General features: G+C 61.1%; 53 protein-coding genes, 2 tRNA genes and 2 pseudogenes (1 of these 57 cut by a window edge). 19 read left to right on the top strand and 38 right to left on the bottom strand.

Annotated elements, in window-relative coordinates:
* Both Q8R81_RS04445 and Q8R81_RS04440 read left to right on the top strand, forming a co-directional pair.
* A protein-coding gene (locus Q8R81_RS04445; protein ID WP_305616242.1) for an NAD(P)/FAD-dependent oxidoreductase crosses the window boundary here: on the top strand, nt 1–319 show its 3' portion. The gene continues 1001 nt to the left of window position 1, outside the view; only the last 319 of its 1320 coding nucleotides appear in the window; its start codon lies beyond the left edge, outside the window; the stop codon is at nt 317–319.
* Nucleotides 319–1077, top strand: a complete 759-nt coding sequence (locus Q8R81_RS04440; protein WP_305616241.1) for a DUF1365 domain-containing protein — start codon at nt 319–321, stop codon at nt 1075–1077. The genes Q8R81_RS04445 and Q8R81_RS04440 overlap by 1 nt, the downstream gene beginning before the upstream one ends.
* A 1-nt stretch (nt 1078) precedes the next feature.
* Here the strand turns inward: Q8R81_RS04440 and Q8R81_RS04435 are convergent, their stop codons facing one another.
* The 3 genes from Q8R81_RS04435 to Q8R81_RS04425 form a co-directional block, all read right to left on the bottom strand.
* Nucleotides 1079–2077: an inorganic phosphate transporter gene (locus Q8R81_RS04435; RefSeq protein ID WP_305616240.1), complete on the bottom strand. Its 999-nt coding sequence runs from the start codon at nt 2075–2077 to the stop codon at nt 1079–1081.
* A gap of 24 nt (nt 2078–2101) precedes the next feature.
* Nucleotides 2102–2749, bottom strand: coding sequence for a DUF47 domain-containing protein (locus Q8R81_RS04430; protein ID WP_305616239.1), 648 nt, complete (start codon nt 2747–2749; stop codon nt 2102–2104).
* A 141-nt stretch (nt 2750–2890) separates the two neighbouring features.
* The gene (locus Q8R81_RS04425; RefSeq protein ID WP_305616238.1) at nt 2891–3865 is read right to left on the bottom strand and encodes a magnesium and cobalt transport protein CorA; all 975 of its coding nucleotides are present in this window, start codon (nt 3863–3865) and stop codon (nt 2891–2893) included.
* An 87-nt stretch (nt 3866–3952) separates the two neighbouring features.
* On the opposite strand from Q8R81_RS04425, the gene Q8R81_RS04420 reads away from it, so the two are divergent.
* From Q8R81_RS04420 to Q8R81_RS04405, 4 genes are read left to right on the top strand one after another with little or no spacing between them, the layout of a single operon-like run.
* Nucleotides 3953–5476: an NAD(P)/FAD-dependent oxidoreductase gene (locus Q8R81_RS04420; RefSeq protein WP_305616237.1), complete on the top strand. Its 1524-nt coding sequence runs from the start codon at nt 3953–3955 to the stop codon at nt 5474–5476.
* A 40-nt stretch (nt 5477–5516) separates the two neighbouring features.
* Nucleotides 5517–6278, top strand: coding sequence for a molybdopterin-binding protein (locus tag Q8R81_RS04415; protein WP_305616236.1), 762 nt, complete (start codon nt 5517–5519; stop codon nt 6276–6278).
* 4 nt (nt 6279–6282) lie between these two features.
* Nucleotides 6283–7002: a peptidylprolyl isomerase gene (locus Q8R81_RS04410; protein ID WP_305616235.1), complete on the top strand. Its 720-nt coding sequence runs from the start codon at nt 6283–6285 to the stop codon at nt 7000–7002.
* A 1-nt stretch (nt 7003) separates the two neighbouring features.
* Nucleotides 7004–7540 carry a hypothetical protein gene (locus Q8R81_RS04405; RefSeq protein WP_305616234.1) on the top strand — a complete coding sequence of 179 codons (537 nt, stop codon included), beginning with the start codon at nt 7004–7006 and terminating at the stop codon, nt 7538–7540.
* On the opposite strand, the gene Q8R81_RS04400 is transcribed toward Q8R81_RS04405, so the two are convergent.
* The 5 genes from Q8R81_RS04400 to secE form a co-directional block, all read right to left on the bottom strand.
* Nucleotides 7521–7703 carry a hypothetical protein gene (locus tag Q8R81_RS04400; protein WP_305616233.1) on the bottom strand — a complete coding sequence of 61 codons (183 nt, stop codon included), beginning with the start codon at nt 7701–7703 and terminating at the stop codon, nt 7521–7523. The two genes, Q8R81_RS04405 and Q8R81_RS04400, sit on opposite strands and share 20 nt — an antisense overlap.
* A gap of 87 nt (nt 7704–7790) precedes the next feature.
* Entirely contained in the window at nt 7791–8492 is a 702-nt protein-coding gene (rplA, locus tag Q8R81_RS04395) for a 50S ribosomal protein L1 (protein WP_305616232.1), read from the bottom strand.
* A 4-nt stretch (nt 8493–8496) separates the two neighbouring features.
* Complete coding sequence (gene rplK / locus Q8R81_RS04390; RefSeq protein WP_305616231.1) at nt 8497–8928, bottom strand: 50S ribosomal protein L11; 432 nt, start codon at nt 8926–8928, stop codon at nt 8497–8499.
* A gap of 166 nt (nt 8929–9094) precedes the next feature.
* Complete coding sequence (gene nusG, locus Q8R81_RS04385; protein ID WP_305616230.1) at nt 9095–9631, bottom strand: transcription termination/antitermination protein NusG; 537 nt, start codon at nt 9629–9631, stop codon at nt 9095–9097.
* Between the two features lie 43 nt (nt 9632–9674).
* Entirely contained in the window at nt 9675–9869 is a 195-nt protein-coding gene (gene secE, locus Q8R81_RS04380) for a preprotein translocase subunit SecE (protein WP_292620602.1), read from the bottom strand.
* 287 nt (nt 9870–10156) lie between these two features.
* Here secE and Q8R81_RS04375 point away from each other — a divergent pair, with 287 nt between their 5' ends.
* On the top strand, nt 10157–10741 hold the full coding sequence (locus Q8R81_RS04375) for a hypothetical protein (protein ID WP_305616229.1): 585 nt from the start codon (nt 10157–10159) through the stop codon (nt 10739–10741).
* A 187-nt stretch (nt 10742–10928) separates the two neighbouring features.
* Here the strand turns inward: Q8R81_RS04375 and Q8R81_RS04370 are convergent.
* Nucleotides 10929–11004, bottom strand: a tRNA-Trp gene (locus Q8R81_RS04370).
* 66 nt (nt 11005–11070) lie between these two features.
* Between Q8R81_RS04370 and aat the strand changes: the two genes are divergently transcribed.
* Entirely contained in the window at nt 11071–11847 is a 777-nt protein-coding gene (gene aat, locus Q8R81_RS04365) for a leucyl/phenylalanyl-tRNA--protein transferase (protein WP_305616228.1), read from the top strand.
* A gap of 35 nt (nt 11848–11882) precedes the next feature.
* Here aat and Q8R81_RS04360 read toward each other — a convergent pair.
* From Q8R81_RS04360 to Q8R81_RS04345, 4 genes and pseudogenes are all read right to left on the bottom strand, one after another.
* Nucleotides 11883–12179 (bottom strand): annotated as a pseudogene (locus Q8R81_RS04360) (DUF2155 domain-containing protein); the annotation flags it as partial.
* A gap of 119 nt (nt 12180–12298) precedes the next feature.
* Entirely contained in the window at nt 12299–12712 is a 414-nt protein-coding gene (locus Q8R81_RS04355; RefSeq protein ID WP_305616227.1) for an NADH:ubiquinone oxidoreductase subunit NDUFA12, read from the bottom strand.
* A 73-nt stretch (nt 12713–12785) separates the two neighbouring features.
* Complete coding sequence (locus Q8R81_RS04350) at nt 12786–13283, bottom strand: DUF192 domain-containing protein (RefSeq protein ID WP_305616226.1); 498 nt, start codon at nt 13281–13283, stop codon at nt 12786–12788.
* On the bottom strand, nt 13267–13872 hold the full coding sequence (locus Q8R81_RS04345; RefSeq protein ID WP_305616225.1) for a regulatory protein RecX: 606 nt from the start codon (nt 13870–13872) through the stop codon (nt 13267–13269). The genes Q8R81_RS04350 and Q8R81_RS04345 overlap by 17 nt, the downstream gene beginning before the upstream one ends.
* Nucleotides 13873–14018: 146 nt before the next feature.
* On the opposite strand from Q8R81_RS04345, the gene Q8R81_RS04340 reads away from it, so the two are divergent.
* The 3 genes from Q8R81_RS04340 (at nt 14019) to Q8R81_RS04330 (ending at nt 18158) form a co-directional block, all read left to right on the top strand.
* The gene (locus Q8R81_RS04340; protein ID WP_305616224.1) at nt 14019–15776 is read left to right on the top strand and encodes a fatty acyl-AMP ligase; all 1758 of its coding nucleotides are present in this window, start codon (nt 14019–14021) and stop codon (nt 15774–15776) included.
* A gap of 90 nt (nt 15777–15866) precedes the next feature.
* Nucleotides 15867–16136, top strand: a complete 270-nt coding sequence (locus tag Q8R81_RS04335) for a hypothetical protein (RefSeq protein WP_305616223.1) — start codon at nt 15867–15869, stop codon at nt 16134–16136.
* An 84-nt stretch (nt 16137–16220) separates the two neighbouring features.
* Nucleotides 16221–18158: an alkyl/aryl-sulfatase gene (locus Q8R81_RS04330; protein ID WP_305616222.1), complete on the top strand. Its 1938-nt coding sequence runs from the start codon at nt 16221–16223 to the stop codon at nt 18156–18158.
* Here Q8R81_RS04330 and Q8R81_RS04325 read toward each other — a convergent pair.
* Nucleotides 18155–18547: a cytochrome c family protein gene (locus tag Q8R81_RS04325; RefSeq protein ID WP_305616221.1), complete on the bottom strand. Its 393-nt coding sequence runs from the start codon at nt 18545–18547 to the stop codon at nt 18155–18157. The two genes, Q8R81_RS04330 and Q8R81_RS04325, sit on opposite strands and share 4 nt — an antisense overlap.
* A 156-nt stretch (nt 18548–18703) precedes the next feature.
* Here Q8R81_RS04325 and Q8R81_RS04320 point away from each other — a divergent pair, with 156 nt between their 5' ends.
* Nucleotides 18704–20107, top strand: coding sequence for an FAD-binding oxidoreductase (locus Q8R81_RS04320; protein ID WP_305616220.1), 1404 nt, complete (start codon nt 18704–18706; stop codon nt 20105–20107).
* Between the two features lie 136 nt (nt 20108–20243).
* On the opposite strand, the gene Q8R81_RS04315 is transcribed toward Q8R81_RS04320, so the two are convergent.
* The 5 genes from Q8R81_RS04315 to Q8R81_RS04295 all read right to left on the bottom strand — a co-directional run bounded on the left by Q8R81_RS04315 (nt 20244) and on the right by Q8R81_RS04295 (nt 27759).
* Nucleotides 20244–22265, bottom strand: a complete 2022-nt coding sequence (locus Q8R81_RS04315; RefSeq protein WP_305616219.1) for an acetyl/propionyl/methylcrotonyl-CoA carboxylase subunit alpha — start codon at nt 22263–22265, stop codon at nt 20244–20246.
* A 20-nt stretch (nt 22266–22285) separates the two neighbouring features.
* Complete coding sequence (scpA, locus tag Q8R81_RS04310; RefSeq protein ID WP_305616218.1) at nt 22286–24412, bottom strand: methylmalonyl-CoA mutase; 2127 nt, start codon at nt 24410–24412, stop codon at nt 22286–22288.
* 175 nt (nt 24413–24587) lie between these two features.
* Entirely contained in the window at nt 24588–25025 is a 438-nt protein-coding gene (gene mce / locus Q8R81_RS04305) for a methylmalonyl-CoA epimerase (protein WP_305616217.1), read from the bottom strand.
* Nucleotide 25026: 1 nt separating this feature from the next.
* Nucleotides 25027–26205: an acetyl-CoA C-acyltransferase family protein gene (locus Q8R81_RS04300; RefSeq protein ID WP_305616216.1), complete on the bottom strand. Its 1179-nt coding sequence runs from the start codon at nt 26203–26205 to the stop codon at nt 25027–25029.
* A 27-nt stretch (nt 26206–26232) separates the two neighbouring features.
* Nucleotides 26233–27759, bottom strand: coding sequence for an acyl-CoA carboxylase subunit beta (locus tag Q8R81_RS04295; protein WP_305616215.1), 1527 nt, complete (start codon nt 27757–27759; stop codon nt 26233–26235).
* A gap of 205 nt (nt 27760–27964) precedes the next feature.
* On the opposite strand from Q8R81_RS04295, the gene Q8R81_RS04290 reads away from it, so the two are divergent.
* Nucleotides 27965–29374: a short-chain fatty acyl-CoA regulator family protein gene (locus tag Q8R81_RS04290; RefSeq protein ID WP_305616214.1), complete on the top strand. Its 1410-nt coding sequence runs from the start codon at nt 27965–27967 to the stop codon at nt 29372–29374.
* Nucleotides 29375–29384: 10 nt separating this feature from the next.
* On the opposite strand, the gene Q8R81_RS04285 is transcribed toward Q8R81_RS04290, so the two are convergent.
* From Q8R81_RS04285 to Q8R81_RS04265, 5 genes are all read right to left on the bottom strand, one after another.
* Nucleotides 29385–30851, bottom strand: a complete 1467-nt coding sequence (locus Q8R81_RS04285) for a DUF4403 family protein (protein ID WP_305616213.1) — start codon at nt 30849–30851, stop codon at nt 29385–29387.
* A 124-nt stretch (nt 30852–30975) separates the two neighbouring features.
* Entirely contained in the window at nt 30976–31356 is a 381-nt protein-coding gene (locus Q8R81_RS04280; protein ID WP_305616212.1) for a VOC family protein, read from the bottom strand.
* A gap of 78 nt (nt 31357–31434) precedes the next feature.
* A complete protein-coding gene (locus Q8R81_RS04275; RefSeq protein ID WP_305616211.1) occupies nt 31435–32694 on the bottom strand; it encodes a dipeptidase in 1260 nt (419 codons plus the stop codon).
* A 62-nt stretch (nt 32695–32756) separates the two neighbouring features.
* Nucleotides 32757–34055 carry an MFS transporter gene (locus Q8R81_RS04270; protein ID WP_305616210.1) on the bottom strand — a complete coding sequence of 433 codons (1299 nt, stop codon included), beginning with the start codon at nt 34053–34055 and terminating at the stop codon, nt 32757–32759.
* Between the two features lie 47 nt (nt 34056–34102).
* Nucleotides 34103–34576 (bottom strand): MarR family winged helix-turn-helix transcriptional regulator, encoded by a 474-nt coding sequence (locus tag Q8R81_RS04265; RefSeq protein ID WP_305616209.1) that lies wholly within the window; start codon nt 34574–34576, stop codon nt 34103–34105.
* A 68-nt stretch (nt 34577–34644) separates the two neighbouring features.
* On the opposite strand from Q8R81_RS04265, the gene Q8R81_RS04260 reads away from it, so the two are divergent.
* Together Q8R81_RS04260 and Q8R81_RS04255 are read left to right on the top strand one after the other, a co-directional pair.
* Nucleotides 34645–36129, top strand: coding sequence for a carotenoid oxygenase family protein (locus Q8R81_RS04260; protein ID WP_305616208.1), 1485 nt, complete (start codon nt 34645–34647; stop codon nt 36127–36129).
* Complete coding sequence (locus tag Q8R81_RS04255) at nt 36126–37241, top strand: NAD(P)-dependent alcohol dehydrogenase (protein WP_305616207.1); 1116 nt, start codon at nt 36126–36128, stop codon at nt 37239–37241. The genes Q8R81_RS04260 and Q8R81_RS04255 overlap by 4 nt, the downstream gene beginning before the upstream one ends.
* A 21-nt stretch (nt 37242–37262) precedes the next feature.
* Here Q8R81_RS04255 and Q8R81_RS04250 read toward each other — a convergent pair whose 3' ends face one another.
* The 6 genes from Q8R81_RS04250 to Q8R81_RS04225 all read right to left on the bottom strand — a co-directional run bounded on the left by Q8R81_RS04250 (nt 37263) and on the right by Q8R81_RS04225 (nt 44591).
* Nucleotides 37263–38858: an MFS transporter gene (locus Q8R81_RS04250; protein WP_305616206.1), complete on the bottom strand. Its 1596-nt coding sequence runs from the start codon at nt 38856–38858 to the stop codon at nt 37263–37265.
* A gap of 168 nt (nt 38859–39026) precedes the next feature.
* Entirely contained in the window at nt 39027–40082 is a 1056-nt protein-coding gene (locus Q8R81_RS04245; RefSeq protein WP_305616205.1) for an amidohydrolase family protein, read from the bottom strand.
* Nucleotides 40083–40119: 37 nt separating this feature from the next.
* Nucleotides 40120–40794 carry a DUF2490 domain-containing protein gene (locus Q8R81_RS04240; RefSeq protein ID WP_305616204.1) on the bottom strand — a complete coding sequence of 225 codons (675 nt, stop codon included), beginning with the start codon at nt 40792–40794 and terminating at the stop codon, nt 40120–40122.
* Nucleotides 40795–40882: 88 nt separating this feature from the next.
* Complete coding sequence (locus tag Q8R81_RS04235) at nt 40883–42313, bottom strand: NAD-dependent succinate-semialdehyde dehydrogenase (RefSeq protein WP_305616203.1); 1431 nt, start codon at nt 42311–42313, stop codon at nt 40883–40885.
* Between the two features lie 58 nt (nt 42314–42371).
* The gene (locus tag Q8R81_RS04230) at nt 42372–43112 is read right to left on the bottom strand and encodes a nuclear transport factor 2 family protein (protein ID WP_305616202.1); all 741 of its coding nucleotides are present in this window, start codon (nt 43110–43112) and stop codon (nt 42372–42374) included.
* A 75-nt stretch (nt 43113–43187) separates the two neighbouring features.
* Nucleotides 43188–44591 (bottom strand): MFS transporter, encoded by a 1404-nt coding sequence (locus Q8R81_RS04225; protein WP_305616201.1) that lies wholly within the window; start codon nt 44589–44591, stop codon nt 43188–43190.
* 163 nt (nt 44592–44754) lie between these two features.
* Here Q8R81_RS04225 and Q8R81_RS04220 point away from each other — a divergent pair, with 163 nt between their 5' ends.
* Both Q8R81_RS04220 and Q8R81_RS04215 read left to right on the top strand, forming a co-directional pair.
* On the top strand, nt 44755–45675 hold the full coding sequence (locus Q8R81_RS04220) for an SDR family NAD(P)-dependent oxidoreductase (RefSeq protein WP_305616200.1): 921 nt from the start codon (nt 44755–44757) through the stop codon (nt 45673–45675).
* Nucleotides 45672–46592 carry an SDR family NAD(P)-dependent oxidoreductase gene (locus Q8R81_RS04215; protein WP_305616199.1) on the top strand — a complete coding sequence of 307 codons (921 nt, stop codon included), beginning with the start codon at nt 45672–45674 and terminating at the stop codon, nt 46590–46592. The genes Q8R81_RS04220 and Q8R81_RS04215 overlap by 4 nt, the downstream gene beginning before the upstream one ends.
* 127 nt (nt 46593–46719) lie before the next feature.
* On the opposite strand, the gene Q8R81_RS04210 is transcribed toward Q8R81_RS04215, so the two are convergent.
* The gene (locus Q8R81_RS04210; protein WP_305616198.1) at nt 46720–47889 is read right to left on the bottom strand and encodes an amino acid aminotransferase; all 1170 of its coding nucleotides are present in this window, start codon (nt 47887–47889) and stop codon (nt 46720–46722) included.
* A gap of 129 nt (nt 47890–48018) precedes the next feature.
* Nucleotides 48019–48807 (bottom strand): DUF1134 domain-containing protein, encoded by a 789-nt coding sequence (locus tag Q8R81_RS04205; RefSeq protein WP_305616197.1) that lies wholly within the window; start codon nt 48805–48807, stop codon nt 48019–48021.
* A 248-nt stretch (nt 48808–49055) separates the two neighbouring features.
* On the opposite strand from Q8R81_RS04205, the gene Q8R81_RS04200 reads away from it, so the two are divergent.
* Nucleotides 49056–49148: transfer RNA gene (locus Q8R81_RS04200), tRNA-Ser, on the top strand.
* A gap of 490 nt (nt 49149–49638) precedes the next feature.
* Here the strand turns inward: Q8R81_RS04200 and Q8R81_RS18355 are convergent.
* The 5 genes and pseudogenes from Q8R81_RS18355 to Q8R81_RS04175 all read right to left on the bottom strand — a co-directional run.
* Nucleotides 49639–50661, bottom strand: a pseudogene (locus tag Q8R81_RS18355) (recombinase family protein); the annotation flags it as partial.
* Nucleotides 50662–51221: 560 nt separating this feature from the next.
* Nucleotides 51222–51614 carry a hypothetical protein gene (locus Q8R81_RS04190; RefSeq protein ID WP_305616195.1) on the bottom strand — a complete coding sequence of 131 codons (393 nt, stop codon included), beginning with the start codon at nt 51612–51614 and terminating at the stop codon, nt 51222–51224.
* A complete protein-coding gene (locus tag Q8R81_RS04185; protein WP_305616194.1) occupies nt 51611–53101 on the bottom strand; it encodes a type IV secretory system conjugative DNA transfer family protein in 1491 nt (496 codons plus the stop codon). The genes Q8R81_RS04190 and Q8R81_RS04185 overlap by 4 nt, the downstream gene beginning before the upstream one ends.
* A 38-nt stretch (nt 53102–53139) precedes the next feature.
* Nucleotides 53140–53907, bottom strand: a complete 768-nt coding sequence (locus Q8R81_RS04180; protein WP_305616193.1) for a hypothetical protein — start codon at nt 53905–53907, stop codon at nt 53140–53142.
* 84 nt (nt 53908–53991) lie between these two features.
* A complete protein-coding gene (locus Q8R81_RS04175; RefSeq protein WP_305616192.1) occupies nt 53992–54342 on the bottom strand; it encodes a hypothetical protein in 351 nt (116 codons plus the stop codon).
* Nucleotides 54343–54571: 229 nt separating this feature from the next.
* Here Q8R81_RS04175 and Q8R81_RS04170 point away from each other — a divergent pair, with 229 nt between their 5' ends.
* Complete coding sequence (locus Q8R81_RS04170) at nt 54572–55588, top strand: hypothetical protein (protein ID WP_305616191.1); 1017 nt, start codon at nt 54572–54574, stop codon at nt 55586–55588.
* Between the two features lie 405 nt (nt 55589–55993).
* Here the strand turns inward: Q8R81_RS04170 and Q8R81_RS04165 are convergent, their stop codons facing one another.
* The gene (locus Q8R81_RS04165) at nt 55994–56719 is read right to left on the bottom strand and encodes a DUF3883 domain-containing protein (protein ID WP_305616190.1); all 726 of its coding nucleotides are present in this window, start codon (nt 56717–56719) and stop codon (nt 55994–55996) included.
* Nucleotides 56720–56887 lie beyond the last annotated feature (168 nt).

The following is a 56887-nucleotide window of genomic DNA, read 5'->3' as shown; positions in this document are numbered from 1 at the left end:
CCCAACGCGCGATCTGTTCGTGACGCTGAACCCACTGGTCGAACCTGATCCCGCGCGCATTTACAGGCGCGAAACATATCATCATCCGGTGTTCGATGCGCATGCAGGTGCAGCTCAGGGCCGGTTGTGGGCACTTCAGGGACGGCGTAATACATGGTTCTGCGGTGCGTGGTTTGGCGCAGGATTTCATGAAGATGGCCTTCAATCCGGCCTTGCCGTGGCCGAGCAACTGGGTGGTGTCCGCAGACCTTGGGAGGTCGAGAACGAGTCCAGCCGCATCCATGTGACGCATCAAGCGCAGGTGCTGGAACCCGCGTGATGGAGCCGCAAGCGCTCTATCACGGCCACGTTCTCCACCGCCGACTGCGACCGCGCAAGCATGTGCTTCGCTACCGGGTGTTCCATCTGCTGATCGACATTGACCGCATTGATGAACTGACCTCCCGGCTCCGCCTATTCTCACGTAACCGCTTCAATCTTTTCGCTTTTCACGATGCCGACTACGGCGATGGCAAGAACTTGCGCGCTCACGCCGAAAGCCTGCTGCGCTCTGCAGGGATTGAACCAGATGGCGGGCCAATCCGTCTGCTGACGATGCCGCGCCTGCTGGGCTATGCCTTCAACCCGCTCAGCACATGGTTCTGTCACGGCGCGAACGGGGCCTTGCGCGCGGTGATCTATGAAGTGTCGAACACTTTTGGCGAACGGCACAGTTATGTGATCGAAGCTAAGCCAAGCGCCCGGACGCTGCACCAGTTCGCGCCCAAACGCTTCCACGTTTCCCCGTTCCTGCCGATGGCGATGGATTACGCCTTCCGCGTGCTGCCTCCGCGGGAGAAGCTGGCCATCGGCATTACCGTTTCTGACAGCGATGGACCGATCCTTGCCGCGATCCACACCGCGCGGCGGGACGATCTAACGGACCGCAACCTGCTGCGCGCCGCATTCGCCTATCCGCTGGCGACGCTCAAAGTGACGGCAGGCATCCATTGGGAAGCGCTGAAGCTGTGGATCAAGCGCGTGCCGCTGTTCCGCAAGCCTTCACCGCCGGAAAGCATTCTGACGGTCGGCAAGTAACTTAGAACAGGCGGGTCAGCAGGTAGAACAGCGCGCCGACGCCTGCGCTGGCAGGGATGGTAATGAACCACGCCATGACCACACGCTGCGCCACGCCCCAGCGCACCGCGCTCGCCTTGCGCGCGGCGCCGGTGCCGATCACGCTGCCGGTGATGGCGTGGGTGGTCGATACCGGAATGCCCATCGCACTGGCCCCGAACACCACAATGGAACCTGCGGACGAAGCGCAGAAGCCGGTGTGGTGGTTGAGCGGGGTGATCTTGGTGCCCATCGTCTTGATGATCTTCCACCCGCCCGACATGGTGCCCAGCGAGATGGCGAGATAGCACGACAGCACAACCCATTGGGGAATGTGGAATTCACCCTTCAGGTAGCCGGTGGAATAGAGCAGAACAGTGATGATGCCCATTGTCTTTTGCGCATCGTTGCCGCCGTGACTGATCGAATAGGCAGCGGACGAAAGCAGGTGCATGCCCTTGAACACGCCTTCGGCCTTGCGCGGCATGAAGCCCCGGAAAATCCAACTGGTCAGCAGCACGAACAGCATGGCCAGCGCAAAGCCGATCATCGGCGACATGAAGATCGCGACGAAGGTTTCGATGGTCTTCTTGGATTCGATCACGCCGAACCCGCCGTGCATGACGCCCGCGCCCAGCAACCCACCGATCAGCGCATGGCTGGACGATGAAGGAATGCCTTTGAGCCACGTGACAATGTTCCAGAACATCGCCCCGATCAGCGCGCCGAACACCACCGCCGGGGTCACCATGTCCTTGTCGATGATGCCTTTGCCGATGGTATTGGCCACGTGCAGCCCGACCAGCCAGTAGGCTGCGAAATTGCCCGCAGCGGCGAACAGCACTGCAGCCATCGGTGAAAGCAGGCGCGTGGAAACCACTGTTGCGATGGAATTGGCAGCATCGTGCAACCCGTTGAGGAAGTCGAACGCCAGCGCCAGCGCGATCAGGCCGACCAGCAGCGGAAAAGCAAGCTCGTGCATCGGATCAGCTCCTGTGCGGGCCTGTCAGCCGTGGTCGATGACCAGCGCGTCGATCTCGTTCGCCACGTCCTCGAAGGCGTCGGCGATCTTTTCGAGGTGCTTGAAAATCTCGCGCGAGACGATGAAGGCGATGTGATCGCCGTCGGTGCGGTGGCGCAGGAAATTGGCCTTGAGGCCCGCCTGATGGATCAGGTCGACCTCGCCTTCAAGCCGCACGATCCGTTCGGTCAGCGTGTGCAGCTTCGATCCGTTGCGTTCAATGTCCCGCAACAGCGGCAAGGCTTGCGCAATAAGTCCCACGGCCTCGACGATCTTGTCTGCCATCGCCTGCATTTCAGGCTCGAACCCCACGACCTCGTAAAGCTCGATGGCCGAGGCGGCGGCCTGCATCTCGTCAATCGTATCGTCCATCGCACCAATCAGCGCAGTGATCGACCCGCGATCAAACGGCGTCAGGAACGTCCGGCGCACGGTGTAGAGCACTTCGCGGATGATCTCATCAGCGTCATGTTCACGGTCACGGATCTTGCCGATCCATTCCGCAGAATCGCCCTGTGCGCGGGTTAACTTGGCCAAAGCATCGGCAGCATCGACGCAAGCCGCAGCGTGCCGTTCAAACATGCCGAAGAAATCGCCCGACTTGGGCAGGAGACGCTGGAACCAGCCGAACATCGCGATACTTCCCGAATTGCCGTAGCGCGAGGGACAAGCGACTCGCCCTCGCAGACTTCGCGCCCTAGGCCAGCAAAGGCACTGTCACAATCGCAAAGCCGCAGATTTCCACACGCGGCGCGCAGTCTTCACGCACAGGCCCTACAGCCACCCAATACTCCTGAAGCGCAGCCACAAGCCGCCACAGATCGATACGATCACGCCCCAGACCGCGAAGTAGCCGTAATGCCACGTGAGTTCAGGCAGGTATTCAAAGTTCATGCCGTAGATTCCGGCAATTGCGGTCGGCACGGCAAGGATCGCTGCCCACGCAGCCAGAGAGCGGGTCATTTCGCCCTGCCGGTGCTGCTCCAGCAGGCTGGCCGTCTCGACGATGGCGGCCAGCGTTTCCTTCAAGCTGCGCATCCGGGCCATCGCGCGGCGCACATGATCGAGGACATCGCGAAACCAGATACGCGCTTCGGGATCAATGCAGGGCAGGTCGGCCACAACCAGCCGTTCGCACATCTCTTCCATTGGCCCGACCACACGCTCGAACTTGCGGAGTTGGCGGCGCAAGCGGAAGATGCGGCGGATCACTGCCTGTTCGGGAAACACGTCAATAGCGGATTCCTCCATCTGCTGGGCGACTTCGTCCAGCTGGTCGAGCAATGGCAGGTAGCCATCGACGATGAAATCGAGGACCGCATGGAGAATGTAGTCCTGCCCTTCGGCCAGACGGTCCTTCTGCGCCTCTATCTGGGCGCGCAGATTGGTGTGAGCGCGCGTGCTGCCGAACCGGACGCTAACGATGTAGCCGGGACCGACGAAAAGCGCGGTCTGGCCATAGGCAATCTCTTCCTCGCCCAGCAGTTCCGCCGTGCGGGCGACGATAAACAGCGTCTGCCCATAGACTTCTACCTTGGGCAACTGGCGCGGATTGAGGGCATCCTCCACCGCTAGCGGATGCAACGCATATTGCCGCTGCACCAGAACCATTTCTGCCGCATCGGGTTCGCACAGGCCGATCCAGTCGAACGAACCACGGGGCAAGGCGGACGGCGGCAACCCGTTCAGCACAAGGCTCTGTTCGGCAATGGTGCCATTGCAATAGCGACGGGCAGAAATCACAGTCATGCACGCAGGAGTGGCAAAAGCGAGAGAGGCTGGCAATCGCCGATGAACGTGCTAACATTTCTGTAAATAGATAACGGGAGAGAGACCGTGGGTTCCCAGCAGTCCACCATCAAGGCGGCAAATCCGGACGTGGACGTCCTGATCGTTGGCGCAGGTATTTCCGGCATTGGCATGGCAGCGCACATGCAGATGCTTTGCCCCGATCGCAGTTATGCCATTGTGGAACGCCGTGGACAGATTGGCGGGACTTGGGACTTGTTCCGTTATCCGGGGGTTCGGTCGGATTCAGACATGCACACGCTGGGCTTCGTTTTCGAACCTTGGACGCACGAAAAATCCATCGCTGACGGACCCGCAATCCTCGATTACCTGAATCGCATTGCCGACGAGCGCAACATCCGTCGCAACATCCGCTTCGACAACAAGGTGGTAAGCGCGGATTTTGATAGCGAAGCGGCGCAATGGGTGGTGACGTTGGAAGGCGAAGATGGCCAACGCAGCCGCATGACCGCACGGTGGCTATACCTCGGATCGGGCTATTACGATTACGACAAGCCCCACGAAGCCGCGTTCACCGGGCGTGAGGATTTTGCCGGAGACATCATCCACCCGCAGTTCTGGCCCGAAAACTTCGACTATAGCGGCAAGCGCGTGGTGGTGATCGGATCAGGTGCTACGGCTGTGACAATCGTGCCTTCGATGGCCAGCAAGGCCGCGCACGTGACGATGCTGCAACGCACGCCCACGTGGTATGGCATCCGCCCCGCGCGCGATGGCATTGCCAATTTCCTGCGCAAGTTGCTGCCGGAGAAGCTGGCCTACCGGATCACCCGCTTCAAGAACGTTCGCCTGCAGAATCTGGTGTTCAAACGCGCGCGGACGCGGCCAGAGCAGGTAAAGGAATTCCTGACCAAGCGGATCAAGGCCGCGCTGGGCGACAAGTACGACGCCAAGGCCTTTACCCCGCCGTACAATCCGTGGGACCAGCGGCTGTGCCTGGTCCCCGATGCCGACTTGTTCGAAGCGATCAAGGCAGGCAAGGCCAGCGTGGTGACCGACCATATCGAGCGCTTCGACGCGACCGGTATCAAGCTGAAATCGGGCAAGCATCTGGATGCCGATGTGATCATCACGGCGACAGGCCTCAAGATGGTCATGGCGGGCAAGATCGCGCTGAGCGTGGATGGCGTCCCGGTCGATTTCGCCGACCGATATTACTACAAGGGCGCGATGTTCTCGAACGTGCCGAACCTTGCGGCAGTGTTCGGCTATCTCAACGCATCGTGGACTCTGCGCGCCGACATCAACGCGCGCTATATCTGCGATGTGCTGAATGCATTGAAGACGCGGGGGATGGAAGTGGCGGTGCCCAAACTGGCACCCAACCACCATCTGGACGAGGACAATATCTACGATTTCTCGTCAGGCTATATCGAACGGTCGCGGCACTTGTTGCCCAAGTCTGCAAGCGACATGCGCTGGCGGCTCAATCAGGACTATGTGCGCGACGTGGCGTGGATGAGGGCTGATCCGATCGAAGACGGCGTGCTGCAGTTTGGCCATGCCCGACCTGCAACCCTGCATAAGGAGCAGATGGAAGCGGCGGAATAGCGCTTTTGCCCGAACGGTGCTTGCGGTATCCCTGCCGCCTATGACCCACGAATCCCGCATCTGGACCGCCGCGCTCATTGTGGTCGGTGATGAAATCCTGTCTGGCCGCACGCAGGACAAGAACATCGCACAAGTCGCCTCATGGCTTGGCGTGCAGGGCATCCGCCTGCGCGAAGTGCGGGTGGTTCCTGACGACATGGACGCGATCATCGAGGCGGTGAACACGTTGCGCGCCCGCAACGACTATCTGTTCACCACCGGCGGGATCGGCCCGACGCATGATGACATCACGGTGGATGCGGTCGCGGCGGCGCTGGGCGTGGATGTGGTGATCCATCCCAAGGCGCGGGCGATCCTTGAAAGCTATTACACGACGCGCGGCGGGCTCAATGATGCGCGCCTGCGCATGGCGCGCGTGCCCGATGGCGCGGACCTGATCGAGAACAAGGTATCTGGGGCACCGGGCATTCGCGCCGGGAACGTCTACCTTATGGCGGGCGTGCCGGGCATCACCGCGCAGATGCTTGATGGGTTGACCGGGCAGCTTGAAGGCGGCTTGCCGCTGCTTTCCACCACGGTCGGCTGCTGGGTGGCGGAAAGCGAGATCGCAGACTTGCTGCGAGAGACCGAGAAAGCTTTCGACGGGTGCCAGATCGGCAGCTACCCGTTCTTCCGTGAGGGCAAGACGGGTGCGAATTTCGTGATCCGCTCGGTCAGCGAGGAGCAGCTTGGCGCTTGTGCGGCTGTGTTGACCGAAGGCCTTGCCGCCATCGGCCGCGCGCCGGTTGCCGGGGGTATCTGACGCCATGCTGACACGTCGCTTGGCCTTGCTTGCTCCGCTGGCGGTCCTTCTGGTAGCAGCAGCACCTGCGAAAAAGCGCGTCGCTCCGGCACGTCCTGCGGTGCCCGTCTACCCTGCCCCGTCCAAGGCACCGCTGCCTGAAAAGGTGCGGGTGGCACTGGAGACCGAAGCGGGGCGGATCGTGGTGGAACTGGACGTGAAGCGCGCACCGGCCAGCGCCACCAACTTCGTCCGCTATGCCGAAACAAAGCGGTTTGACGGAACGGTGTTCTATCGCACGATGCACCTGAAGTGGGGCGAACAGCCAAATGGCTTGATCCAAGCGGGCACGCGCGGCGATCCGCGCCGCAACCTGCCGCCGATTGCGCACGAACCGACCGACCAGACCGGCGTGCTGCACAAGGCCGGCACGCTATCGATGGCGCGCTATGCGCCCGGCACGGCGACGGGCGATTTCTCTATCATGGTATCAGACCAACCGGGCCTGGACGCGCAACCGGAGTCAGCCGATCCTGAGGCGAAGGCGGGCTATGCCGCGTTCGGGCAGGTGATCGAGGGTATGGACGTTGTGCGCGCGATCTTCGGTGCGCCGATTTCCGAGACCGAGGGCGAAGGCATCATGCGCGGGCAGATCCTTGCAAAGCCCGTGAAGATCCTGACTGCGCGGCGCCTGCCGGAGCCTGCGCCGCAACCACCAGCGCCGGGGCCTGCTCCTGCGCCTTGACGTGGTCCTGCTGGCAGCGCTGCTGGGCGGTTGTGTCGGGCCGGGCCTTTCGCGGTTTGAACAAGTCCTAGCGGCGAACGACAGCGCAACTACTGCGCTGGGACAGTGGTGCAAGGCGCAGGCCATAGCCACACCACCGACGATCCGCGCGCTGGCAAACCGGGCAGCGCAAGCTCCTGCATCTACAGAAATCCGCGCGGCTCTGGGCGTTGGCGCGCATGAAGCGGTGGGATACCGGCACGTGCAGCTCGTCTGTGGCGATACGGTGATGTCTGTGGCGCACAACTGGTATGTGCCGGGGCGGCTGACGCCGGAGATGAACCGAACGCTGGAGACGAGTGACACGCCGTTTGGCAAAGTTGTCAGCCCACTTGGCTTCCGCCGCGAACGGCTGTCTGAGCAGCGCGGAGCAATGGCGGAATGCCCGCAAGGCACCGTGCTGTCGCATCGGGCAGTGCTCAAACTGTCAGACGGGCGTGCGATCAGTGTTGTGGTGGAATGCTATACCCGAGCCAACATCAGTCGCGCGACGAATTGACTGTCCAGTCGCCCACTGCACCTTCCACTGCTGCATCGGCATAGGCTTCCAGTTCGCGCCAGTGCCGGTCCCAGCCGGGGCCGCGCTTTTCTGGGGGGATCACTGCCTCCACCTGCAAGCGGGCGGCTGTCACGGGATTACGGGAAGCTTGGTCGTCGGGCATGGACTGTTCCTAACCGGGTGGCGCAGACAAAAAAAGAGCCGGAGAGGTTTCCCTCCCCGGCCTTCTTTTGCGTTCAGTCCGTCGGACTTAGCCGCCGTGTACTTCGGACACGTCGATCTTCAGGCCTGGACCCATCGACGAAGACAGGCCGACCTTGCGCAGGTACTTGCCCTTGGCGCCCGATGGCTTTGCCTTAACGATTGCATCGACAAAAGCATCGAAGTTTGCGCGCAGCGCTTCGTCCGAGAACGAGAGCTTACCGATGCCGCCGTGGATGATGCCGGCCTTTTCGACGCGGAATTCTATCTGGCCGCTCTTGGCTGCCTTGACCGCATCGGCGACGTTGGGGGTGACGGTGCCCAGCTTCGGGTTCGGCATCAGGCCCTTTGGACCAAGCACCTTACCAAGGCGGCCGACAATACCCATCATGTCGGGCGTTGCGATCACGCGACCGTAGTCGAGGTTGCCGGCCTGCATGTCTTCCAGCAGGTCTTCGGCACCGACCTTGTCAGCGCCAGCGGCAAGCGCGGCTTCAGCCTTGTCGCCACGGGCGAACACGGCGACCTTCACGTCCTTGCCGGTGCCCGAAGGCAGCGAAACCATGCCACGGACCATCTGGTCGGCGTGGCGTGGATCGACGCCGAGGTTCAGCGAGACTTCAAGGCTCTCGTCGAACTTGGCGCTCTTGAGATCCTTCAGCAGCTTGATCGCATCATTGATGGAGTAAAGCTGCTGGTTGTCGCCCAGCTTTTCGGTCAGCGACTTCTGCTTCTTGCTCAGGTTGGCCACAGTCTCAGCCCTCCACCACGGTGAGGCCCATCGCGCGAGCGGAGCCTTCGATGATCTTCGTTGCGGCGTCGATGTCGTTCGCGTTCAGATCTTTCATCTTGGCCTGAGCGATTTCCGACAGCTGCGCGCGGGTGATCGTGCCGGCCGAAGCCTTGCCCGGGGTCTTCGAACCCGACTTGATGCCAACGGCCTTCTTGATGAAGAACGTGGCAGGCGGGGTCTTGGTGATGAACGTGAACGAACGGTCGGCATAGACGGTGATCACGGTGGGGAGCGGCGTGCCCTTTTCCACTTCCTGCGTGGCAGCGTTGAACTGCTTGCAGAATTCCATGATGTTGACACCGCGCTGACCCAGCGCAGGACCGATCGGCGGAGCAGGCTTTGCTTCACCGGCTGCAACCTGCAGCTTGATATAGCCTTCAATCTTCTTGGCCACGATGGGCCTCCTTTCTTCCTGTTGGCCGCCCTTGTTCAGGCCGGACCTCAGAGTGAGCGGTCAAACGCCCCGGAAAACCGGAACTCCCGCACGGAATCACAGACATGACGCCTGAGAAGCGCGGGCCGATATAGCATCGGCCCGAAATTGCAAGCCTTACGAAGGATCAGCGAACCAGTTCGACTTCCTCGAAGCCCAGTTCCACTGGCGTGGCGCGACCGAAGATCGAAACCGAAACCTTCACGCGGCTCTTGTCGAAGTCCAGTTCCTCGACAATGCCGTTGAACGACGCGAACGGGCCTGCGTTGACCTTGACCGAATCGCCGATCTCGTAATCCACCACCACGCTCTTGCGCGGTTCGGCAGCAGCCTGATCGCGCGCGCCGAAATAGCGGGCAGCTTCCTTGTCGGAAATCGGCTGCGGCTTGTTGTTGGTGCCAAGGAAGCCGGTCACCTTCGGGGTGTTCTTGACGAGGTGGTAGATGTCGTCGTTCATCGCCAGTTTGGCCAGAACGTAGCCAGGCATGAACTTGCGCTCGACCTGCACCTTTTTGCCGCGCTTAACCTCGGTAATCGTCTCGGTCGGCACTTCAACTGCCTCGACAAGCTGCGAGAGGCCGATGCGTTCTGCTTCGGAAATGATCGCTTCGCGAACCTTGTTCTCGAAACCGGAATAGGCGTGAATGATGTACCAGCGGGCCATATATCTCTCTTTGGTCCTGGAAGGTGGATCCGGGTCGGTCTGGTCAGGCCAGCGACAACAGGAACTTGACGGCCATGCCGAAAAGCGAATCGATGCCGAGGAAGAACACCGACAGCAGCAGCATCATGATGCCAACGAAGATGGCTGTGGTGGTAGTTTCCTGCCGCGTCGGCCACACGACCTTGCGGGCTTCTGCCTTCACCTGATTGAAGAACTCGCCGGGGCTGGTCTTGGCCATTGATCGGACGCCTTGCTTGCTGCGACTTTCGTCGCGTTAAAATCATTTCTTCCGCCTAGGGGAAATCGCCGCCCCGGACAGGTCCGGGAGGGGCTTGGCGATTTTCCGATGTCGGAAGTTGCTTTCATTTAGTCGCACAGCCGCAAAATGGCAAGGGCGCGACGCGCGACAGGCTGCGCTGCGATCCAGACAGGGCGATGGCTTGGCGTGGAACCAACCTTCTCGACTGCTTGTTTTAGGCTTGGAAACAAATTTGGGCCGCTCATGCCCTTGAGAGGACACGGAAAATGAAACGAATCACACTGCCGAACACTGCGCTGGCCCTCGCCGCTCTTGCCTTCGCTGGCGCGGCTCAAGCACAGGACACTCAGGGTTCCGCTGGAGGTTCCGCTCAAGCCGGAACACAGGCGACTGTCGGAACAGGCTCAGTCAGCACACAGACCGAGGCCGGTGGCGATGTCACCGGATCCGCGCAAGGGGCGCCTGATATGGACGTGGGCAGCGATGTGTCAGCGACTGCGACGGCGCAAAGCCAGACGAGCGTCACGCCACCGTCAACCGATAAGGTGGAACGCAACGCTGAAGCAACAACGGACAGCGCGCAGCGTAAGGTCGATGGCACAGCAGATCGTGCAGCCCGCAAGGCCGATGCAACTGCCGATCAGGCCGGCCGTAAAGTCGGCCGCACCACCGACCGCGTGAAGCGCGGCGCCGATAGCAGCCTCGATGACGTGGCGAATTCCGGCGCGATCGATTCGACAATTTCTGGCCGGGGGCAAGGTGGCGGACAGATCGGTGCGACCGGTGGAGCGATCGGCGGCGGGTTGACCGGACGTTCATCGGGCGGGATTGGCGGCGCGCTGGGCAACTAGCCATAGCGCCACCCAGACCACACAAACAAACACACAGCAGGTTCTGGTGTTCGACCGCGTGAAAGCATAGGATTACGACGTTCTCAAGCGAACCAGACGCATGAGACGGACTCGGGGCGGACGCTTGGCGTACCGCCCCGTTTTTTTGGTCCGCATTGCGCAGGACCGCCACAGAATCAGAAAAGACTGGCAGGAGTGGAGGGACTCGAACCCACGGCCCTCGGTTTTGGAGACCGATGCTCTACCAACTGAGCTACACTCCTGTGCCGCAGCGGCCCTTAGAGGCTTGACGCGGGGGATGCAACCGACCGAAACACATTTTGAACATTATGGCCAGAAACGATCCCCACGCTATTCCGCCCGAGCTTCTGCTCAAGGCTTACCGCGCCGGGATTTTCCCGATGGCGGACAGCCGTGATGACCCCGAAGTTTTTTGGGTGGAGCCACGCATGCGCGCGATTCTGCCGCTGAATGGGTTCCACCTTTCGCATTCTTTGGCGCGCACGCTGCGTCGCGGACGCTTCACCGTTACGTGCAATGCAGCGTTCGAGGCTGTAATTGATGCCTGTGCCGCCCCGCGCGAAGGTGCCGAAGAAAGCTGGATCAGCGCACGGATACGCGACAGCTATATCGGGCTGCACGAACACGGCCACGCCCATTCGATCGAATGCTGGCGCGAAGGGCGACTCGTTGGCGGTCTTTATGGCGTAGGCTTTGCGCGCGCATTCTGCGGCGAATCGATGTTCAGCCGCGAGGCGGATGCATCGAAGGTGGCGCTGGCCTGGCTTGTTGCGTCATTGCGGCGAATCGGGGCAGAACTGCTCGATTGCCAGTTTACCACCACGCACCTCGCCTCATTGGGCGCGGTGGAGATACCGCAAAGCCAGTACCTCCAACTGCTATCGGCAGCTCAGCGATCTTATTCGTCTGAAGATATGGCAGGTGCGCGGGCGCTAGCCGAAGCGGTGGGCGACGGGCTGGCAGTTGGCGCCGGCGAAGCTGCCGTGCTCGGCCTGCCAGCGGGCTTTGCCGCGCTGCGTTCCGAATCGACCGGCTCCTCCTCACCCGGAAAGCTCATCGCGCAATCTTTGACCCACACGTCGTAGACCGAATGCTCGACTACGTTGAGCGACGGCGCATTGCGGAACAGCCAACCTGAGAAGACCTTGTGCCACGCCAGCGGCTGATCTGTGGTGGCGCGTTCTTCAACGAACAACTGCACAAACGCACCTGTTTCGGATGGATCTTCCCATGGTGCCGTTTTTTCGCACGTGGAGAGTTTCACGATAGCGTTGCCGATTCGCCGCGATTCGCCGCTTTTCAGCACCACATCCTGTGTGATGTTGTTGCGCTTGTTCAGGAACCCGAGCGTGGCGATGCGGTCCTTGATCGGGGTGCCGAAATCGCTTTCCACCGCTGCGCCTGACCCGCTGACCATCGCAGCGCCTGTCTCGGTCGCCTCGGGCGGAGGTGGCGCAGCCTTTTCGCCGCATCCGGCAAGCACCAGCACGCCCGCGGCCGCGAACGTCCGCCATGCCGACGATGCAGCAAATGACATCAGGCTTCCGGGGACCAAGCTTCGTAATCGCCCGTGGCGGCGGCACGTTTGCCCCCGCGTTCAAGCGCGCCTTGCGGCCGATAAGCCGTGGCCGTGCCGGTGGCGTTGGGAGTATAGTCCACTTCCCAGATACGCGGCGGTGGCAGGTTGCTTTCCGGCACGCCGTCAAACGATCCGTGCAGCCAGCCATGCCATTCCGCAGGCACACGGCTTGCGTCGTTGGACCCGTTATAGATCACCCAGCGGCGTTCCCGCCCGGCGAAGGGGTGCCCCTTGGGAAAAGGCTTCTTCGCACGGTAATATTTATTACCCTGCGCGTCGGTGCCGACCTGTTCGCCCTTGAGAGCGGTGTCGAGCATGGTGGTCATGGTTGCGCCATTCCACCAGGTGAAGATCTTGCCTAGGATGCTCATGGTGGTCGCGCTTAGCCGTTGAAGAGGGGAGTCGGCAAGCGGGTTGATGCGCGTGCCGTGCTGTGAAAGTCGATTACCAATCTACGCGATCGCCGGGTTGGATGCCCAGCTTTGCTGCAAGGCCACCGTTTATCTCGAACACGGCAAGCGTAGGCCCGCCAGAGATCAGCGGCGTTTCGTCGTAAGGGACGGCATTGGCGGCGATATTGATGATCCGCCGGTCCAGCCCCACGTAAATGATATCGAGCGAGATGACCGTGTTGCGCATCCAGAACGAGGCGCGATCCGGCGGATTGCGCAAGAAGATCATCCCTTCATCGTCCGCCAGCTTTGTGCGGAACATCAGGCCCTTCGCCTGCTCAGCCGAAGTGCGCGCGAATTCCGTATTGAACATCAGACGCTTGTTGCCCCGCGTCACCGTCACCGGCGCGACTTGCAGGCCCGAGATCGGATGGACAGATGCCGTTGCAGCCGTTGCCGGTGCCTTTGCGCCTGCATCCGCCACGCCGGGCGAGCAACTTGCGACCAGCGCGAGCGCGGCCAATGCGAAAGTTCTAATCGCCTGCTTCATCGATCCATTCATCCAAGGCTTCCGGTGACAGGGCATTCACCACCTCACGCGCATGTGCAAGGGGGTGTCCGGCACGGAGCATTGCCGCGAGCTGCTTTTCACGCAAGGCTGGATCAATCCGCCCGCCGCCGCCCGACACGGCGAACGGGCCGAATCGCCGCTTGCGCGCCATGACCAGCGCGGCACGGCGGCGCTCGGCCTCGCTGCCCCGCGATTCCTCTCGCAGGGTTTCCGCTATTCCGGCCGCGCCCAAGGCCTGATCGATGCGCCGCGCGCCATATCCTCGCCGCAGCAATCCTTGCGCCTTGCCGCGTGCAAAACTGGCATCGTCGATATAGCCCAACTCCACAAAGCGGTGGACCACCCCGGCAATGTCAGGCTCCCCCTCGCCTTCCCAGCCGCGTTCACGCAGTTTGCGGCGCAGATAGTCAGATAGTTTGCCTGCGCTTGTGGCGAAGCGCGCAACATAGCCGAGCGCCATTTCCTCCATGCGTGGCCGATCAAGCGGTTTGGGCGGACGCCTTTCCCGTCTGCTGTCGCGCCTGCGCCCTGTCAGTCCATCGGGCGTATCTGGGGAATTGTGATCCATGCGCCACATTCGTGCCACAGTCGCGGCTAAATGAGAACGTCCGAACCGTGGTGGCGTTGTTTTCGCGTCACGGACCAGTAATGGGCCGTTCACGAGTGGGCGCGCAGATGCCCACAGGACGATAGAATAGAACATCGGGGTATCGCATGACTGTTTCGAACGCTGTCGCTGATAAGGCGACCCTCGTTCCCACACCAAATGTCGACGTCCAGCCACGTCGCTATGCGGATTTCGATACTTTCTGTGATGCACTCGACTATGCCGCAAAGGGCGTGCTTGGATTCAACTTCCATGACCCGCGCGGCAATCTGGCGCAGGCCTATCCTTATTCCGAACTGCGCAAAGACGCGCTGGTTGCCGCGCGCAAGCTGATGGCGCTGGGCATCGCGCCGGGAGACCGGGTGGCATTGGTGGCCGAAACCGGTCCCGATTTCGCCGCCATCTTCTGCGGCGCAATGTATGCCGGCGCATGGCCCGTGCCGCTGCCGCTGCCGACCAGCTTTGGCGGCAAGGAAAGCTATATCGACCAATTGGCCGTGCAGCTTTCCAGCTCTGACCCCAAGATGCTGGTCTACCCCGGCGAGATTGCCGAGATGGCCGGCGCTGCTGCCGCGCGGCAAGGCTGCGCCGGGCTTTCGTGGGAAGAATTCCACGCTGGTGGGCAAAGCGAAGCCGCCCTGCCCACACCCGATCCAGAAGCGATCAGCTACCTCCAGTATTCCAGCGGCTCCACCCGCTTCCCGCATGGCGTAGCCGTTACCCATCGTGCGCTGCTGGCCAATCTGGCGGGCCATTCGCACGGCATGAAGATCGACAACCCGGACCGCGCAGTTTCGTGGCTGCCGTGGTATCACGACATGGGTCTGGTCGGCTGCTTCCTCTCGCCTATCGCCAACAGCGTCTCGGTCGATTTCCTCAAGACCGAAGATTTCGCGCGCCGTCCGCTGGCTTGGCTGGATCTGATCAGCCGCAATCAGGGCACCACGCTCTCCTATTCGCCCACCTTCGGGTACGATATCTGCGCCCGCCGCATTTCGAGCCAGAGCCACGTGGCCGACCGCTTTGACCTTTCGCGGTGGCGCGTTGCGGGCAATGGCGCGGATATGATCCGGCCCGATGTAATGCAGAGCTTCGTCAATGCTTTTGCCGAAGCGGGCTTCAAGGCTGATGCTTTTCTGCCAAGCTACGGATTGGCCGAGGCAACGCTGGCTGTGACCATCATGCCACCAGGCGAAGGCATTCGCGTCGAACTGGTTGAGGAAGAACGTCTTTCGGGCAGCCCTCGCGATCTGTCGCGGCCTGCCCGCTATCGTGCGATGGTCAACTGCGGCGTTCCCGTGCGCGGCATGGAAGTGGCAATCCGGGGCGAGAACGGCAATGCGCTGGCCCATCACCACATCGGCAAGGTATGGTGCCGTGGCTCGTCGGTGATGCATTCGTACTTCCGCGATCCAGAAGCTACCGATGCCTGCATGGTCGATGGCTGGCTGGACACCGGCGACATGGGCTATGTCGATGAAAAGGGCTACCTGTTCATCGTCGGTCGCGCCAAGGACATGATCATCATTAACGGCAAGAACCACTGGCCGCAGGACATCGAATGGGCAGTGGAACAGCTTCCCGGGTTCCATCAGGGCGATATCGCTGCCTTCTCGGTAGAGACTGAAAATGGCGAGGAAGCACCCGCCGTACTGGTCCACTGCCGCGTGTCCGATCCCGTTGAGCGCCTGAAGCTGCGTGACCAGATCCGTGACAAGGTGCGTTCGATTACCGGCATGAACTGCGTGGTCGAACTCGTGCCACCACGCACCCTGCCGCGCACCAGTTCGGGCAAGTTGAGCCGCGCGAAGGCCAAGAAGCTTTATCTGAACGGCGAGATCGCGCCCTATCAACTGGCGGCCTGAACAGGCGGGATGCGCCGGAAAACATCCAAATTGGCTTGACGTCACTCCATTCTTGCGATTCCTTGACATGGGAATTGGGAGAGAACGAAAATGGCCACGACAAACGCGCCGCAAAAAGGCGTGCCGCAGGAATTGTCGGGTGTAGTGATCGGATGGAAACATCAGGACATTTCGCGCAACATCCAGCTGACGGTGCAATCGACGGTTGCTGCACGGCCCACGCCTGATGCGGTCGATACCCACCACCTTCTGATGACGCGCAATCAGGCCATGCTGCTGGCGCAGTACCTGATGCGACTGACAGGACAGGACGCGCCCGCTCCCCGGAAGCGTGGTTGGCTGCAACGCCTGTTCGGCTGAGTATCGTTTTCCCGCTTCCCTAATTGATCGGTTAAGGTCATTCTGCCGCCGAAGCTCCACGCAGAACGGGAGCCGGGAGAGGCCATGTTTTCAACGATCCTCAAGCGCCGCCTGCTGGGCGGTGTCATCCTGCTGCTATCGGCGCTTCCCGCGGCGGCTGAGACGCCCAGTGAAGCCACCCGCCAGGCCAATAGCGCCGTGCTTTCCGAACTGCCGATGGCAGACCGGCGCGATTTCGATTGGGCTGAGCGCGGATTCGTCGGGACACTGAAAGACCCGGTGATCCGCGATGCGGCGGGCAAGCCGGTGTGGGATACCGCCGCCTTTGCCTTTGCCAAAGGCGATGCGCCGCCGAATGTCCACCCTAGCCTGTGGCGGCACGCGCAGGTGCTGGGCAAGGCGGGCCTGTTCAAGGTAACTGACCGGATCTGGCAGGTGCGCGGCTTCGATGTTGCGAACATCACTTTTGTGCGCGGCGACAAGGGCTGGATCGTGATTGATCCCCTCACGGCGACCGAGACTGCGGCTGCAGCGTACGCGCTGATTTCCGAGAAAGTGGCGAAACTGCCGGTCACGGCTATGATTTATACGCACAGCCACGTCGATCACTTTGGCGGGGCTGGTGCAATCGGCGCGGTCATGGCCAAGGATGCCCCTATCCTTGCGCCACAGGGCTTCACCCGCGCGGCGGTGAGTGAGAACGTGATTGCCGGGCCTGCGATGGGCCGCCGCGCCGGATACCAGTTCGGTCTTGGCTTGCCCAAGGGACCGGAAGGATCAATGGGGTCGGGCATTGGCATGGGCGTGGCTGCGGGCACACGCAGCCTTGTTCCGCCGACGCGCGAGATCACCGAAACCGGCACCGAACTCACCATCGACGGCGTCCGCATCCGCTTTCAGGTGACGCCCGGCACCGAAGCGCCTGCCGAGATGAACTTCGGTTTCCCCGACTGGAAAGTGGCCGACCTTGCCGAAAACGCCAATGTGACGCAGCACAATATCCTCACCCCGCGCGGCGCTATGATCCGCGATGCCAAGGCGTGGGCGCAAGGGCTGACCGAGGCGATGGACTTCTTTGCAGGGGCCGAAGTGCTGATCGCCAGCCACGGTTGGCCCCGCTTCGGGGCGGACGAGATCGCCGACTATCTGGGCAAGCACCGTGACGCATATGCCTATCTGCATGACCAGACGGTGCGGCTGATGAACAAAGGGCTGACCGGGCCGGAAATCGCAGCAACGCTCACCCTGCCGCCTGCACTGGCTAAGCAATGGTACGACCGGCCTTACTACGGGTCATACAGTTTCAATTCCCGGGCGGTATATCAGTTCTACATGGGTTGGTACGATGGCAACCCGGTCCACCTCGCCCCACTCCCTCCAGAATCCGGAGGCAAGCGCTATGTCGAAGCGATGGGTGGCGCGACGCGGGTAAAGGCTTTGGCGCAAGAAGCTTTTGCCAAAGGCGATTACGCCTGGGCCGCCGAACTGCTCGACAAGGTGATCTTTGCAGATGGCGCGGACGCGGCGGCCAAAGCGCTGCTGGCGCGCACCTACCGTCAGCTTGCCTACCAGAGCGAGAACGCACTCTGGCGCAATATGTACCTGACGGGCGCAGATGAACTGGACAACGGTGTGGCGTCGGTTGACCCAACCGGTGGGGCCGCGCTGATCAGCCAGTTGCCGCCGTCCGACCTGTTCGATGTGCTGGCCGTGCGGCTCGATCCGGCAAAGGCCGGAGAGGGTGCAGTGGCGCTGGGCTTCGTGTTCCCGGACAAACAGGTGCAGCATACCGTGACGGTAGCCAACGGTGTTCTGGTGCATCGCCCCGGCCTGCGCGATGGCAGGCAAGCGACGCTGACAGTGCGCTATGCCGATCTGCTGGCGGCGCTCTTTTCAGGACAGCCCCTCGCCGCGAAGGTCGCATCAGGCGATGCGAAGATTGAAGGGGATCCGGCAGCCTTTGCCCGCCTGATCGGCTGGTTGGACAAGCCGGACCCCGCCTTCAATATCGTGACGCCTTAAGGGACAGGCTTCTTGAGATAGGCGATGACGTTCGCACGCTCTGCCGGATTGGGCAGACCCGCAAAGGCCATCGAATTGCCGGGCACAACCGCAGAGGGCTTGGTCAGCCACTTGTCGAGCGTGGCGTCATCCCACTTGAGATTGGCCTTCTTCATCGCGGCAGAATACTTGAAGTTCGGCACTGCGCCTGCCTTGCGGCCAGCAACGCCGGAAAGGTTCGGCCCCATCTTGGGACCGGCAGAGGGCTGCACGGCATGGCAGGCGACGCAGCGCATGAATACCTTCTTGCCCGCAACCGGATCACCCTTTGCCTGCGCAAAAGCCGTTCCGCCTGCCAGCGCCGAAACCGCGAGCCCTGCAATCAACACTGCACCCGTCAACTTGCTCATCTGGATACCTGCCCTGTTCTAAACCGGTCCTGACTTCACCGCGAAGCCTTGGATCCCTCATCACGCGTGCGCGCTTTATCCTGCCTGAACGGTTTTGCGCCATAGCCAAAAGGAAGCAGGCATTCAAAAAGGTGGAACTGCCCGCTAGGTGGAATCATGGAAACGCATTTCACACCCTGTCGCCGCCCTTTGCCACTTGGCTTCCTGAACGCGCTGGCACAGCGCTTCGGCCCGGCCTGCCAGACCGGCGACGCAATCCGGGAGCAGCACGGAGCGAGCGAATCGCAATACCCCACGGTTGCGCCCGACGCCGTGGTTTATGCCACCTCGACGCAAGACGTGGTCGATTGCGTGAACCTTTGCCGGGAGGCCGGGGTGGCTATCGTGCCATATGGTGCCGGAACCTCGCTGGAGGGCCACACCCTGCCACTTGAAGGCGGTGTCAGCCTCGATATGTCGCGCATGGACGCGGTGCTGGCGGTGAACCACGCCGACTTTGATTGCACCGTGCAACCCGGCATCCGGCGCGAGGCGCTGAATGCCTACTTACGCGATACCGGCCTGTTCTTTCCGATTGATCCCGGCGCGAACGCCACCATCGGCGGCATGGCCTCGACCCGCGCATCGGGCACCAACGCCGTCCGTTATGGCACGATGCGCGAGGTGGTGCTGGGGCTGGAAGTGGTGACGGCGCAGGGTAAGGTCATACGCACCGGCAGGCGGGCGAAGAAGTCTGCTGCGGGATACGACCTGACGCGCCTCTACATAGGGTCTGAAGGCACCTTGGGCGTCATTACCGGCATCACACTGCGCCTGAATTCGGTTCCAGAAGCCATTCTTGCCGCCATCTGTCCGTTGGAGACGCTGGCAGGCGCGGTTGAGACGGTGGTGCAGGCTTTCCATTGCAGCGTGCCAATGGCGCGGATTGAGCTGCTCGATGCGATGCAGGTCCGCGCGGTTAACTTACGTTCCAAACTGGGCTTGCCCGAAGTGCCGACCCTGTTCTTCGAATTCCACGGCAGCGCGGCGGGCGTCGCCGATCAGGTGGAGACGGTGAAGGCTCTCGCTGCTGCGAACGGCGGCGGCGAATTTCAGTGGGCAACGCTGGCCGAAGACCGCAACCGCCTGTGGCGCGCGCGGCACGAGGCTTATTACGCGGCGGTCAATTTGCGGCCCGGTGCCATCGGCCTGACCACCGACGTGTGTGTGCCGATGAGCCGCCTTGCCGAGTGCATCCTCGCCACCCGCGCCGAACTGGACCAGTGCAGCGTGCCCGCCACCATCGTGGGGCATGTGGGCGATGGCAATTTCCACCTGATCTTCTCGATAGACCCGAACGCGCCGCACGAAATGGCCGAGGTGGAAGCGCTCAACCACCGCATGGTCGCCCGCGCGCTGGCGATGGACGGCACTTGTACCGGCGAACATGGCATCGGCATTGGCAAGCAACAGTGCCTGATTGATGAACTGGGCGAGGACGCGGTGGACGTGATGCGCACACTGAAGCGCGCGCTGGACCCAGACAACCTGTTCAATCCGGGGAAAATTTTTCGGATCTGAGGAAGCGCACCCCGAACCCCTCCCTCCTGCGGGAGGGGAGTTGATGGCACTGCTTGTGCCCTCCCGCGGGCGGGAGGGCCGCGAGACTTACCGACCCGAAGGCGAAGTTAGTCGCAGCGGGGTGGGCATTGATGCCTCACTCCATTTCAAGAATGATCGCATCAACCGCCAGACTGTCACCAGCCTTAGCATTGACCGACTTCACCTTGCCCGATTTCTCAGCGCGCAGGATGTTCTCCATCTTCATGGCCTCAACCACAGCGAGTGGTTGCCCGGCTTCCACAGCATCGCCCTCACCCACGTTGAGCGTGACCAGCAAGCCCGGCATCGGGCAGATCAGGAACTTCGAAAGATCAGGCGGGATCTTTTCGATCATGTGCTGCGTGTACGGCGCGATGTGCGCCGGAAGCACCTGCACCTGATGGATCGCGCCGCGCGTGGTCAGCTTGAAGCCTGCGCGGGTTGGTTCGACCTTCACCGACAGCGGCTTATCGTCGATCTCGCAATGCACCACGCGGTCGCCCGGCGTGTACTCCAACGCCAGGTCGATGGCCTTGCCGTCCACCGTCACTTCGTCTTCGTCGAGCGTGACCGCAAAGGTCGCATCGCCGATCTTCACTGCCCATTCGTAAGGCGGGTCAAGCTCGTCACCCAACTGTTGGTCAACGCGGCGGGCACGGTCAGACCGCGCCGTGGCGAGGAAGCCTGCCAGCGCCGCCAGCGTCTGCTTCAATTCGTCAGACGTTGCCGCGCCGTGGAAGCCTTCGGGGTATTCCTCGGCGATGAAGCCGGTGGTCAGCTCGCCCGAACGGAAGCGCGGGTGCTGCATGATGGCGCTGACAAAATCGATGTTGTGGCCAAGGCCCTCGATCTCGAACGCATCCAACGCTTCAATCTGCTTGTCCGCTGCTTCATCGCGCGTCGGCCCCCAAGTGATCAGCTTGGCGATCATCGGGTCATAGAACATCGAAACTTCGCCGCCTTCATAGACGCCATCGTCCACGCGCACGCCGTCCAGCCCGCGACGGCCATTTTCAGCGCCATCGTCTTCCCAGCCTGCAACCGGCGGATTGTAGCGGATCAGGCGTCCGGTCGAGGGCAGGAACCCGCGATAGGGGTCTTCGGCATAGACGCGGTTTTCAATCGCCCAGCCGTAGATCTTGATGTCGTCCTGCGTCATGGCGAGCTTCTCGCCATAGGCGACGCGGATCATCTGTTCGACCAGATCGATGCCGGTGATGGCTTCCGTGACCGGGTGTTCCACCTGCAGGCGGGTGTTCATTTCGAGGAAGTAGAAGCTCTCGCCGCTCGGGTCCGCGCCCGAAACGATCAGTTCTACCGTGCCTGCGCTGTAGTAGCCCACTGCGCGTGACAGCGCGACGCACTGTTCGCCCATCGCCTTGCGCATTTTCGGCGTCACGAAGGGCGAAGGCGCTTCTTCGACCACCTTCTGGTGGCGGCGCTGGATCGAGCATTCACGCTCGTTCAGGTAAAGAATGTTGCCGTGCTTATCGCCGAGGATCTGGATTTCGATGTGGCGCGGGTTGAGAATGAACTTTTCGATGAACACGCGGTCATCGCCGAACGAGTTCAGCCCTTCACGCTTGGTCGCTTCAAAGCCCTCGCGCACGTCCTTTTCATTGTAAGCAAGACGCATGCCCTTGCCGCCACCGCCCGCAGAGGCCTTCATCATCACCGGATAGCCGATCTCCTCAGAGATGCGCACGGCATGTTCGGTATCCTCGATTTCACCCACGAAGCCGGGGACGACATTGACGCCCGCTTTCAGCGCCAGCTTCTTGGATTCGATCTTGTCCCCCATCGCGGCAATGGCGTTCACCGGCGGGCCGACAAACGCGATGCCTTCAGTCGCCAGCGCCTCGGCAAACGAGGTGCGTTCGGAAAGGAAGCCGTAGCCGGGATGAACCGCATCCGCGCCGGTCTGCTTGCACGCGGCGATAATCTTGTCGGCGATCAGATAGGACTGCGCAGCAGGCGCCGGACCGATATGCACCGCCTCATCCGCCATCTGCACGAACGGCGCACGGGCATCAGCATCGGAATAGACCGCCACCGTCTGGATACCCATGCGGCGCGCCGTCTTGATTACGCGGCAAGCAATTTCGCCACGGTTGGCGATGAGGATTTTCTTGAACATTCTATCTACCCTTCAATCGCTTAAGCGTCAGCCGGCGGCATATTGTGCCCCAACAACCGCAGCATGTCCGCCGCCGCCTCGACCACATTGGTGCCCGGCCCGTAGATGCCCTGCACCCCGGCTTCGCGCAGGAAATCGTAGTCTTGTGGGGGGATCACACCGCCTGCGACGACCTTGATGTCGCTGCGTCCAGCTGCGCGGAGGTGCCCGATCAGTTCGGGGATCAGCGTCTTGTGTCCGGCCGCCAGCGATGATGCGCCGATGGCGTCCACGTCCTTTTCCAACGCCAGTTTGGCGGCTTCTTCGGGCGTCTGGAACAACGGCCCGCTGGTTACGTCAAAGCCCATGTCGCCAAAGGCCGAGGCGATCACGTTTGCCCCGCGATCATGCCCGTCCTGCCCCATCTTGGCGACCAGCATGCGCGGAGTGCGGCCGAGGCGGCGACCGACGGCTTCGACGCCGTCAACGACCTGCTGGTAGCGGTTATCACCGGCATAGGCCGAACCGTAAACGCCCTTCACTGGCGTCGGGAACGTGCCGTGCCTGCCGAACACGACTTCCATCGCGTCCGAAATCTCGCCCAGCGTCGCGCGGTAGCGGGCAGCTTCGACGGCCAGTTCGAGCAGGTTGCCGCCGGTCTTTGCGCCTTCGGTCAGGGCGTTCAGTGCGGCGCGGCACTTCGTCTCGTCGCGGCTTTCGCGCACCCACTTCAGGCGGGCGATCTGGCCTTGACGGACCTTGTCGTTATCGATGTCCAGCGTGTCGAGGTGGTCTTCTGTGGCAAGGCGGTACTTGTTCACGCCGACGATCACGTCTTCGGCACGGTCGACGCGCGCTTGGCGGCCAGCGGCGGCTTCCTCGATCATCGCCTTGGGCCAGCCAGCGGCTACGGCCTTGGCCATGCCGCCTTCGCTCTCAACGCGTTCGATGATCTCCCACGCCTTGTCGACCAGTTCCTGAGTCAGGCTTTCGATGTAGTACGACCCGCCGAGCGGATCGACCACGTTGCACATGCCTGTCTCTTCCTGAATCACGATCTGCGTGTTGCGCGCGATGCGTGCGGAAAAGTCGGTCGGCAGCGCGATGGCTTCATCGAGCGCGTTGGTGTGGAGCGACTGCGTGCCGCCCAGCATCGCGGCCATTGCTTCAATCGTGGTACGGATGACGTTGTTGTAGGGGTCTTGCTCCTGCAACGACACGCCCGAGGTCTGGCAGTGCGTGCGCAACATCTTGCTGCGCTCGTCCTGCGCGCCCAGCTTGGTCATCACGCGGTGCCACAGCACGCGCGCCGCGCGCAGCTTGGCCACTTCCATGAAGAAGTTCATGCCGATGGCGAAGAAGAACGACAGGCGGCCCGCGAACTTGTCGATGTCGAGGCCCGAGGCCACGCCGTATTTCACGTATTCCATGCCATCGGCGATGGTGAACGCGAGTTCCTGAACCTGCGTCGCGCCCGCTTCCTGCATGTGATAGCCGGAAATCGAGATCGAATTGAACTTGGGCATCTCGCGGCTGGTGTAGCCGAAGATGTCCGAGATGATCCGCATGCTGGGTTCGGGCGGGTAGATGTAGGTGTTCCGGACCATGAACTCCGTGAGGATGTCGTTCTGGATGGTCCCATCAAGCAGCTTGCGATCAACGCCCTGCTCCTCACCCGCGACGATGAAGAATGCGAGGATCGGGATGACCGCGCCGTTCATGGTCATCGAAACGGACATCTGATCGAGCGGGATGCCGTCGAACAGGATCTTCATGTCCTCGACGGAGTCGATGGCCACGCCCGCCTTGCCGACATCGCCGGTTACGCGGGGGTGGTCGGAGTCGTAGCCGCGGTGGGTGGCAAGGTCGAAGGCGACCGAGAGGCCCTTCTGCCCTGCCGCGAGGTTGCGGCGGTAGAAGGCGTTCGATTCCTCGGCGGTGGAGAAACCGGCGTACTGGCGGATGGTCCAGGGGCGACCGGCATACATCGAGGCGCGGACGCCGCGCGTGAACGGCGCGAAACCGGGCAGGCCGGGATCGACGGTCACGTCCTCGGCTGTGTAGAGCGGCTTGACGGCGATGCCTTCCGGCGTTTGCCACGTGAGGTCTTTGCCTTTGACTTCCTTGGCGGCGGCGGCCTGCCAGTCTGCCAGTGTCGTGTCGCTCATCATTCGTTCCTCTCGTCCTCTCCCGCAGGCGGGAGAGGATACGCAGGCTTGGCAGCTTGCTGCCTAGCCGGAGTTGGTGTGGGCTTGCCCGGTCACCCGGCTCACCCCGCTGCGACTAAGGCCGCCTGCGGCGACCCAAGTCTCGCGCCCCTCCCGCTTGCGGGAGGGGCCAGGTTCAATGCGCTTCGGTCGGCACTTCCATAATCTCGGTCAGTTGCCCGCCCATATCCTTGGGGTGGACGAAAAAGATCAGCGTCCCGTGCGCGCCGATGCGCGGCTCGCCCAGCACGCGCTTGCCCTGTGATTCAAACCACGCCTTGGCCGCATGAATATCGGGCACTTCGTAGCAAAGGTGGTGCTGCCCGCCCAAAGGATTGGCCGCGAGCCACTTGCCCACCGCGCTGTCCGGGCTGGTCGGCTCGATAAGTTCGATCTGCGTGCCTGCCGTGCCATTTTCACCCGGAGTGTTCACAAAGCACACCCGCACCTGCTGGCTTTCCAGCACGAACGGCTCGGTGATGTCGCTCGCGCCCATCACATCGCGGTAGAATGCGACGGAAGCGTCGATATCGGGCGTTGCGACGCCGACGTGGTTGAGGCGGCCCAGCTTCATGTCAAACCTTCTCGATGACCATAGCGATGCCCTGACCGCCGCCAATGCACATGGTGATCAGGCCGTACCTGCCGCCGGTGCGGTGCAGTTCGTACATTGCCTTGATCGTCAGGATCGCGCCGGTTGCGCCGATGGGGTGGCCCAGCGAAATGCCCGAACCGTTGACGTTGGTCTTGGCAGGATCAAAGCCCAGTTCCTTGGCAACGCCACAGGCCTGCGCGGCAAAGGCTTCGTTGCTTTCGATCACGTCGATCTGGTCGAGGGTGAGGCCAGCCCGTTGCAGCGCAATCGGCACGGCCTTGACCGGGCCGAGGCCCATAACGTTCGGTTCGACGCCCGCGTGACCCCAGCCGAGGATCTTCGCCATTGGCTTCAGGCCGTGCTCTTCAACCGCCTTGCCGCTCGCCAGCACGACCGCCGCCGCGCCGTCATTGATGCCGCTGGCATTGCCTGCGGTGACCGTGCCGTCCTTCTTGAACACCGGCTTGAGGCCAGCCATCGCTTCGACCGAGGCATCGGCGCGGAAATGCTCGTCGGTGTCGAACACGATCGTGCCCTTGCGGGTCTTGATCTCGACCGGAACGATCTGTTCCTTGAAGTAGCCCGCCGCAACTGCTGCTGCAGCGCGATGGTGGCTCTGCACCGCCAAGGCGTCCTGCTCTTCGCGGCTGATCCCGCAGCGTTCGGCCACGTTCTCGGCCGTCACGCCCATGTGGATGCCTTCGAACGGATCGTGCAGCGCGCCCAGCATGGCATCCATCAGCACCTGATCGCCCATCTTCTGCCCGTTGCGCGCGGTCAGCACCATGTGCGGCGCGTTCGACATGCTTTCAGCGCCGCCGCCAATGGCGATGTCCTGCTCACCCAGCGCAATGCCTTGTGCCGCCGAGACGATGGCTTGCAGGCCCGAGCCGCACAGGCGGTTGACGTTCATCGCAGGAGCCTCAATCGGAATGCCCGCGTTGACCGCTGCCACGCGGCTGACATAGGCGTCCTTGGGCTGCGTCGGCACAACGGTGCCAATCACCACGTTCTGCACCTTGTCAGCCGTGATACCGGCCCGCGCAATGGCTTCCTTGATAACAAGCGCGCCAGTCTCTGCCGGTCGCATGGAGGCAAGGCTGCCACCGAATGAGCCAATGGCGGTGCGCGCGCCCGAGACGATATAGATGTCGTTCATGCCAGGTCTTCCAGACTAGTGCGCTCTTCAGAGCGGAATGTTGTCGTGCTTCTTCCACGGGTTCTCAAGGCTTTTGGTCTTGAGCTTGCGCAGGCCCAGTGCCACGCGGCGGCGGGTCGAGTGCGGGTGGATCACCTCGTCGATGAAGCCCTTGCTGGCCGCCACGAACGGGTTGGCAAAGCGGTCTTCGTATTCCTTGGTCTTGACCGCCTGCTCTTCGGCAGAAAGGCCACGGAAGATGATTTCGACCGCGCCCTTTGCGCCCATCACCGCGATTTCGGCGGTGGGCCATGCGTAGTTGAGATCGCCGCGCAGGTGCTTCGATGCCATCACGTCGTAAGCGCCGCCATAGGCTTTGCGCGTGATGACGGTGATCTTGGGCACGGTCGCCTCGGCATAGGCGAACAGCAGCTTCGCACCGTGCTTGATGATGCCGTTGTGCTCCTGCGCCGTGCCGGGAAGGAAGCCGGGAACATCAACAAACGTCAGGATCGGGATGCTGAACGCATCGCAGAACCGCACAAAACGTGCGGCTTTCTTCGATGAATTGATATCGAGCACGCCCGCCAGCACCATCGGCTGGTTGGCCACGATGCCCACGGTGCGGCCTTCGATGCGCCCGAAACCGCAGATGATGTTGCCCGCATGCTTGGGCTGAACTTCAAAGAACTCGCCTTCGTCCACCGTCTTGCGGATCACTTCATGCATGTCATAGGGCTGGTTGGCCGATGCGGGCACGATGCTGTCGAGGCTGTGCTCGGCGCGGTCGTAAGGATCGGACGTAGGCCGTTCGGGCACATCGTGGCGGTTTGATAGCGGCAGGTAATCGAAGAAATCGCGCGCCGCCAGCAGCGCCTCGATATCGTTCTCCAGCGCAAGGTCAGCGACCGAGGTCTTGGTCGTGTGCGTTACCGCGCCGCCCAGTTCCTCCTGAGTCACGACCTCGTTGGTGACGGTCTTGACCACGTCAGGACCGGTGACGAACATATAGCTGCTGTCCTTCACCATGAAGATGAAGTCAGTCATCGCAGGGGAATAGACCGCGCCGCCTGCACATGGACCCATGATCAGCGAAAGCTGCGGCACCACGCCCGATGCCAGCACGTTGCGCTGGAACACTTCGGCATAGCCGCCAAGCGAAGCCACGCCTTCCTGAATGCGCGCGCCGCCTGAATCATTCAGCCCGATTACCGGCGCGCCAACCTTCAGCGCCGTGTCCATGATCTTGCAGATCTTCTGCGCGTGCCGTTCGGAAAGCGAACCGCCGAATACCGTGAAGTCCTGGCTGAACACATAGACCAGACGCCCGTTGATCGTGCCCGAACCCGTCACCACGCCATCGCCCGGAATGACCGTGTCCGGCATCCCGAAATCGACGCAGTTGTGTTCGACATACATATCGACTTCTTCGAAGCTGCCTTCATCGAGCAGCACCTTCAGCCGCTCACGCGCGGTCAGCTTGCCCTTGGCGTGCTGCGCATCGATGCGCTTCTGCCCGCCACCCATGCGCGCCGCCTGACGGCGCTTTTCCATTTCGGCAATATTGGCGGACATGCTTGCACCCTTTTGCTGATCGGTCGTAAATCTTGCGTGGCTCCGGCCCGCGCCCCCTCCCCGGGGCGTAAGCCAGAGCCGGAACCGCTGCACTGCCGAAGGCGGAGCCACGGATCGGCCCTCCAACTGCGCCAGCGCGCTTGCCAAGTCCAATGTTATTCTGCAAACTTGCGAAGGATCACTTTGCAAAATCGGACAACGGGAAATGGCCAGACGCCGCCTCTTTGCAGGCGAACAGCTCAAAGCGTTGCGCACCACGCGCAAGCTCCGTCAGGGCGAGATGGCCGCACTGCTGGGCATCAGCGCATCGTACCTTTCGCAGATCGAGAATGACGAACGCCCGTTGACGCCAGCGCTCACTGACAGGCTGCAAAGCAGCTTCCCGGTGGAGTGGCAGGACTTTGCAGCAGACCGGGTGGAACCCCTGCTCACCGCCCTGCGCGATGCTACTGCCGATCCGATGATCGGCGCAGCACTGCCCGGTGATCAAGTGGAGCGCGTGGCGGAACAGTACCCGGCGTTCGCGCAGGCTTTTGCCACATTGTGGGAACAGCATCGCCGTTCGGTGCAACGGCTTGAAGCCATCGACGAGGCGCTTGGATCAGACAACGTGACCGGCGGACGTCTGCCGTGGGAGGAAGTACGCGACTGGTTCCACCATGCCAACAACTATGTCGATAGCATAGATCGCGCGGCTGAACGGCTGGCCGTGCGCCTCTCCGGCACAGGAATGTCGCCCACGATGGGGCAAATGGCGATTTGGCTGGAAAGCCGGGGCATCGCGGTGGAGCAATTGAGCGGCGGAGCGATGCGGCGGTTCGATCCGGCAGCAAGGAGGCTGACGCTGGACCCCAACCAGCCGGTCGAAAGTGGCCGTTTCCAGATGGCGTATCAACTGGCTGCCGAAGGCCTGCACGACGAGATAGCGGCGATCGTTGGAGAGGCCACGCTGCAATCGGACGCCGCCCGCCAACTCCTCACCGTTGGACTTGGCAACTATGCAGCGGGCGCACTGATCATGCCCTACGAATGGTTCCGCACCCGCGCCCGCGCCTTGCGCCACGATATAGACCAGTTGCGCCTGATCTTTGGCGCAAGCTTCGAACAGGTCTGCCACCGCCTGTCCACGTTGCAACGCCCGCAAGCGCGCGGCATTCCTATGTTCTTCTGCCGCGTCGATATGGCGGGCAACATCACAAAGCGCCATTCCGCCACGCGCCTGCAGTTCGCCCGCTTTGGCGGAGCATGCCCGCTGTGGGTGGTGCATGAAGCCGTGGCGATCCCCGACCGCATTCACGTGCAGGCTGCCGAAATGCCCGATGGCGTGCGCTATGTGTCGATTGCAAAGGGCTTGGTGAAGCCATCGGGCAGCTTTTACCGCCCACCGCGCCGCTATGCCGTAGCACTGGGCTGCGAAGCCGCGCTGGCGGACGAGTTCATCTATGCCGATGGTCTGAACCTGTCCCGGCCCGAAGCTGTCACACGCATTGGGATTTCATGCCGCATCTGCCCGCGCGACACGTGTGACCAGCGCGCCTTCCCGCCAAGCGACCGCGCCATCGTGGTCGATCCCCACGCCCGCGATTTGGTGCCTTATGGCATCACCGACCTTTGACACTGCCGGATCACTGCACCACGCGCACTTGCGCCGTTCCTGTGGCCCAGACTGGCAGGTAAAGGCCCGATCCCGCCGCCTGCAGCTGGCCTGAACGCGCTCTCTTCAAATCGGCGTTGATCAAGAAATTGCCTTCGCGCTCGGTTTCGATCGCACGGTCCACCTTCCCCAGAAGTTCGGCAAAGTCCTTTTCAAAGTTCTGCGTTAGTCCGGCTGCAACAAATTGCGCCACGCCCGGCGCGTTGATCAGCCGAATGATCAAGTCTCCACCGGTCATGTCCGTGGTGCCACTCACGGTAAGATCCTCAAATCCCACACGGCGCGAGTTTTCGGCATTCACAGGTTTTCCGGTGAGCCAAACCGTGCCGCTTGCTTTCTCCCCGCCACTCTGGCGTTGTGCGTCGAAAGTAAGCCCGACGGCAATCTTGCCACCCTTGGTGCCAAAGATTTCTGCCGCTTTGAATGTTGCCGTCACCGGGCCTGCTCCGGGCACCTCGAACGGCCTTGCAGAACGCTTGACCAGAGCTTTCATCAGCACCGGTTCCAGTTCGCGATAGTCGGCAAACACTGGCACGAAAAACTCCAGATTGCCGGTCTGTGCCTGCAACGGGCGCAACGGCGGCAAAGGGGCGGGTGCAGGATCAGCTGGCCGTGGTCCGACAAACGTCTCGGTCAGCGCCAATAGCCCAAGCTTCAGGCGCAGCCGGCCGCCGACCACTTCATATCCGCCATATTCCAGCTCGCGCGGCGTAATGCGCATCCAGACCGGCGGATTTTCACGGTTTAGGGAAACAGTGGTGAATGCGCTGGCCCACGCCTTGCCCACCGCCTGGCGCAAGTTCAGTTTGCCCAGCTCGCCGGGCAATTCACGCTCAAGTTTGGCGATGACCGGCGCCAGCTTGCGATCGGCCTCGTCGGCAAACTCGATGCGCTGCCCCATGAAATCGACATGAGGGGCATTGCGCCAGTCGTATTTAATGTTGACCGTACCGCGCGGCGTCCAGTCCTGCGCCAGATCAATGCGGATTACCGCGCGGGCCACCGCCTCGGCCGTGGCGGATTCATCAATCATACCGCCCACGTTCTCGGCCCGGATGCGGGCATGAAGCGGCATCGTTACACGGATGTCTCGCCCCTGCCCCTCAAGCTGCATCCCACCCCGCGTCACTTCCCCAACGATGCGGCATTTGAGCTTCGGAGTTTTTATCGTGGCGATACCAATATCCAGCCCTTTGCTTTTCGCGCAAACCTGATCGGGCTTATCGATTGTCCACAGCTGCCGCGGCACTTCACGCTCAAGGATGCGCGCCAGATCGGCAAGATCGGCCTCGACCGGCACGGTTATCAGCGAAGGCGAAGGCTCAACCTCGATACTGTCATTGGACCGAGGTGGCTTGCCCCCGTTCCCCGCCATGTCACACCCCGCCAGGATATTCGTGACGACGAGGAGCGAGAGTATGAGGAGGGGGCGTTTCATGTTCTGTCAAACGCAGAACACGCCCAAATGGTGCCCAGACGCGATGATCGGTCATGAGCGTCGTGCAGGCAATGCCCCCGGCAAGGGCGGCGCCAAGCGCCTGCCCCACCGGGTTCAGTGTTGATCAGGCGCCCGGGTTAGGTGCAAAAGCGCAGATCTTGTTGCCATCCGGATCGCGCAGATACGCGCCATATTGCTGGCCCGGCGAATTTTCGCGCACGCCCGGCGCGCCTTCACAAGAGCCGCCGTTGGCCAGCCCTGCGGCGTGCCATGCATCGACTACGGTTGAATCCGCCGCCTTGAACCCCAACGTATAGCCGTTTGACACGGTGTGCGCTTCGCCATTGGAAGGGCTTGCAACAATCAGCGACCCGGCGGCTGAAGGGAACGCTGTACCGTGCGGCAGGGCCACAGCAGTGGCGTGGCCCAGCGTGCCCATCACAGCGGTGTAAAACGCGCGCGACTGGTCGATGTCGTTGGTGCCAAGGAACGTATGGGTGAACATGATTCTCTCCGTCCGAATTGTTATTGAACCGAACAATCTTTGCCCAAATTTCACGCCGCAGTCGAGCAGCTTTTCTGGCTAGAACGTGGTCTCGCTTTCCTGCGGTGCATCGGTCTGGTGGTCCACCGCATAGGTCTCTGCCGCATCCATCACGCGCAGCATGTTGCGGCTCGCCAGCTTTTCAAGATCGGCCTGAGACCATCCCCGGCGCGCCAGTTCCACGAACAGCGCGGGATAAGCCGCCACGTCCTCAAGCTCTGCAACCGTGCTGTCCACCCCGTCCAGATCGCCCCCAAGGCCGACATGGCCTGCACCGATCAGCTTGGCGATGTGATCAATGTGGTCGGCAACGTCATTCACGCTGCCACGCGGCATCGGGTTGGTGTTGTCCCACGCGGCCAGCGCCGCTGTCTCCGCCGCTGGATCGCCACGGTGGAGCGCCTTGAACCGCGCAACTGCAGCTTCGCGTGCCGCCGTCCATTGGCGGGCGCCTTCCACAACATAGGGCGGGTAGAAATTGACCATGACGATCCCGCCCGCCTTGCCAATCAGCATGAGGGTGGCGTCAGAAACGTTGCGCGCATGGCCGTTGACCGCACGGGCGTTTGAATGGCTGACGATGGGCGGCGGCCCGCCCAGTGCCAGCACATCGCGCATGGTGGCCTCGCTCACGTGCGCCAGATCCACCAGCATGCCCAGCCGATGCATCTCGCGCACCACCTTTTCGCCAAACGGTGCAAGACCATCATGCACCGGGGCATCGGTTCCACTATCGGCCCATCCATTGTTCTTGAAATGCGTCAGCGTCATGTATCGCGCGCCCAGGGCATGCATCTGGCGTAGCACACCCAGCGATCCGCCAATCGAATGCCCGCCCTCCATGCCAAGCAACGAGGCCACGCGCCCGGCCTTTCGTGACGCTTCGACGCACTTGCTGTTGGTGCAGAATTGCAGATCGGCCGGATATTGCGCGATCAACCGGCGCATGACATCGATCTGCTCAAGCGTGGCCTGCACAGCCTGCGGTTCGGGCAAGTTGGCCGAGACATAGACAGACCAGAACTGCGCCCCGACCTTGCCCGTTCGCATCCGGGCAATGTCGGTCATCATCGGCGGCACGCCCTTGGCTGCATCGCCCGTGCTGCGCGTATCGCGGAAGTCGAAGCCTTCGAGAATGTTCTTGCGCCGTTCGCGCAACTGCTCGGGCACATCGTTGTGCCCATCGAATACCGGCGCAGCACGCAGGGCGGCATTGGCCACGCTCTCAGCATTGTGTGCAGGCGGTGCGGCGGCGATCAGGGCAAAAGCCAGCGGAGCGAGCAGAGCGGTGCGGTTCATATCCACACCCTTGCCCGAACCAGCTTGTCACTCAAGCCGGTCGAGCAAGAAAGGTGCCCGCGCTACTGCCCTTTGCGCAGCGTCAGCAGCAACAGCGCCGCCACCAGAGACCCCATCGCCATGACTATCGACACGCCCAGCAAGCCAAGCCCTGCCTGCGTGAACAGCACGCCTGCAAGGATCGGTGACCCCGCCGCGCCGATGCGGCCAGCGCCGATGGCAAAGCCTGTGCCGGTGGCGCGCACGTGTGTTGGGAAGCCGATAGCGAACAGCGAATAGAATCCGACGATGGCCGCGTTGGTGGTGAATCCGGTGAAGAACACCGCAAGCCGCCATCCTTCCAGCGTCTCACGCCCGAACCCGAACGAGATCACTGCCAACGCGCCGGTCACCAGCATCGCGATGGTTGGCCATTTCAGCCCGAATTTATGCATGGCAAAGCCGAACAACGCCCCTCCGGTGGCCCCGCCGATGTTCGCCCAGACCAGCACGCTTGCCGCCTCGGGTTGCGAATAGCCAAAGTCGGCCACGATCTTGGGCGACCATTTGAGGATGTAATAGAAGGTCACCGCGTGGAACGAATAGCCCAGCGTGAACAGGATGGTGGTGCGGATCAGGCCGGGCTTGAAAATATCGAACACACTCGGCTTGTCAGCCTCGGCAGGCGCGGCGGGCAGGATGGCAGCCAAAGGCAACGCCAGCTTGCGCAACGAAACGTTGACCTTGTCCAGCGCCGTGGGATCACGCCGCGTGACATAGTAGTCCGGCGTTTCGGGCACAAAGATGAACACCAGCGGGATGAACACCGCTGTGGCAATCGCGCCGAATTCAAACACCAGCCGCCAATCGCCGCCCTTGAGCAACACGCCCGCGATGATCCCGCCCACGGTCGCGCCGATGGGGTAGCCAATGACCATCAGCGCCATTGCCAGCGAGCGGCCCTTCTTGCTGGAAAGTTCAGCGGTTACCGCGTTGATCGCGGCCAGCATGCCGCCAATGCCAAGGCCGGTGATGAAGCGCCACAGCGCAAGCCCGCTAGGGCTGCCCGAAGTTGTGGCAAGCCACATGCCGGTGGTCATCACGACAAGGCATCCAAGGATCGTCGGCCGCCGTCCGAACCGGTCGGCCGCGCCGCCCAGCAGGATCGAACCGAAGCCCATGCCGACCAGTTCCATCGACAGGACGACACCCAGCGCGTCGCGCTCGATCCCCCACTCCTTGGCGATGCCCGGTGCGGCAAAGGCGCTGGACAGCACATCGAAGCCATCAAGCGCATTCAGCGCAATCATCAGGACGACAGCAATCCATTGGCGAACGCCCATCGGCGTCTGCTCGATCACCTCGCGCGGGGTCTGTGTCATGCGGCCCTTGGTCCTCGTCCCAACTGTTAATTGCTATCGCTTATAACTTATTCGTGGATTCGTGAAAGCAGTTCGATAAGCTGGCGCACTTCCTTGTCGGAAAAGCGGCTTTTGACCCACGCTTCGTGCTCGCCAATAGCCGTTTTGGCCCGCGCGAGCATGGCCAAACCGTCGGGCTCAAGGAACAGCGCCTGCTTGCGTCCGTCCTTGGGCGAGCGGTCCCTCCGCAGGAAATGCTTGGCCTGCAGCCGGTTGATGATCGCCATAGTCGTCGCCCGGTCCATGCGCAGGCGCTGCGCGAGGTCGGTCTGCGCGATGCCCGGATGATCGTCGACCAGCCACAGCACCGAAACCTGCTTCTGCGTCAGGTCCAGATCGGTGAACGTCTCGGTAAAGTGCCGCAGGCATGCCCCGTGCGCCAGGCGGATGTGGAAGCCGAGAATGTCGTTGATCGCACCAACATCGTCTTCGTCAGTGTGCCCAACCGGCGCGATAGCATCGGCGAATTTGTCCTTGATCAATGCCCTGCCCCCAACGAATGCGCTTGTCTAATTGTTAGCAATACATACAATGTTGCAAGGAGGATGCTATGGCCCAATTTCCGAACACCCCCAGTTTTACGGGATTTAACACGCCTTCACGGATAGAGGCGGATATCGCCGACCTAGCCCACGAAGGCACGATTCCTGCAGGATTAAACGGCGCATTCTATCGCGTCCAGCCCGACCCGCAGTTTCCCCCCCGCCTTGCCGACGATATTGCGTTCAACGGCGATGGCATGATCACGCGGTTTCATATCCACGATGGACAAGTGGACTTCCGCCAGCGCTGGGCCAAGACCGACAAGTGGAAGCTGGAAAACGAGGCTGGAAAGGCCCTGTTCGGTGCCTATCGCAACCCATTGACCGACGATGAGAGCGTGAAGGGCGAATACCGCTCAACCGCCAATACCAACGCCTTCATCTTCGGCGGCAAGCTCTGGGCGATGAAGGAAGACAGTCCGGCCCTCGTCATGGACCCGGCCACGATGGAGACCTTCGGCTTTGAGAAGTTCGGCGGCAAGATGACCGGCCAGACCTTCACCGCGCATCCCAAGGTCGATCCCAAAACCGGCAACATGGTCGCCATCGGCTATGCTGCGTCGGGGCTGTGCACCGATGATGTGACCTACATGGAAATCAGCCCTACCGGCGAACTGATCCGCGAAATTTGGTTCAAGGTGCCGTACTACTGCATGATGCACGATTTCGGCGTGACCGAGGACTATCTCGTGCTGCATATCGTGCCATCGATCGGCAACTGGGAACGGCTGGAGCAGGGCAAGCCTCACTTCGGCTTTGACACCACGATGCCAGTCCACCTCGGCATCATTCCGCGCCGCGATGGTGTGACGCAAGCCGACATCCGCTGGTTCACCCGCGACAACTGCTTCGCGTCCCACGTCCTCAACGCGTGGCAGGAAGGCACCAAGGTTCATTTCGTCACGTGCGAGGCGAAGAACAACATGTTCCCGTTCTTCCCCGACGTCCACGGCACCCCTTTCAACGGCATGGAAGCGATGAGCTATCCCACCGATTGGGTTGTCGACATGGCGAGCAACGGCGAGGACTTTGCCGAGATCGTCAAGCTATCGGACACTGCCTCAGAATTCCCACGCATCGATGATCGCTTTGTCGGCCAGAAAACCCGCTACGGCTGGTTCCTTGAGATGGACATGAAGCGTCCGGTCGAATTGCGCGGCGGCAGCGCCGGGGGCCTGCTCATGAACTGCCTGTTCCACAAGGACTTCGAGACCGGCAAAGAGCAGCATTGGTGGTGTGGCCCGGTTTCCTCGTTGCAGGAACCCTGCTTCGTCCCCCGCACCAAGGACGCACCCGAAGGCGATGGCTGGATCGTGCAGGTTTGCAACCGCCTGGAAGACCAGCGCAGCGACCTCCTGATCTTTGATGCACTCGACATCGAGAAAGGCCCTGTGGCAACCGTAAACATCCCTATCCGCCTGCGCTTTGGCCTTCACGGCAACTGGGCCAATGCGGAAGAGATCGGGCTGGCCGAAAAGGAACTTGCTGCATGACCATGATCCGCGCCGCCATTTGTCGCGAAGGCAACGCCGGATTCTCGATAGAGAATGCCGAAATCGACTCACCGCGCGCGGGCGAAGTACTCGTCCGCGTTGTTGGTGCGGGCGTTTGCCACACTGACATGGCGGTGCGGGACCGACAGCTGCCGGTGCCGCTGCCGGTCGTGCTGGGGCATGAAGGCTCAGGCATTGTCGAGGCAGTTGGCGAAGGCGTCACCCATGTGGCGCCCGGCGATGCAGTTGTGCTGTCCTTCGCAAGTTGCGGGGAATGCCTCAACTGTGCCGACCATGCCCCGGCTTATTGCTACAACTTCGGGCTTTACAACTTTGCCAGCGCCCGCCCGGATGGCAGCATCGCTATCAGCACGGCCGAAGGCCCTGTCCACAGCCACTTCTTCGGCCAGTCGTCCTTTGCCACTCACGCCATCGCAACGGCGCGCAACGTGGTGAAAGTGCCCGACAGCGCAAAGGATGTGGCCCTTGAACTCCTTGGGCCACTTGGCTGCGGGCTTCAAACTGGCGCAGGTGCGATACTCAATTCGATGGCGGTCAAGGCGGGACGCTCGCTAGTGGTATTCGGCGCAGGCGCAGTTGGCCTTTCTGCGATCATGGCCGCGCGCATTGCCGGGGCCGATCCGATCATAGCCATCGACCTGCATGAAAACCGGCTCGCCCTCGCCCGTGAACTGGGTGCAACGCATACGATCAAGGGTGATACCGATGTCGCCGCAGCCCTGCGCGAAATCTGCCCCGCCGGCCTCAACTATGCGTTCGACACCACGGGGCTTGGGAAACTGATTGAATTGGCCTTCGACCAGCTTGCCCCTCGCGGCATCCTCGGCCTCGTCGGCGCTTCCGATGCCGATGCGATGGTTCACTTCAACGAAACGTCGCTGATGGGCGGCGGCAAGCGCGTGATGGGCATTCTGGAAGGCGACAGCGATCCGCAGGTCTTCATCCCAGAACTGATTGAGCACCATGTCGCAGGGCGCTATCCATTCGACAGGTTGATCGAAATGTTCGCCTTTGAAGATATCAACGCCGCGTTCAAAGCAAGTGAAAGCGGGCGCGTGATCAAGCCCGTTCTCAGGGTTTCGGCAGCATGATTTAATGGGCGGAAGCGACCGTCATCCTTCCGCCCGTTCCAGCAATGCCGCCTCGTCCCGCTCGGCCCTGCGCGCGATCAGTACCATCAGCACCGCAATCGGAATCGCCACCACGTTGATCGACAGCATCGCCGTGCGCAGGCTGCCCGTCGCATCGGACAGCAGCCCCACGACATATGGCCCGATGCCCATGCCCAGAATGGTCATCACCAGCAGATAAAGGCTCGCCGTCAACCCGCGCATGCGGGGCAGCACCTGATCGTACATGATCGCATAGAGCGGCGGCATCCACCCGGTCAGAATGAAGCTGTAGAGCATGAACCTGGCATAGAAGCTGCTCGGATCGCCCGCGTAGTAGACCCAGAATGACATGATCGGCGAGACGGCCATCGCAAACAACCCCACCCATGCCCGTCCGCTGCCGGGAAAACGCTGGTTGAGCCAGTCTGAAAGCGGTCCCCAGACCAGCGGGCCGATGATCCCCATACCCGCCGAAAGCAGGCCGAACTGCAGCGCCGTTTCCTGCATCGTCAGGCCGTAGCTGCGGATCAGGAAGCTGGGATTGAAGGCCATCATCCCGTAGTTGATCACGCATTGCAGCGTGCCCACGGCAATGCACATCATCAGCGTGGGTGAGCGCGAAATGACGCGGAACGCCTGAGCGTCGCCCAGCTTCATCCCCTGCATCAGATTGACGATCACAAACACGCCCAACCCGATAACCGACCACTGCAACACGTGCGGGTTGATCGAAATTGCGCCAATCGCCATTGCAGGCTTCGGGCTGACCGCTGTGCTGATTGCCACGAGCGCCGCCGCTGCAATCGCAATCCCCGCCAAGGCCAGCAGATTGCCGCGCACCATGCCGGCGCTGGCCCCACGTCCCTTCATGCCGATCCAGTGGAACCCCGGCGTGACCGAACCCAGCAGCGCAAGGCTGGCCTTGAAAGGGTGCGGATCTTTCGGGGTTTCTATCCCGTCCATCTGGCCGCGCACCGGCTCACGCAACGTCCACAGGAACGCCGCCAGAATGAAACCCGGCGCAGCAGCTACCAGAAACGCGAACTGCCAACCTTTCAGGCCGAATGGTGCCGTGGCCGCAGCATAAGCCGCGTCCCATTCATGCGCCGCGACCCCGCCCAGGACCAGTGAGCCACCCAGCCCCAGCGCAATGGCCGAAGCCACTACCGACATCACAAAGCCGCGCCGGTGTTTGGGCCAGAAATCAAAGATCAGCGATGTGCCTGCAGGCTGCGTCGCCGCCTCGCCAATCCCCACCCCAAGGCGCGAAAGGGCCAGCATCGCAAAGCTGGAGGCAAAGCCCGCAAGCCCCGTCGCTGCTGACCAGAACAACAGGCTGATCGCCAGCAGCCGCGTGCGCACCCAGCCATCGGCCAGTCGTCCCACAGGCAGCGAGAACAACGCATAGAACAGCGCAAAGACAGTGCCGTACAGCAGCCCCATCTCGGCATCGCCGATGTTCAGATCCTTCTTGATCGCAGGCGCAAGGATCGCCAGAATCTGCCGATCCAGCAGGCTCATCGCGTTGGTCAGCGCCACCAGCACGAGCGCGTACCAAGCTCCCGGTGCAAGCGTGCGGCGCGGCTGAGTGGTCATTGGCTCTCCCGTCATCATTTCAATCACCGTGGGAAACCCACCCCGCTGCGACTAAACCTTGCTGCGCAAGGCCAAGTCTCGCGGCCCTCCCGCCTGCGGGAGGGCATTCGTAGCGCTTGTTTCTCCCCTCCCGCAGGCGGGAGGGGTTGGGGGTGGGTTTCTTCGCACCTACAGCTTGAACCACTTCTCCGCATTCGTCTGGAAGAACTTCTTCTTTGTTTCCGCGCTCATGTCCATGCCGTCCATGTCGTGCACTTCCTGCGGCACGTATTGGTAGGGGTAGTCCATCGCGTACATCACGCGGTCCTCGCCCATCACTTGCTGGCAGAACTTGATCGCAGGTTCCCACGCCATGCCCGAATTGGTGACCAGCACATTGGTCTGCATATATTCGGCAATGGTCTTTTTCAGCGGCTTCATCCGCTCATACCGCTGCGAACGCACGCCTGCCTGATGCATGTAATCCAGCCGGTAGAGCCAGTAGGGCAGCGCTTCACCCATGTGGCCGACCATGATCTGGAGCGTGGGGTACTTATCGAAAATACCGATGGTGATGAGGCGCAGCAGGTGCATCCCTGTTTCGACCCCGAACCCAAACACCGCGCCATCAAGCCCGGCTTCAAGCATCGGTCCGATCATCGAATCCGGCGGCGTGGCCGGGTGAATGTACAGCGGCTGATCCATGTCGACGAGCGCGCGGAAGATCGGGTCGTAGAACTCTTCGTCCAGATAGCGCCCTTGCGTGTGGCTGTTGATCTGGATGCCCTTGAAGCCCAGCTCCGTTGCACCGCGCCGGATTTCCTGTGCGGACCATTCCGGGTCTTGCGGCGCAACCGCCCCCATACCGATGAAACGGTCCGGGTGCTTCTCGCACGCCTGTGCCAGCGTGTCGTTGGCCCGCGCGGCCAGGGTCTTGGCTTCTTCCGCGTCCAGCAATGGCTGCACGCCGGGCGATGTCAGCGCAAGGATCGCCTTGTCGATGCCGGTGGCGTCCATATCGGCGATGCGCCGCTCACCCAGATCAAGCAGCCGCTCCATAATCTGCATGGCGCGCTCTGACGGTGATGTGCCGTAAAAGCCCCAGAGCGAGACCATGCCCTTGTCTGCCGTGCCATCACGGATCATGCGCAAATACACGTCCACGATCTCACGCGTGGCAAATGCTTCTTCGGTGGCAATGCGCAAATAGCCCTGCTCGCCGCCGGTCTTGAGTTCATGTGTCATGCAGGCTTCCTTCCCGGGAAGGGCAGCCTGCACCCGTTCACCTTCGAATGGTGAGCGCAAGGCTGCCAATGTGATTCATGCGATCGGGCGCGTTGAACCGGTTGACGTATTGGCCGGAATATCCGGCCTCCAAGGCAATGCCGCGCGCCAGCGGCACCCCCACGCCGCCGAACACGCGCAACTGGTCGAACCCGGCGCGCTGGCCCCATGTCGTGGTATCGAGATTGACGAAAGGTTCGGCCCAGACAATCGCATTCACGCCCGCGCCCGTCGGCGCATCGAGCCGGACCATCTGCCGCACGCGCCAGCCCATATCGGATCGGCCCTCGATCCAGCGCTGCTCCAACCGCGTCCGCCCCGTTACCGTTATCTTGCCCGGCTTGCCCGCAATTCGGACCAAGGCTTGCTGGAACATGCGATGCTCGTCGGTTGCGGTGCCACTCAGCGGCTCCGTCCGCACATAGGCGTAGCCCATAAACAGCGTGTCGTTCGGCGTGATGCGATAACCCACCGCAGGGCGCAGCAACACCTGCCCCAACCGATCTGCACCGTCCGTCAACCGGAACTGCACGTCCGAAAACAGCAGAACCTTGTCGCCCACCTCGATGGTCGAGAATTGGGCCAACCAGACCTGCTCGTCTTCCTGCGCGGCAAAAGCGCGCGCAGAAAGCAGCAGGCCGACAGCCGCCAGCAGGAAACGCGACGGGCGCATGAAAGGCTCCGGATCTAGAGAATTGGCCCCGGGGGGCTAATCCCGCTTCGTTTCCCGGAAATGTCCCGATCATGTCAATGCCTGACCATCAGCCTTCGTGGACTGCCTTGGTCACAAGACAGGCCATCACGCCTTCCGGCCCGTCCTCTGCCCCGTGGCCAGACCACTTCACCCCACCAAACGGCGCATCGGATCCGCCGATCATCGTGGTGTTGAGGCCCAGCATCCCTGTCTCAATCTCGCGCGCCAAACGCTTCTGCCGTGCGGCGCTGTCGGTCCAGGCATAGGCTGCAAGGCCGTAGGGCAAGCGGTTGGCCTCGGCGATCATCGCTTCTTCACTGCTGAACGGGTTGATCAGCGCTACCGGACCGAACGGTTCTTCATTCATTATCAGCGCGTCGAGCGGGATATCGGACAGCACCGTGGGTGCATAGAAATAGCCCGCGTTGCCGATGCGCTCGCCACCGGTGTCCAGCTTGGCACCGCGCGCCGTTGCATCGGCGATCAGGCGGTCCATCGCTTCGGGGCGGCGGGCGTTGGCCATCGGTCCCATCTGCGACCCTTCATCAAGCCCGTTGCCAACCTTGATCATCTTTGTCCGCTCGACAAAACCGTCGCGGAAGCGTTCGAATACGCTTTCCTCAACGATGAAGCGGGTGGGCGAAACGCAGACCTGCCCGGCATTGCGATACTTGTGCGCCACGACCGTATCGAGCGTCTTGTCAATATCTGCGTCGGCAAAGACCAGCACGGGGCCGTGCCCACCCAGTTCCATCGTGGTGCGCAGCATGTTGTCAGTCGCCAGCCGCGCCAGATGCTTGCCGATCACGGTCGATCCGGTGAACGACAGCTTGCGGATGATTGGCGAGCCAAGCAGATGACGGCTGACCTCGTCCGGCACGCCGAACACCGCCTGCGCAACCTGCTTGGGCAGACCCGCATCCAGCAAGCACTGAAGTACACCTAGCGCCGATGCAGGTGTCTCTTCGGCGGCCTTCAGGATCACCGAACAGCCCGCTGCAATCGGCGCGCCCAGCTTGCGCCCCGGATTGCCGAGCGGGAAGTTCCACGGCGCAAATGCCGCCACCGGCCCTACCGGTTCATGGCTCACCGTGCTGCGCTGCCCCGCCGGGCGTACCAGCGTGCGGCCATAAAGCCGGAACACTTCGCCCGCGTAGAAATTGAACAGACCAACGTTCATCATCACTTCGATGCGCGCCTCGGGCAGGGTCTTGCCCTCCTCCATCACGGCCACGCGCGCCAGATCCTCCTGCCGCTCCATCATCAGCCGCGCCGCGCCCTGCAGCACGGTCGCGCGCTGCTGCGGCGTGGAATTGCGCCAGATGCGAAAGCCCTCGGCGGCAACTTCAAGCGCGCGGTCAAGGTCAGCGGCTTCGGCCAGCGGCAGTTCGCCGATGGTTTCGCCAGTGGCGGGATTGATGACAGCGTGGGTGCGGCGGCCGGCGCCCGAAACGCGTTCGCCGTCGATGATCATGTAGAGCGCAGGATACTGGGTCATGTCTGTTCCATCGGGTGCGGGCGGGAGCCTGAAAGGATCAGCCCCCGCCCGCCAATACTTACTTCTTCGCGTTCTCGCGGTCGATGTCACCCTGCCAACGCTGGGCGACCATTTCCTGCCCCGTCACCGGGTGCTTCATGTGGAAAGCGTTGATCTTGTGCGTCGGCCACAACCAGTGTCCATCAAGCAGTTCGTCCGGGCCGGTTGGGTCGGTCGGATAGGTCACGCGCGGGAACGGCACATATTCAGGCGGAGTGTTGGCCCAGCCGGATTCGAAATCGCCGTGCCAGATCGGCATGTAGTTCAGGCTGTGCATCCGCCACACGCCGTCCACCTTCTTGTAGGTATTCTCATAGATGCCGCCTTCCCACCACTGGCGCGCCTTGAGGTGCGGAGCATCGCCTTCATAGTCCTTGTGCCGGCCAGCTTGCATCATCGAGCGCGCACGGCCCAGCGCGGTCACGCCATCGGCCTGAACGCTGATGATGTCCTGCATTTGCGGATGGTCCAGCAGGAAGCCGTCGATCGGGCCGTTGTTGCCATACGTGAAGCGCTTCTGGAAGCGTTCGACGTAGAGGCGCCGCACGCCTTCCTTGCCTTTCCACACCCCGCCGAAGAAGCGCACTTCGCCATCGTCGGTGAAGAGGTCCACCGTCTCGTTATACATGCACTTGTCGATCAGGTAGCCGTAGAGATGCTGCAGCTTGCGGATGTCCAACTCGTCCTCGCGGACGGTCAGGCGGGCTTCAAGGTCATTCAGCCGCGCTTCGAGCGCAGCAATCTGGTTATCGTCGGACACGTCCAGCTCCCATGTGATTTAGTTTGTGTTACTAACTAAATGCGCGACCACATCGCACCTGTCAACGGCCAAGTATCAGCGGCCAAGCGCTTCCAGCCGCTCAACTTCCTCACGATAAGGCCGGATCGCCTTGAACATCAGGAACGTGGCCAGCGGCATGAGGATGCTGGCTGTGAGCAGCATGGCCTTCCACAACTGCGCCGGATCGCCGATCACCACGTCCTGCACTTTGCCCACCACGTAGCTGCCCATCGCGCCGAAGAAGGTGAACATGAACAGGTAGAACGCGGTCACCTGCCCGCGCATAGCGTTGGGGGCAACGCGCTGCACGGCGGCATTCTGCGGCACCGCGCCCGCTATGCCGAACATGCCGGACAGGCCGAACAGGATCAGGGAACCCCACGCCGTCGGCATCAGGATGGCGGCGATCGTGCAGACCGTGGTCCCGGCGGCGCAGCAGGTCGCCGCACGCACATTGGCGTCCTTGTAGCGCTTGGCCAGCCATTCCACGAAGATCCCGCCCAGCAACAGACCGGATAGCGAGGCGACGAGCATCGTGGCCCCAAGCGCCGCACCGATCTGCCCTTCGTTCCAGCCGAACGTGCGGATCATGAACGGTACGCGCCAGAACTGCAGGCCAAATGTCTCCACCGCGCTCAGCGCCAACGCGCCGAACAGGGGATAGTAGACGCGCGGCTTGGCGTTGATCGCACGCAAGGCATCAAGCCCCATGAACGTCGCCACGCTGCGCCAGAACCCGCCGTCTGTGACAACGTTCGGCGCATCGACCGCAGGTGCCATGCGCACCGGCTCCTTCACCGTCAAAAACAGCAGCGCCACCAGCAGCGATGGCACGCCCATGATAATCAGGATCCATTGCCAGCCAAGGATCGTCAACGGCCCGAGTTGCGATGCGCCCCAGCCCGCACTCGCCATCACCAACATCCCGCCGATCAGCGGCCCCAGCGTGGTTCCGCCGATAAAGCCGAACTGCAACAGCGCAAAGGCGCGCGTCAACTTCTTGGGCGGAAAGGCATCGGCCAGCAGCGAATAGGACGAAGGCGCATGGGCCGATCCCCCCGCCGCCAGAAACACGCGGCTGCCCACGAACTGCCCAAAGCTTTGCGCCAGCCCGCCCAGCGAGATGATGACGCCGACCATCGCGGTGCCACCCGCCAGCACATATTTGCGCGGATAGATGTCAGCCAGCCGCGCCAGCGGAATGCCGACGAAGAAGTAGCAAATGATGCTGGCAGGCCCTGCAAGGAAGCCCAGCTGCGAATCGGTCAGCCCGAAATCGCGCTTGATCCGCTCTGCCAGCATCCCGAACGTGACCGAATCGAAAAAGGTCAGGAATGTAGCCAGCACGATCACGAACAGCGCCCAGTATGCCGACCCGGACGAAGGCCACTCCCGCCCGCCAACCTCCTCGGTCCCACTGCTCGCATCGGGATTCGCCGTAACGACGACACCTGCCATGACTTCTCCTCTCCTGCCGCAGCAGCCCCGTTCAAGCGAAGCTTTTCGATGCGGCGATATTGTTAGTCTTGCATACAATTCCCGGCTGGTGAATACAAAAGGCGAAAAATGATTCCCGACCGCTTCGTGCGGGCCATCGGGCACACTACTAAGGAGAGGTTGCATGCAAAATCTGCCGGGTAAAACCGCGTTCGTAACAGGCGGTGCCAGCGGCATCGGCCTGGGCATTGCCAAGGCCCTGCTGGGCGCAGGCATGAACGTGACCATTGCCGACATCCGCCAGGATCACCTCGATTCGGCGGTTGAGGAACTTTCCGGCGGGGACCGGGTACTGGCGGTAAAGCTGGACGTGACCGACCGCACGCAGTTTGCGCAAGTGGCCGATGCAGTTGAGGCCCGGTTCGGCAAGATCCACATTCTCGTGAACAACGCCGGCGTTGCCGTCGTCGGACCAACCGAGATCGCAACCTTTGCCGATTGGGACTGGGTGATGGGCGTCAACGTGGGCGGCACCGTCAACGGCATTGTCACCGTCCTGCCTCGCATTCTTGCGCATGGCGAAGGCGGGCACATCGTCTGCACAGCGTCAATGTCTGCGCTTGTGCCGGTGGGCGGAACGACGATCTATTCCTCGGGCAAAGCCGCCGTTACCGCGATGATGGAATGCATGCGCCCTGAACTTGAATCGCGCGGCGTGATCTGCAGCGCGTTCTGCCCCGGGGCCGTACAATCGAACATCGCCGATGCCGCCAAGACCCGCCCCGCTGATCTTGCCGATACCGGCTATGCCGAAGCGGACAAGCGCCGCGCATCGGGCGGCAACTTCATGCACCTTTATCAGACCAAGGAGCAGGTCGGTGAACGCGTGCTGGAAGGCATCCTGAACGACGAACTTTACATCCTCACCCACTCCGAATTTCTCACCGGCGTTGAAGAACGCGGGCAGGCAATGACCGCCGCCGTGCAGACTCACTTGCCCGAGAACCCGGAGTACAAGGAATCGTTCGCCATGCTGTTCCGCAACCCGGCCATCACCGATGAGATCGCCCGGCAGAACAAGCTGAAAGAGGCAAGAGGCGCATGAAGGATTTTGCAGGTCGCACCGCCTTCGTCACCGGCGGTGCCAACGGGGTCGGCATCGGTCTCGTCCGCCAGTTGCTCAATGAAGGCTGCAAGGTTGCCATTGCCGATATCCGGCAGGATTCCATCGACAAGGCCCTCGCCGCTCTCGATAACCGGGAAGTCATGGGCGTCCAGCTGGACGTGGCCAGCCGCGATGGTTTCAAAGCCGCCGCTGACGAAGTGGAGGCGAAGTTCGGCCCCGTTTCGATCCTGTGCAACAACGCGGGCGTAAACCTCTTCCAGCCCATCGAGGAATCCTCGTTCGACGACTGGGACTGGCTGATGGGCGTCAACCTTCACGGCGTGATCAATGGCGTGATGACTTTCGTCCCGCGTATGGTCGAACGGGTGAAAGCGGGTGAGCAGAACGGCGGTCACGTGGTCAACACCGCGTCGATGGCAGCGTTTCTGGCAGGTGCCAGCCCCGGCATCTACAACACCACCAAGTTTGCGGTGCGCGGGCTTTCGGAGTCGCTGCACTACTCGCTGCTCAAATACCAGATTGGCGTCTCTGTCCTGTGCCCCGGTCTGGTGAAGAGCTACATCTACGCCAGTGACGACGTGCGCCCCGATGCGTTGAAAAGCGCGATGAAGCCGGTCGATCCCACCGCAGTTGAACGCCTGCAGGGCCTCCACGAATTCGGCATGGAGCCCGATGTGATCGGCGCGCGCGTTGTCGAAGCAATGAAGGCCAACCGCCTCCACATTTTCTCGCACCCCGACCACAAGGAGGAGGTGCGCGAGATCTTCGACGAGATCATCGCCGAGTATCAGGATTATCCGAAGGACGCGGGGTACGACCAGCGCGTCGCCTTCGAAAAACTCCGCGCGGATGGCTTTGCCGAAGCACGGCGGAAATCGCGGGCGGCCGATTTCTGAAAGGGTCGTTGAGGAAACCTGCGCCCCCGCGCAGGCGGGGGCCTCAGGCCGTTTACTCTGATGTTTCGTAACAACACCGAGGCCTCCGCCTTCGCGGCGGGCGCCCAGCGTTTGCGCCTGACGCGGCTCAAGCTACGTCGCGCAGCGCCTCAACGAACTGGTCGATATTGCCGGTGGTCAACCCGGCGATGTTGATGCGGCCAGAACCCGCCATGTAAACGCCGTGCTTCTCGCGGATCGCCAAAATCTGCTCGGCCTTCAGCGGCAGCATAGAGAACAGCCCGTTCTGCACGCCCAGCGGTGCCATGTTGATCGGCCCCACCTGCTGCGCCGCGGCAAGGCGATCACGCACCCAGCGCATCCGGTCACGCATTTCGTCCAGCTCGGCCAGCCACATCGCGGTCAGGCCTTCATCGGCAAGGATCAAACGCACCGCAGCCGCACCGTGATCAGGCGGCATTGACCACGAAGCGCGCGCAATCGTCGCGCCATTGGCCATCGCATTGGCCAGAGCCGTGGCATCCGAAGTGACCGCATAAAACGCGCCAACACGATCACGATAAAGGCCAAAGTTCTTGTCGCACGAATAGGCAACCAGCGCCTCCGGCACTGCCGCTAGGACCTTGCGCAGGCCATAGGCGTCAGCCTCCATCCCTGCGCCAAGGCCCTGATAGGCAAGGTCCATCAGCGGCAGAACCTTGCGCTCTGCCAGCAGCGGCGCAATCTCGTCCCACTGCGCTTCGGTATAGTCCACGCCGGTCGGGTTGTGGCAGCAGCCGTGCAGCAGCACCGCATCGCCCGGTTCGGCCTGCGCCAGCGCCGCCTTCAACGCGTCAAGGTCGGCAAAGCCATCGGCGGTCATGTGGCTGAAGGTCTTCAGCTCAACACCCACCGCCGCAATGATCTGCGCATGGTTGGGCCACGAAGGCGTGCCCATCCAGATACGCTTCACGCCAGAGCGCTTGGCCACTTCGACCGCCAGCCGCACCGCGCCGGTGCCACCGGGGGCCTGCATGCCTTCCACGGTCGAACGATCAAAGTCCGCGCCGAACACATAGGGGATCAGCGCGTGGACAAAGCCCATGTCGCCTTCGGGGCCAAGATAGGCCTTCGACCCTTGCGTTTCGAGCAGCTTTGCTTCTGCGGCCTTCATCGCCTTGAACACCGGCGTATCGCCCTCGGACGTGCGGTAGACGCCCACGCCAAGGTCAATCTTGTCGGCGCGCGGATCGGCATTGTGGAGCTTGATCAGCGCCAGCAGCGCATCAGCGGGCTGAGAAACAAGATTTTCGAGCATGGGCTTGGGCCTTCCATTGCGGGGAGCAAACGCGGCGGCTCCATGCCGCCGGAAGGCCTTGGGGGCAACCCCCACATTGCAATTATAAGGTATGTAAGGACAGTTTCGTCAGGAAGTTGCAGGAAAGCTTCAGAATGGCAGCCAGTTCTGCTTTTTCGAGAACTTCATGTAGCCGCCGTTGATACCAAGCCGGAGACCTGCACCAGAACGCACGGGAATCAGCACCTTGTCGCCCTTGCGCAAATAGCTGACATGGAACCCGCCGATCAGATAGGCCTGCCCTTCGCCCGCCGCAAACCTCGTATACAGTTCTTCGCTGTCATACAGGTTATACACCAGAACGAACGTGCTCGCCGCGTTGGCACCGACATCGAAACCGATCGAAGGGCCTGTCCAATAGACGGGACGCTCGCCCTCGATCTTGTGATGCAAAGTGCCGGAACCATAGCGCACCCCAACGACCAGCGCACCGCCCGCCTCACGCCCGACGATATAGCCATTCGGTTCGCCCTGCTTCTTCAGCAAGTCCTTGATGATGTCGGCCAGCCCCGATGCGCCCTTGCCGAACACACCCTCAGCCGCGCCGATCAGGTCGTCCTCTTTATAGGACTCGCCCGATGTCGCTGTCGGCGTGGCCGGTGCAGCCTCGGTTGATGCAGACGGGGTAGTGTAGGGCGCATCGGCTGGAGGGGTATAAGGCTCGTCCGCAGGCAACGCGGGCAGCGTGCCCGCTTCCGGCCCGGCCGGCGTCGCAGTTGGTGTTGCGGGTGGCGTTGCGCCCGGCGCAATCAGATCGCCGTCAATCACGGCATTGGGATCGACCTGCTCCACTTGCGCCGCCACCGGTTGGCCGACCAATGCCAGCATCGCCGCCGCAAAGGGCGCAAGCACCCGGATCTTCAGTCGATTCGTCATCATCTTGTCCATCCCGTCAGCCAGCTTGCCAGATCGCACCGCTCGTCCACACCGGACGGGATCGGCACGAACCCCCGCAACCTTCACCAGAATCCAAGGCTGGCCTGCCGACAATGAACCGGCGATGAGTCGAGTCAGAAACGCGCCCAAGCGCTGTGGATGAGGAATTTGCCCACAGGCGGATTTTTACTTCACAAGCCCTTGCCGCCCCCCCCGACCCTCGCTATAGCCCCGCCTCGCCGCTGCGATCCGGAGACGTGGGTGAGTGGCTGAAACCAACGGTTTGCTAAACCGTCGTACTGGTAAATCCGGTACCGAGGGTTCGAATCCCTCCGTCTCCGCCATTACCTTTTCTCGATCACAACCGTTGCCCAAAGCCTTGAACGGCAAGGATAATTCAGGGGTTCGAACACCCTCATTCCAGTCGTATTCCAGATGAGAGTCTAAGGCGAGCTTTAGCACTATTCGCTTGTCTTCAATGGACCCTGTTTCCCAAAGAAAACAAGGGTTTGCGATGAAGTCAAAAGCGGTTCGAAAAGTTTCGTCATAGTCCGGCAGCACAGTCCCGCAGCGTGACGTTTTTTCCGCCAGAACGAGCTTCTGGCGTTCCAGCTCTTCGACCTTGCGCTCATACGCGCCGATCACAGTCGAGCTATCTGACTCCACAATCCGGTCTAGGAATTGCGCGATCTTCTTTTCAATCGACGCAACTTGCAGCTTCATCGCGGCTCCGGCATCCTTCGCCTTCGATTCTGCCTCGCTCCACCGTTTGCTGAACAGCTTGGAGAAAACCGCCAACACTTCGGGACGCGGAGCCATGCGACGCAGGACGCCTTCAAAGGCGCTTTCCACCTTATCTCGCGCCACCGACTTTCCGAATTTCTCGCAACCCCGATGACGGCAGACATAGTAAGGATAGGAAGCGTTGCGCCCCTTGGTCCAGTTGGCTGTCATGGGATGAGAACAGCAACCGCACGCTACGAAACCGCGCAGCGGGAAATCTGCATGAATGTCAGCCCGTGCAGGAGCGAGCGGCTTGCCGAACAGGCGCACTTGATTCCGCTCGTATGTTTCGAGCGAGATCACGCCGTCATGCTGCCCCTTGCGGAATGACACGTCCCAAATTTTGCTTTCGATATATCCGGCATAGAGCGGATACGTCAGGATGCGATTGACCTGCTCATTCGTCAGATGCCCATGACGGCACACAGGAAATTGCGGGTGCGCTTCGAAGAAGCGTTTCAATTCCGCTTGTGACGTGAAGCGGCCACTCGCGAAGCCTTCCAGCCCCTCACCGATGATCGAGGCCACAGGCTCATCGCGAACGAGAATGCTCCCGCCGCCTGAGCTGCGCTGATAGCGATAGCCGAGCGGCGGATTGTGAACCCAATAGCCACCCTGCATACGCGCCCGCATACGGTTTTTTGCTTGCTCACCGTTCTTGCGGCGAGCGTGTTCCGCCACGCTTGCGAGCAAATGCTCGACAAGCACGCTATCGGAATCCGTGCCGAATTCGATGGAGGGGCTTTCAAGCATCCCGCCAGCGGCGGAAATTTCCGCGCGGAGTTTGATATGCGCTTCGATGCCACGAGCCAGACGGGAAATGTCATCGATGATGACGACCAGATTGTCCTTCCGGTTCTTTTTCAGGAAAGACAGCATTTGAAGCATGGCCGGACGACCGACGAGAGAGCCGGACATATCATCGCTGAACACGCGGACAATCTCATAGGAACGAAACTTCGCAAACTCGCGGCAGCGCGTTTCCTGCGAGTCGAGGCCATTGCCTTCCCGAGCCTGTTTTTTGGTGCTTACGCGGCAGTATATGACCGCCTTCTGGTCTGTATTCTTTGTCATGGCGCTAAATGCCTCATCGGGCCAAATGTGTTGATCGCGCCCTCATTATCGAGGTCAACAGGTCCGGCAACGCCGGAAGCCCTGAGATTAGCACAGGAATTCCCGCCATTGAAAGCATAGTTTGCACGAGCGGAGAGTGAAAGTTGCGTCGAATTCAGGCCGTATGCCTGATCGATAAATGAGATTGCGACGGCATCGAGAAAGCGGATCAATTCGTCTTTCCGCTCGTCGGAAATGCTAAGCCCCGCGATCTCATCGCGGAGTTCCTGCATTTCTTGTGACGATAACATCTTCATCAAACCCGTCCCCGCCGCATACGCGGCGCTCATTTGAGCAGTGAGAGAGTCCGATCTAAAAAGTTACCGTTAGTCAGTCGGGGGAATAGCCTTCCCACGGCCCATCGCTTTTATTGGTTTAGCGTGGCACTCGGAGAATAGTTTCCGCGACCTACGCTTAGGGCATACGACTTTCGAATTCGCGCTTGGCGAAGATACTCGTAATCCCCACTTTAATTATAGCGCGTTTTGTTGCAAAATTTCAACAAAACGCGCAATTACATTTCAACGTCCTATGTCCTTCTTTTTACTTTCGAGCGTTTCACCAGCGAGCAATTTTTCAGCAGCGCGATTGATACCCGCAAGTCGCGCCGCGTGATTGCGTTTCACAAGATGTTCAGCAGCTCGCATCAAGTGCGATTTCCGATCATCCGTTGCGCCGTCTGGCCGGAATTCCAACCGCCCTCCTTCCTTTGCAAGCAGCTTCCCGTATTCTTGATTGGTCCATTCAGCGCGGTTTTCTTTGAACTCGTATTCTGCCCTTGCGGTCGTGCGGTTAGCCCAAGTTGTGATCTCCGCTGCCCGCTCCGGCGATACCGCCGGAGTTGCTTGCCTTTGCGAACTGGCTGAGGCGAAGAGCGGTGTGACTGCTCCCGACGAGGAACCTTCACCGCTCATAATTCAATCCCCTTGTGCAGATCGCGAACGTCGCGAATTTGGTCTTTCCACGGATCGACTTTGAAAAACGGCACGCGCTCGCAATCTATGAGGTACGGCATCCCCGCGACGCGGATGATCTGCCTTCCGTCGCCGATTTCGCGGATGTCTTCGGATTGCAGGACGGCGCGTTTACTCTCGCCGAGGTTTGCTCCGGCAGATTCCACCGTGCGGCCGCTCCGATTCATGCCGTGCATGAGAACCGTGCGATTCCCGCTCCACTTCTCAATGTCGGCCATAACGTCGGTATCTTCGACGCAACTGGTATTCAGGATTGCAGCGGAATCCTCAAAATCCTTCACCGCATCGCGCGACCATTTACCTTCGAGTAAATGCCGCCCTTGCGCGAATATCCACGGCTGCAACCCCTTACCCCGATAGAGGTGAAGCATCTTCTTGATCGCAGGCGACGGGGGCAGTTGCGGGAACTCGTCGAGGATCAATGTCGTCGCAATTGGTCCGCGCTCCCGCGCGACCGTTTCGATGAGATAACTGATGATAAGGCTGACCCACGGCGCAACGGCACTCAGCTTGTCGCTAGGGGCCATGAGATAGACCGTGTGCGGCTTATGCTTGAGCGCCGCCAGATCGACATCATGTGCGGCAGTGGCACGTTCCAGCCTCTTGTTCGGCTCGAAGACGTTGAGCGCGTCGATACAGGCTGACTTATAGGCTTCCTGCTGCTTGGGTGCGTCCGCAGCCGTTGCCTGAATAGCGTGAGCGCGACGTTCGATGCCATCGACGCCGCACGTCGTCATCATGGCGAATGCCATGTTCTGATCGTCTTGCGACGAATTTATAAAGCGCCAGAGGCCGCCAAGATTGCAAAACTCAGGATCGAAACACGCCAGATATTCCATACGGAGCGCAAGAATGCGCCGTGCGCCACTTCCGACCCAATCGCCGTTTTGATCCTTCGGCGAGGGCGGAATGAGGATATGGGCAATCTCGTCGGCTTCGGTATCGATTTGTTCGCCCGAGCGAACGATGTCGATGAGCGTATGCAGCGGATTGATCCGCACATTCGGCAGGCCGTGCAGGCCGAACGGATTGAGATAGACAATCTCGTGGCCGAGATTGTCGCGGCGATGAGCGTGGCTTGCCCAACAATTCTCGCCGTCTTTCAGATCGATCACGACCAGAGAACGATTCCGGCTATGCGCCAGATTGGGCAGAATGAAATCGCGGCCTTTACCTGTGCCAGTCCGCGCGTATGTCAGGAGCGGCGCGTCGCCGCTGAAAAATAAAGGGCGCTTATGCAGCGCCCCGAGAAACAGGCCGTTCGGATCGAAGAGGTTCGCGGCTTGGGCGTCCCGCAGATTTGCAAGACGCCCATTGCCGAGAATACCAGAGGCTTGTTTTGTGGCGATGATCGCCCGCGCCATTTCTGCCTCTCGCCGTGAGGCATTGGCATGGTCCGCTTCGACGGTTCGCTGATGCAGGGCCATGAAGCCCTGCACCCCGCGCCACAGATGACCGCTCCGCATTATCGGTCCGATTCCAGAAACGTCGCTTCCGCGCCAAACTTAGGCAGCGGCGGCAATTCAAGCGGCTTGATCTTTGCCAGCTCCGCCCGCACTTCCTCAGGCGTCGGCAGCGGATTTTCGGTGTCGGTCAGGTCCACCTGAACGCCTGCCCGCGTTGCGGCCAGAAGTTCGTTAGAAAGCTCCGTGCTGAGATTGTCCGCATAGTTCAGAGCCGGATCGCCCGCGCCTTCTTCAAAGGCATTGGCAACGCGACCCCAAAGCCGCGTCAGGTTGAGAACAGAGTTGTCCGTCTGCTGCCGCGCGATGACCTGCCCCATCACCTGCTGAACGTAACCGTTCTGCATTTGCATGAGCGCCGACTTGACGATCTTGTTCTGCTCGTATGCGGCAGAAAAGTTGCCAAGGACGCCATCGGTCGCGGCTTTGTATTCCTGCTCATGCTGGGCAACGGCGAGCTTCGCGTTCGCCGACCAGAGTTCGAGCTTGGCTTGCTGCTGCAATTCCGACGCTTTGACAGCAGCGGTCACACGGGCGTCATACGTTCCCATGATCGTGGATGGACGATACTGCGGCGGCGCATACGCTTCTGCCGCGAAGAACACCCCGCCAGCCATCAGGAAGGCGGTCGTCGTCTTGACGATGGAGGGAATAGCGAAGCCGCGACGCGGCATTTCGACATAGCGGATTTCAGGGGCGACATTGCCGCTTTCAATCACGGCGTTGCCGTTGTCGGAATTGTCGCCAGTGTAGTTGATTTGGTAGGTCATGGTAATCTCCGCTGTTGGTTTGGAGATTTCCCTTTTTTCAAAAAATCGGACCGCTATCGGGGGGATAGCGGTCCGTCTGTCAGTTTAATCTAGTACAGGCGTACCGTGAATTTCCATTGCGGCACACCACAGGGCTAATCTCAACAACATGGAATGACGCGGGGAACGCTGAGGCGGATGGTCAACGAAGCGCTTTACTTCGCTGTTCCAAGTGCCGGATTCATCTTTCCCGTAGGCTCGGTCCACAATAGCATCATCGATGTAAAGTGGCCTCCCGTTCCAGTCGTAGATAGTCCCTTCAAAATTGAAGATTGTTGAGGCGAGCCAGTCCGTACTTTTCAGTCGTGAAAGGTTCAGTTCTGTAATGCGAATTGCCAGAGCGTATAGAAAATCAAGGCTCAGAAGGCGTTCACGAGAGTAGATATAGATTTCCATTGCTGTCGTCCTGCAAAGACGACTGGTCCCAGTCTTTTGATGTCCGTCGCGACATCACCGAACTTCATTCCGGCGATGTCTTCTTATCTCGCACGGGGGCTTAGCTTCCCAGTTGCTGGGGTAAGTTGCCGTGAGTAGATGGAAGTAGATGGCGCTCGCTTGCGAGTCGCCGAGGGCGACGAAAGGGGCGGCTGTGGACGAGCGAACGATGGACGCATTTGTGGCTCACATGGCCATCACCGCTGGGTCCAAATTCAACCAGAGAACAAAACAGACAGTCGCGACCGCGAACCTGTTTCCCGCATTTGCCGACTATGTTCGGGCGGTTTGTAAGAAGCCTATAAACCACCGCGACCGTCGATATGACGGCATTGCGCGGGAGCTTCCGGCGATTGCCCGATCAATGGGCATTGCGACGTTTGAGAACGACCGGATCGACGATGGCCGTGATCCCGAGGCCATCATCGAAAACGCTTTGAAATACATGAGTCAGGAAACGGAGTCCGGCTTGGTGAAGCCCTTCCTTGCGTGGGCATGGAAGAAGGATGAGTCAGGCCTAACGCAGTTCATGGCATCGGCGGAATTTATCAATCCTGCCGATCAACCCCCTCAGACGGCGACGCCGATCTTTCGTCCCGCCGGAGAACAGGCGGACTCCCTCTACGACCTGAAAAATGTTTTCGCGCTTGCCGAGCAGCGCGTCATTTTGATTGCTCAGAACCATTGGCACATGGCCAGCTCCCGCGACACCTACTGGCCGCTGATCGAAGAGGCCTTGCTTCGCGGCGTCACGGTGGAGCTTGTCGCCATGCACTCAGACGTAGGACCGGAGGGAGGCTTCCTGAACAGGGTGGAAGAAGCCGATCAAACTCAGCTTCCTGCTCATGCGGTAAATATGTGGACCAGCTATCTTCGCTGGCCAAAATTCATCCCACAGCTTGATGAAATGTGGAACGTGTTCCGCGATTGGCGAAACACATACGACGACATTGTAGCGAGCGGGCCAAGGCGGCTTGGAAAATTCAGGACGTATGGTTCGTATTTCCAGCCCAACACGATAACGGCCATCGATCCCGATATGAGGCGAAGCATCGTGATCGTATCGCCGCGAACGTCCAACAGCGATTCAGTTGGACGACCGCAATTTCTGATCGAGAAGGCTCGTGATCCAGCAGCCTTCACGTTCTTCTGGCGATATATCGACTATGGCTTATCCAACGATATGTGGCCGCTCGTGACCGAGTAAGCGGGCGTCGAGCGTAGGGAAGCGGAAGCAAGGAAGACCGTCGCTTACGCTGACCGCAAGATGTGCGTGGTACTACCACGCCTATCTTGGGAAGGGGCGCTGCGCCCCCGTTCCATCCCCAGCAGTGGCGCGTCACTGGCATTGAGCCAGCTTCGCACCATTGGGGAGAATTCTCTCTCCCCAACCGGAACCGCGTTGCGCTTCCTCCCCCATATCCCAACCCTACGCGGATTGGATACCGTCAGGGCTTTCGCGCCCTGAACTACGACCAAGGCGTATGCCGCCCTTGGACCCTGCACGATGGTTTCGCCCATCGCGACGACCGAAAGGGCGTGCCTGCCCCTTGGAACCCTGCCTCTACCCGAGGGGCCAACCCTCCGCCAATTGGATGCCTCTGAAGCGCGCCTAGGAAAATCGTATCTCCACACTTTCCCATTCGCCCAACCCATTGTCAGTCGGGATGTGCGGCTCAATTTGCGAAACCGAAAAAATTGTCAAACTCCCGGCATTCAAATTCCAAAGATGGAATTCAAAAGCTGATCCGTATCTGGACGCAGTTCTCCACTCATTTCGCGACAGGAACATTCGGGGCGGATTTGAGAGCGTGGTTTTCACCTCAATCAATCGATTAATTTCGTTTCCATCATGCCGAGCGTATGAAAGAATATCATAGCCAACTGTGTTGTCGTCCATCGCAACCCAGACTGGATCTCGAGAGATGCCTTCGCGCCGAAGTCGGTCGGTTTCGTACTCTAGAGATAGCCGTTCGCCTTCGCGGCCTTGCGCCAGAAGACGAGCGTCCCGTTCACTGCGATTAGCCGACGCCAATGCGTCCCACCAATCTGTAGCGCGAGCGTCTGTGTTGAGCAGTCCAGCAGACCTTAAACACTGAACGCCATTCACGCCTATCGCCTGCAACACATGGTTCCGGCCAGCAGGCGCTAGCCGCGCCCAAATCGGGGAACGGTTCGCAATGATGCCATCAATTGCCGCAGTAAAAAAAGCCTCTAACGGCGACACAAGCTCCGGTTGAATTCGACATTCGATCTCCAAGCCAGCGTCAAAGTCGTGCGGGTAAAAATCTGGGCACCTCCATTTACCGCTGGCAAAACGTGGCTTGGGATGATTCACTGCTTCCAGACAGTGGGGGCAGCAGATGCGTGCGCGGCGACAACTACGATGGCCGGTTGAGCGGCGACTATGATGGCCGGTAGGATCGGTTGTCTGGTCTGATCGTAGGGAGGGGCGCAGCCCCGACCGGAGAGCGGACCAGACAACCGATGGCGATCTTTTTCCCCT

This window comes from Novosphingobium sp. (genome assembly GCF_030696665.1).
Lineage (GTDB): Bacteria > Pseudomonadota > Alphaproteobacteria > Sphingomonadales > Sphingomonadaceae > Novosphingobium.
Note: the sequence above shows the minus strand (reverse complement) of the source record. Positions and strands in the feature narration are given on the sequence as shown.

Coding starts and splice junctions, on each gene's coding strand:
- Q8R81_RS04440 (WP_305616241.1), top strand. CDS start 319: ATGGAGCCGCAAGCGCTCTATCACGGCCACGTTCTCCACCGCCGACTG.
- Q8R81_RS04435 (WP_305616240.1), bottom strand. CDS start 2,077: ATGCACGAGCTTGCTTTTCCGCTGCTGGTCGGCCTGATCGCGCTGGCG.
- Q8R81_RS04430 (WP_305616239.1), bottom strand. CDS start 2,749: ATGTTCGGCTGGTTCCAGCGTCTCCTGCCCAAGTCGGGCGATTTCTTC.
- Q8R81_RS04425 (WP_305616238.1), bottom strand. CDS start 3,865: ATGACTGTGATTTCTGCCCGTCGCTATTGCAATGGCACCATTGCCGAA.
- Q8R81_RS04415 (WP_305616236.1), top strand. CDS start 5,517: ATGACCCACGAATCCCGCATCTGGACCGCCGCGCTCATTGTGGTCGGT.
- Q8R81_RS04410 (WP_305616235.1), top strand. CDS start 6,283: ATGCTGACACGTCGCTTGGCCTTGCTTGCTCCGCTGGCGGTCCTTCTG.
- Q8R81_RS04400 (WP_305616233.1), bottom strand. CDS start 7,703: ATGCCCGACGACCAAGCTTCCCGTAATCCCGTGACAGCCGCCCGCTTG.
- nusG (WP_305616230.1), bottom strand. CDS start 9,631: ATGGCCCGCTGGTACATCATTCACGCCTATTCCGGTTTCGAGAACAAG.
- secE (WP_292620602.1), bottom strand. CDS start 9,869: ATGGCCAAGACCAGCCCCGGCGAGTTCTTCAATCAGGTGAAGGCAGAA.
- Q8R81_RS04375 (WP_305616229.1), top strand. CDS start 10,157: ATGAAACGAATCACACTGCCGAACACTGCGCTGGCCCTCGCCGCTCTT.
- aat (WP_305616228.1), top strand. CDS start 11,071: ATGGCCAGAAACGATCCCCACGCTATTCCGCCCGAGCTTCTGCTCAAG.
- Q8R81_RS04355 (WP_305616227.1), bottom strand. CDS start 12,712: ATGAGCATCCTAGGCAAGATCTTCACCTGGTGGAATGGCGCAACCATG.
- Q8R81_RS04350 (WP_305616226.1), bottom strand. CDS start 13,283: ATGAAGCAGGCGATTAGAACTTTCGCATTGGCCGCGCTCGCGCTGGTC.
- Q8R81_RS04345 (WP_305616225.1), bottom strand. CDS start 13,872: ATGGATCACAATTCCCCAGATACGCCCGATGGACTGACAGGGCGCAGG.
- Q8R81_RS04340 (WP_305616224.1), top strand. CDS start 14,019: ATGACTGTTTCGAACGCTGTCGCTGATAAGGCGACCCTCGTTCCCACA.
- Q8R81_RS04335 (WP_305616223.1), top strand. CDS start 15,867: ATGGCCACGACAAACGCGCCGCAAAAAGGCGTGCCGCAGGAATTGTCG.
- Q8R81_RS04330 (WP_305616222.1), top strand. CDS start 16,221: ATGTTTTCAACGATCCTCAAGCGCCGCCTGCTGGGCGGTGTCATCCTG.
- Q8R81_RS04325 (WP_305616221.1), bottom strand. CDS start 18,547: ATGAGCAAGTTGACGGGTGCAGTGTTGATTGCAGGGCTCGCGGTTTCG.
- Q8R81_RS04320 (WP_305616220.1), top strand. CDS start 18,704: ATGGAAACGCATTTCACACCCTGTCGCCGCCCTTTGCCACTTGGCTTC.
- Q8R81_RS04315 (WP_305616219.1), bottom strand. CDS start 22,265: ATGTTCAAGAAAATCCTCATCGCCAACCGTGGCGAAATTGCTTGCCGC.
- scpA (WP_305616218.1), bottom strand. CDS start 24,412: ATGAGCGACACGACACTGGCAGACTGGCAGGCCGCCGCCGCCAAGGAA.
- mce (WP_305616217.1), bottom strand. CDS start 25,025: ATGAAGCTGGGCCGCCTCAACCACGTCGGCGTCGCAACGCCCGATATC.
- Q8R81_RS04300 (WP_305616216.1), bottom strand. CDS start 26,205: ATGAACGACATCTATATCGTCTCGGGCGCGCGCACCGCCATTGGCTCA.
- Q8R81_RS04295 (WP_305616215.1), bottom strand. CDS start 27,759: ATGTCCGCCAATATTGCCGAAATGGAAAAGCGCCGTCAGGCGGCGCGC.
- Q8R81_RS04290 (WP_305616214.1), top strand. CDS start 27,965: ATGGCCAGACGCCGCCTCTTTGCAGGCGAACAGCTCAAAGCGTTGCGC.
- Q8R81_RS04285 (WP_305616213.1), bottom strand. CDS start 30,851: ATGAAACGCCCCCTCCTCATACTCTCGCTCCTCGTCGTCACGAATATC.
- Q8R81_RS04280 (WP_305616212.1), bottom strand. CDS start 31,356: ATGTTCACCCATACGTTCCTTGGCACCAACGACATCGACCAGTCGCGC.
- Q8R81_RS04275 (WP_305616211.1), bottom strand. CDS start 32,694: ATGAACCGCACCGCTCTGCTCGCTCCGCTGGCTTTTGCCCTGATCGCC.
- Q8R81_RS04270 (WP_305616210.1), bottom strand. CDS start 34,055: ATGACACAGACCCCGCGCGAGGTGATCGAGCAGACGCCGATGGGCGTT.
- Q8R81_RS04260 (WP_305616208.1), top strand. CDS start 34,645: ATGGCCCAATTTCCGAACACCCCCAGTTTTACGGGATTTAACACGCCT.
- Q8R81_RS04255 (WP_305616207.1), top strand. CDS start 36,126: ATGACCATGATCCGCGCCGCCATTTGTCGCGAAGGCAACGCCGGATTC.
- Q8R81_RS04250 (WP_305616206.1), bottom strand. CDS start 38,858: ATGACCACTCAGCCGCGCCGCACGCTTGCACCGGGAGCTTGGTACGCG.
- Q8R81_RS04245 (WP_305616205.1), bottom strand. CDS start 40,082: ATGACACATGAACTCAAGACCGGCGGCGAGCAGGGCTATTTGCGCATT.
- Q8R81_RS04240 (WP_305616204.1), bottom strand. CDS start 40,794: ATGCGCCCGTCGCGTTTCCTGCTGGCGGCTGTCGGCCTGCTGCTTTCT.
- Q8R81_RS04235 (WP_305616203.1), bottom strand. CDS start 42,313: ATGACCCAGTATCCTGCGCTCTACATGATCATCGACGGCGAACGCGTT.
- Q8R81_RS04225 (WP_305616201.1), bottom strand. CDS start 44,591: ATGGCAGGTGTCGTCGTTACGGCGAATCCCGATGCGAGCAGTGGGACC.
- Q8R81_RS04220 (WP_305616200.1), top strand. CDS start 44,755: ATGCAAAATCTGCCGGGTAAAACCGCGTTCGTAACAGGCGGTGCCAGC.
- Q8R81_RS04215 (WP_305616199.1), top strand. CDS start 45,672: ATGAAGGATTTTGCAGGTCGCACCGCCTTCGTCACCGGCGGTGCCAAC.
- Q8R81_RS04210 (WP_305616198.1), bottom strand. CDS start 47,889: ATGCTCGAAAATCTTGTTTCTCAGCCCGCTGATGCGCTGCTGGCGCTG.
- Q8R81_RS04205 (WP_305616197.1), bottom strand. CDS start 48,807: ATGATGACGAATCGACTGAAGATCCGGGTGCTTGCGCCCTTTGCGGCG.
- Q8R81_RS04190 (WP_305616195.1), bottom strand. CDS start 51,614: ATGAGCGGTGAAGGTTCCTCGTCGGGAGCAGTCACACCGCTCTTCGCC.
- Q8R81_RS04185 (WP_305616194.1), bottom strand. CDS start 53,101: ATGGCCCTGCATCAGCGAACCGTCGAAGCGGACCATGCCAATGCCTCA.
- Q8R81_RS04180 (WP_305616193.1), bottom strand. CDS start 53,907: ATGACCTACCAAATCAACTACACTGGCGACAATTCCGACAACGGCAAC.
- Q8R81_RS04175 (WP_305616192.1), bottom strand. CDS start 54,342: ATGGAAATCTATATCTACTCTCGTGAACGCCTTCTGAGCCTTGATTTT.
- Q8R81_RS04170 (WP_305616191.1), top strand. CDS start 54,572: ATGGCCATCACCGCTGGGTCCAAATTCAACCAGAGAACAAAACAGACA.